At 66.7% G+C, this 54,881-nt stretch carries 57 protein-coding genes and 1 riboswitch (1 of these 58 running past the window's edge); of the genes, 24 read left to right on the forward strand and 33 right to left on the reverse strand.

Features of this window, described 5'->3' with window-relative positions:
• The 3 genes from ACE3P6_RS20310 to ACE3P6_RS20320 form a co-directional block, all read right to left on the reverse strand.
• The coding region (locus ACE3P6_RS20310) for an aldehyde dehydrogenase family protein (protein WP_374398241.1) at window positions 1-898 on the reverse strand (898 nt) is incomplete at its 3' end.
• A gap of 4 nt (window positions 899-902) precedes the next feature.
• Window positions 903-1,805: a dihydrodipicolinate synthase family protein gene (locus ACE3P6_RS20315; RefSeq protein ID WP_374398242.1), complete on the reverse strand. Its 903-nt coding sequence runs from the start codon at window positions 1,803-1,805 to the stop codon at window positions 903-905.
• The gene (locus ACE3P6_RS20320) at window positions 1,802-2,524 is read right to left on the reverse strand and encodes a GntR family transcriptional regulator (RefSeq protein WP_374398243.1); all 723 of its coding nucleotides are present in this window, start codon (window positions 2,522-2,524) and stop codon (window positions 1,802-1,804) included. The genes ACE3P6_RS20315 and ACE3P6_RS20320 overlap by 4 nt, the downstream gene beginning before the upstream one ends.
• A 135-nt stretch (window positions 2,525-2,659) precedes the next feature.
• Between ACE3P6_RS20320 and ACE3P6_RS20325 the strand changes: the two genes are divergently transcribed.
• The 4 genes from ACE3P6_RS20325 to ACE3P6_RS20340 all read left to right on the forward strand — a co-directional run bounded on the left by ACE3P6_RS20325 (window position 2,660) and on the right by ACE3P6_RS20340 (window position 6,696).
• Entirely contained in the window at window positions 2,660-3,730 is a 1,071-nt protein-coding gene (locus ACE3P6_RS20325; protein WP_374398244.1) for a glycine betaine/L-proline ABC transporter ATP-binding protein, read from the forward strand.
• Entirely contained in the window at window positions 3,730-4,668 is a 939-nt protein-coding gene (locus tag ACE3P6_RS20330; RefSeq protein ID WP_374398245.1) for an ABC transporter permease, read from the forward strand. Before ACE3P6_RS20325 ends, ACE3P6_RS20330 begins: the two co-directional genes overlap by 1 nt.
• 22 nt (window positions 4,669-4,690) lie before the next feature.
• Window positions 4,691-5,680, forward strand: a complete 990-nt coding sequence (gene proX / locus ACE3P6_RS20335) for a glycine betaine/L-proline ABC transporter substrate-binding protein ProX (RefSeq protein ID WP_374398246.1) — start codon at window positions 4,691-4,693, stop codon at window positions 5,678-5,680.
• 65 nt (window positions 5,681-5,745) lie between these two features.
• Entirely contained in the window at window positions 5,746-6,696 is a 951-nt protein-coding gene (locus ACE3P6_RS20340) for a GlxA family transcriptional regulator (protein ID WP_374398247.1), read from the forward strand.
• Window positions 6,697-6,737: 41 nt separating this feature from the next.
• Here ACE3P6_RS20340 and ACE3P6_RS20345 read toward each other — a convergent pair whose 3' ends face one another.
• The 9 genes from ACE3P6_RS20345 to fnrL all read right to left on the reverse strand — a co-directional run bounded on the left by ACE3P6_RS20345 (window position 6,738) and on the right by fnrL (window position 15,882).
• Window positions 6,738-7,667 carry an ABC transporter substrate-binding protein gene (locus ACE3P6_RS20345; RefSeq protein WP_374398248.1) on the reverse strand — a complete coding sequence of 310 codons (930 nt, stop codon included), beginning with the start codon at window positions 7,665-7,667 and terminating at the stop codon, window positions 6,738-6,740.
• 77 nt (window positions 7,668-7,744) lie between these two features.
• Window positions 7,745-8,749, reverse strand: a complete 1,005-nt coding sequence (locus ACE3P6_RS20350) for an ABC transporter permease (protein ID WP_374398249.1) — start codon at window positions 8,747-8,749, stop codon at window positions 7,745-7,747.
• 12 nt (window positions 8,750-8,761) lie between these two features.
• On the reverse strand, window positions 8,762-10,285 hold the full coding sequence (locus tag ACE3P6_RS20355) for a sugar ABC transporter ATP-binding protein (RefSeq protein ID WP_374398250.1): 1,524 nt from the start codon (window positions 10,283-10,285) through the stop codon (window positions 8,762-8,764).
• A gap of 78 nt (window positions 10,286-10,363) precedes the next feature.
• Window positions 10,364-10,675: a MocE family 2Fe-2S type ferredoxin gene (locus ACE3P6_RS20360; RefSeq protein ID WP_374398251.1), complete on the reverse strand. Its 312-nt coding sequence runs from the start codon at window positions 10,673-10,675 to the stop codon at window positions 10,364-10,366.
• 17 nt (window positions 10,676-10,692) lie between these two features.
• Window positions 10,693-11,631, reverse strand: coding sequence for a substrate-binding domain-containing protein (locus tag ACE3P6_RS20365; protein ID WP_374398252.1), 939 nt, complete (start codon window positions 11,629-11,631; stop codon window positions 10,693-10,695).
• A gap of 76 nt (window positions 11,632-11,707) precedes the next feature.
• Complete coding sequence (locus ACE3P6_RS20370; protein ID WP_374398253.1) at window positions 11,708-12,718, reverse strand: sterol desaturase family protein; 1,011 nt, start codon at window positions 12,716-12,718, stop codon at window positions 11,708-11,710.
• Between the two features lie 382 nt (window positions 12,719-13,100).
• Complete coding sequence (locus tag ACE3P6_RS20375; protein WP_374398254.1) at window positions 13,101-14,102, reverse strand: LacI family DNA-binding transcriptional regulator; 1,002 nt, start codon at window positions 14,100-14,102, stop codon at window positions 13,101-13,103.
• A 58-nt stretch (window positions 14,103-14,160) separates the two neighbouring features.
• A complete protein-coding gene (locus tag ACE3P6_RS20380; protein WP_374398255.1) occupies window positions 14,161-14,946 on the reverse strand; it encodes a 3-methyl-2-oxobutanoate hydroxymethyltransferase in 786 nt (261 codons plus the stop codon).
• Window positions 14,947-15,144: 198 nt separating this feature from the next.
• Window positions 15,145-15,882, reverse strand: a complete 738-nt coding sequence (fnrL, locus tag ACE3P6_RS20385) for a transcriptional regulator FnrL (protein WP_374398256.1) — start codon at window positions 15,880-15,882, stop codon at window positions 15,145-15,147.
• A gap of 63 nt (window positions 15,883-15,945) precedes the next feature.
• Between fnrL and hemN the strand changes: the two genes are divergently transcribed.
• A complete protein-coding gene (hemN, locus tag ACE3P6_RS20390; protein ID WP_374398257.1) occupies window positions 15,946-17,301 on the forward strand; it encodes an oxygen-independent coproporphyrinogen III oxidase in 1,356 nt (451 codons plus the stop codon).
• A 79-nt stretch (window positions 17,302-17,380) separates the two neighbouring features.
• On the opposite strand, the gene ACE3P6_RS20395 is transcribed toward hemN, so the two are convergent.
• From ACE3P6_RS20395 to ACE3P6_RS20420, 6 genes are all read right to left on the reverse strand, one after another.
• The gene (locus tag ACE3P6_RS20395; RefSeq protein ID WP_374398258.1) at window positions 17,381-18,604 is read right to left on the reverse strand and encodes a glycosyltransferase; all 1,224 of its coding nucleotides are present in this window, start codon (window positions 18,602-18,604) and stop codon (window positions 17,381-17,383) included.
• A 3-nt stretch (window positions 18,605-18,607) separates the two neighbouring features.
• The gene (locus ACE3P6_RS20400; RefSeq protein WP_374398259.1) at window positions 18,608-20,296 is read right to left on the reverse strand and encodes an ABC transporter ATP-binding protein; all 1,689 of its coding nucleotides are present in this window, start codon (window positions 20,294-20,296) and stop codon (window positions 18,608-18,610) included.
• Complete coding sequence (locus tag ACE3P6_RS20405; RefSeq protein ID WP_374398260.1) at window positions 20,293-21,402, reverse strand: ABC transporter permease; 1,110 nt, start codon at window positions 21,400-21,402, stop codon at window positions 20,293-20,295. Before ACE3P6_RS20405 ends, ACE3P6_RS20400 begins: the two co-directional genes overlap by 4 nt.
• A complete protein-coding gene (locus ACE3P6_RS20410) occupies window positions 21,403-22,545 on the reverse strand; it encodes a microcin C ABC transporter permease YejB (RefSeq protein ID WP_374398261.1) in 1,143 nt (380 codons plus the stop codon).
• Window positions 22,546-22,564: 19 nt separating this feature from the next.
• Window positions 22,565-24,481: an extracellular solute-binding protein gene (locus ACE3P6_RS20415; protein ID WP_374398262.1), complete on the reverse strand. Its 1,917-nt coding sequence runs from the start codon at window positions 24,479-24,481 to the stop codon at window positions 22,565-22,567.
• Window positions 24,482-24,635: 154 nt separating this feature from the next.
• The gene (locus tag ACE3P6_RS20420; protein WP_374371907.1) at window positions 24,636-25,169 is read right to left on the reverse strand and encodes a cytochrome c family protein; all 534 of its coding nucleotides are present in this window, start codon (window positions 25,167-25,169) and stop codon (window positions 24,636-24,638) included.
• 121 nt (window positions 25,170-25,290) lie between these two features.
• On the opposite strand from ACE3P6_RS20420, the gene ACE3P6_RS20425 reads away from it, so the two are divergent.
• A complete protein-coding gene (locus ACE3P6_RS20425; RefSeq protein WP_374371909.1) occupies window positions 25,291-26,136 on the forward strand; it encodes a prephenate dehydratase in 846 nt (281 codons plus the stop codon).
• Here the strand turns inward: ACE3P6_RS20425 and ACE3P6_RS20430 are convergent.
• Together ACE3P6_RS20430 and nudC are read right to left on the reverse strand one after the other, a co-directional pair.
• Window positions 26,127-26,594, reverse strand: a complete 468-nt coding sequence (locus ACE3P6_RS20430) for an SRPBCC family protein (RefSeq protein ID WP_374398263.1) — start codon at window positions 26,592-26,594, stop codon at window positions 26,127-26,129. The two genes, ACE3P6_RS20425 and ACE3P6_RS20430, sit on opposite strands and share 10 nt — an antisense overlap.
• Window positions 26,595-26,645: 51 nt before the next feature.
• Window positions 26,646-27,596, reverse strand: a complete 951-nt coding sequence (gene nudC / locus ACE3P6_RS20435; RefSeq protein ID WP_374398264.1) for an NAD(+) diphosphatase — start codon at window positions 27,594-27,596, stop codon at window positions 26,646-26,648.
• Between the two features lie 223 nt (window positions 27,597-27,819).
• On the opposite strand from nudC, the gene ACE3P6_RS20440 reads away from it, so the two are divergent.
• Complete coding sequence (locus ACE3P6_RS20440; protein WP_374398265.1) at window positions 27,820-29,778, forward strand: bifunctional 2',3'-cyclic-nucleotide 2'-phosphodiesterase/3'-nucleotidase; 1,959 nt, start codon at window positions 27,820-27,822, stop codon at window positions 29,776-29,778.
• A gap of 28 nt (window positions 29,779-29,806) precedes the next feature.
• Window positions 29,807-30,433: an HAD family hydrolase gene (locus ACE3P6_RS20445; protein WP_374398266.1), complete on the forward strand. Its 627-nt coding sequence runs from the start codon at window positions 29,807-29,809 to the stop codon at window positions 30,431-30,433.
• An 11-nt stretch (window positions 30,434-30,444) separates the two neighbouring features.
• On the opposite strand, the gene ACE3P6_RS20450 is transcribed toward ACE3P6_RS20445, so the two are convergent.
• From ACE3P6_RS20450 to leuC, 8 genes are all read right to left on the reverse strand, one after another.
• Complete coding sequence (locus ACE3P6_RS20450) at window positions 30,445-30,810, reverse strand: 4a-hydroxytetrahydrobiopterin dehydratase (protein WP_374398267.1); 366 nt, start codon at window positions 30,808-30,810, stop codon at window positions 30,445-30,447.
• Window positions 30,807-31,418: a glutathione S-transferase family protein gene (locus ACE3P6_RS20455; RefSeq protein ID WP_374398268.1), complete on the reverse strand. Its 612-nt coding sequence runs from the start codon at window positions 31,416-31,418 to the stop codon at window positions 30,807-30,809. The genes ACE3P6_RS20450 and ACE3P6_RS20455 overlap by 4 nt, the downstream gene beginning before the upstream one ends.
• 22 nt (window positions 31,419-31,440) lie before the next feature.
• A complete protein-coding gene (locus tag ACE3P6_RS20460) occupies window positions 31,441-32,598 on the reverse strand; it encodes a GNAT family N-acetyltransferase (protein WP_374398269.1) in 1,158 nt (385 codons plus the stop codon).
• A gap of 46 nt (window positions 32,599-32,644) precedes the next feature.
• On the reverse strand, window positions 32,645-33,418 hold the full coding sequence (locus ACE3P6_RS20465; protein ID WP_374398270.1) for a glycerophosphodiester phosphodiesterase family protein: 774 nt from the start codon (window positions 33,416-33,418) through the stop codon (window positions 32,645-32,647).
• The gene (locus ACE3P6_RS20470; protein ID WP_374398271.1) at window positions 33,415-33,876 is read right to left on the reverse strand and encodes a RidA family protein; all 462 of its coding nucleotides are present in this window, start codon (window positions 33,874-33,876) and stop codon (window positions 33,415-33,417) included. Before ACE3P6_RS20470 ends, ACE3P6_RS20465 begins: the two co-directional genes overlap by 4 nt.
• Window positions 33,877-34,195: 319 nt before the next feature.
• Window positions 34,196-34,801, reverse strand: a complete 606-nt coding sequence (leuD, locus tag ACE3P6_RS20475) for a 3-isopropylmalate dehydratase small subunit (protein WP_374398272.1) — start codon at window positions 34,799-34,801, stop codon at window positions 34,196-34,198.
• 21 nt (window positions 34,802-34,822) lie between these two features.
• Window positions 34,823-36,148, reverse strand: coding sequence for a glycosyltransferase family 4 protein (locus ACE3P6_RS20480; RefSeq protein ID WP_374398273.1), 1,326 nt, complete (start codon window positions 36,146-36,148; stop codon window positions 34,823-34,825).
• Window positions 36,148-37,566 (reverse strand): 3-isopropylmalate dehydratase large subunit, encoded by a 1,419-nt coding sequence (leuC, locus tag ACE3P6_RS20485; protein WP_374398274.1) that lies wholly within the window; start codon window positions 37,564-37,566, stop codon window positions 36,148-36,150. Before leuC ends, ACE3P6_RS20480 begins: the two co-directional genes overlap by 1 nt.
• A gap of 228 nt (window positions 37,567-37,794) precedes the next feature.
• Here leuC and ACE3P6_RS20490 point away from each other — a divergent pair, with 228 nt between their 5' ends.
• From ACE3P6_RS20490 to ACE3P6_RS20525, 8 genes are all read left to right on the forward strand, one after another.
• Entirely contained in the window at window positions 37,795-38,748 is a 954-nt protein-coding gene (locus ACE3P6_RS20490) for a hypothetical protein (protein WP_374398275.1), read from the forward strand.
• 74 nt (window positions 38,749-38,822) lie between these two features.
• Window positions 38,823-39,692 (forward strand): DMT family transporter, encoded by an 870-nt coding sequence (locus ACE3P6_RS20495; protein ID WP_374398276.1) that lies wholly within the window; start codon window positions 38,823-38,825, stop codon window positions 39,690-39,692.
• The gene (locus ACE3P6_RS20500; protein ID WP_374398277.1) at window positions 39,689-40,576 is read left to right on the forward strand and encodes a DMT family transporter; all 888 of its coding nucleotides are present in this window, start codon (window positions 39,689-39,691) and stop codon (window positions 40,574-40,576) included. The genes ACE3P6_RS20495 and ACE3P6_RS20500 overlap by 4 nt, the downstream gene beginning before the upstream one ends.
• A 60-nt stretch (window positions 40,577-40,636) precedes the next feature.
• Window positions 40,637-42,157 carry a 2,3-bisphosphoglycerate-independent phosphoglycerate mutase gene (gene gpmI, locus ACE3P6_RS20505; protein WP_374398278.1) on the forward strand — a complete coding sequence of 507 codons (1,521 nt, stop codon included), beginning with the start codon at window positions 40,637-40,639 and terminating at the stop codon, window positions 42,155-42,157.
• Window positions 42,154-43,269: a murein hydrolase activator EnvC gene (locus ACE3P6_RS20510; protein ID WP_374398279.1), complete on the forward strand. Its 1,116-nt coding sequence runs from the start codon at window positions 42,154-42,156 to the stop codon at window positions 43,267-43,269. Before gpmI ends, ACE3P6_RS20510 begins: the two co-directional genes overlap by 4 nt.
• A gap of 5 nt (window positions 43,270-43,274) precedes the next feature.
• Complete coding sequence (locus tag ACE3P6_RS20515; protein ID WP_374398280.1) at window positions 43,275-44,624, forward strand: S41 family peptidase; 1,350 nt, start codon at window positions 43,275-43,277, stop codon at window positions 44,622-44,624.
• Entirely contained in the window at window positions 44,621-45,106 is a 486-nt protein-coding gene (locus tag ACE3P6_RS20520) for an RNA pyrophosphohydrolase (RefSeq protein WP_374398331.1), read from the forward strand. Before ACE3P6_RS20515 ends, ACE3P6_RS20520 begins: the two co-directional genes overlap by 4 nt.
• A 294-nt stretch (window positions 45,107-45,400) precedes the next feature.
• On the forward strand, window positions 45,401-47,107 hold the full coding sequence (locus ACE3P6_RS20525) for a bifunctional sulfate adenylyltransferase/adenylylsulfate kinase (protein ID WP_374398281.1): 1,707 nt from the start codon (window positions 45,401-45,403) through the stop codon (window positions 47,105-47,107).
• Window positions 47,108-47,158: 51 nt separating this feature from the next.
• Here the strand turns inward: ACE3P6_RS20525 and ACE3P6_RS20530 are convergent, their stop codons facing one another.
• The 3 genes from ACE3P6_RS20530 to ACE3P6_RS20540 form a co-directional block, all read right to left on the reverse strand.
• Window positions 47,159-47,632, reverse strand: coding sequence for a cytochrome b (locus ACE3P6_RS20530; RefSeq protein WP_374398282.1), 474 nt, complete (start codon window positions 47,630-47,632; stop codon window positions 47,159-47,161).
• A gap of 92 nt (window positions 47,633-47,724) precedes the next feature.
• Window positions 47,725-47,952 (reverse strand): DUF1150 family protein, encoded by a 228-nt coding sequence (locus ACE3P6_RS20535; protein ID WP_374398283.1) that lies wholly within the window; start codon window positions 47,950-47,952, stop codon window positions 47,725-47,727.
• Window positions 47,949-48,392 carry an Hsp20 family protein gene (locus ACE3P6_RS20540; RefSeq protein ID WP_374398284.1) on the reverse strand — a complete coding sequence of 148 codons (444 nt, stop codon included), beginning with the start codon at window positions 48,390-48,392 and terminating at the stop codon, window positions 47,949-47,951. Before ACE3P6_RS20540 ends, ACE3P6_RS20535 begins: the two co-directional genes overlap by 4 nt.
• Before the next feature lie 211 nt (window positions 48,393-48,603).
• On the opposite strand from ACE3P6_RS20540, the gene ACE3P6_RS20545 reads away from it, so the two are divergent.
• The 4 genes from ACE3P6_RS20545 (at window position 48,604) to ACE3P6_RS20560 (ending at window position 51,105) form a co-directional block, all read left to right on the forward strand.
• Window positions 48,604-48,822 carry a YdcH family protein gene (locus ACE3P6_RS20545; RefSeq protein ID WP_294975217.1) on the forward strand — a complete coding sequence of 73 codons (219 nt, stop codon included), beginning with the start codon at window positions 48,604-48,606 and terminating at the stop codon, window positions 48,820-48,822.
• Window positions 48,823-48,896: 74 nt separating this feature from the next.
• Entirely contained in the window at window positions 48,897-49,376 is a 480-nt protein-coding gene (gene purE / locus ACE3P6_RS20550; protein WP_374398285.1) for a 5-(carboxyamino)imidazole ribonucleotide mutase, read from the forward strand.
• Window positions 49,369-50,433 (forward strand): 5-(carboxyamino)imidazole ribonucleotide synthase, encoded by a 1,065-nt coding sequence (locus ACE3P6_RS20555; protein WP_374398286.1) that lies wholly within the window; start codon window positions 49,369-49,371, stop codon window positions 50,431-50,433. The genes purE and ACE3P6_RS20555 overlap by 8 nt, the downstream gene beginning before the upstream one ends.
• Before the next feature lie 144 nt (window positions 50,434-50,577).
• Window positions 50,578-51,105 carry a low affinity iron permease family protein gene (locus ACE3P6_RS20560; protein ID WP_374398287.1) on the forward strand — a complete coding sequence of 176 codons (528 nt, stop codon included), beginning with the start codon at window positions 50,578-50,580 and terminating at the stop codon, window positions 51,103-51,105.
• Here ACE3P6_RS20560 and ACE3P6_RS20565 read toward each other — a convergent pair.
• Window positions 50,990-51,739, reverse strand: coding sequence for an esterase/lipase family protein (locus ACE3P6_RS20565; RefSeq protein ID WP_374398288.1), 750 nt, complete (start codon window positions 51,737-51,739; stop codon window positions 50,990-50,992). The genes ACE3P6_RS20560 and ACE3P6_RS20565 overlap by 116 nt on opposite strands.
• A 166-nt stretch (window positions 51,740-51,905) precedes the next feature.
• Window positions 51,906-52,034: riboswitch (FMN riboswitch) on the forward strand.
• Between the two features lie 83 nt (window positions 52,035-52,117).
• Between ACE3P6_RS20565 and ACE3P6_RS20570 the strand changes: the two genes are divergently transcribed.
• From ACE3P6_RS20570 to ACE3P6_RS20585, 4 genes are read left to right on the forward strand one after another with little or no spacing between them, the layout of a single operon-like run.
• On the forward strand, window positions 52,118-53,023 hold the full coding sequence (locus ACE3P6_RS20570) for a DMT family transporter (RefSeq protein WP_374398289.1): 906 nt from the start codon (window positions 52,118-52,120) through the stop codon (window positions 53,021-53,023).
• A gap of 48 nt (window positions 53,024-53,071) precedes the next feature.
• A complete protein-coding gene (locus tag ACE3P6_RS20575; protein WP_374398290.1) occupies window positions 53,072-53,527 on the forward strand; it encodes an NUDIX domain-containing protein in 456 nt (151 codons plus the stop codon).
• The gene (locus tag ACE3P6_RS20580; protein ID WP_374398291.1) at window positions 53,524-54,024 is read left to right on the forward strand and encodes a GreA/GreB family elongation factor; all 501 of its coding nucleotides are present in this window, start codon (window positions 53,524-53,526) and stop codon (window positions 54,022-54,024) included. Before ACE3P6_RS20575 ends, ACE3P6_RS20580 begins: the two co-directional genes overlap by 4 nt.
• On the forward strand, window positions 54,011-54,577 hold the full coding sequence (locus ACE3P6_RS20585; protein WP_374398292.1) for a GNAT family N-acetyltransferase: 567 nt from the start codon (window positions 54,011-54,013) through the stop codon (window positions 54,575-54,577). The genes ACE3P6_RS20580 and ACE3P6_RS20585 overlap by 14 nt, the downstream gene beginning before the upstream one ends.
• A 59-nt stretch (window positions 54,578-54,636) precedes the next feature.
• Here the strand turns inward: ACE3P6_RS20585 and groL are convergent, their stop codons facing one another.
• Window positions 54,637-54,881 carry the 3' portion of a chaperonin GroEL gene (gene groL / locus ACE3P6_RS20590; protein ID WP_374398293.1) on the reverse strand. The gene runs 1,393 nt beyond the window's last position, so only the last 245 of its 1,638 coding nucleotides appear in the window; the start codon falls outside the window, past its right edge; it ends in the stop codon at window positions 54,637-54,639.

The following is a 54,881-nucleotide window of genomic DNA, read 5'->3' on the forward strand; positions in this document are numbered from 1 at the left end:
CGCCCATGTTCCAGAAGGCGCCGTTGACGACATGGGCGGCGACGCGGTCGAGGTTCTCGGCGTCGTCGAGGACCACGGCGGGGTTCTTGCCGCCCATCTCCAGCGTGACTTCCTTGAGGTTGGACTCGGCCGCGTAGCGCAGGAAGCGGCGGCCGGTTTCCGTGCTTCCGGTGAAGGAGACGGCGTCGATGTCCATGTGGCGGCCGATGGGTTCGCCCACCTCCGGCCCCGTGCCGGGGACGACGTTGAAAACGCCCGCAGGGATGCCGGCCTCCATCGCGAGTTCGGCCATGCGGAGAGTGGTCAGCGGGGTTTCCTCGGCGGGTTTGACGATGACCGAACAACCGGCGGCGAGGGCGGGGCCGATCTTCCAGGCGAGCATCAGGAGCGGGAAGTTCCAGGGCAGGACGAGGCCGACGACGCCGACGGGTTCGCGGACGATCATGGCGATGTGGTTGTCGCTGGCAGGGGCGACCTGGTCGTAGATCTTGTCGATCAGTTCGGCGTGCCAGGTCAGGCAGTTGATCGTTTCCGGCACGTCGACCTGTTCGCAGTCGTAGATCGTCTTGCCGCTGTCGAGGCTTTCCAGCACGGCAAGTTCGCGGGCGTTGCGCTTCACCAGCTTCGCCAGCTTGATCAGCACCTCTTTCCGTTCCTTCGGATGCAGGCGCGACCAGCGGCCATCCTCGAAGGCGTCGCGGGCCTTCTGGACCGCGAGGTCCACATCCTCGGGCCCGCAGGCGGCGACCTTGGCCAGCACCGCGCCGGTGGCGGGGTTCAGGGTGTCGAAGGTCTTGCCGCTGATCGCCGGGCGGAAGTGGCCGTCGATGAAGGCGGTGGTCGGGAAGGTGAGACCGGCGGCGATGGCCTTGTATTCTTCGGTGGTGAGAAGGGACATGGGGCTACTCCGCGACGATCTGGGCGATGGTGGTCTTGAGGACGCGCACGGTCTGTTCCAGCTGGCGCTTGTCGTCCTTGTTCAGGCCTTTGAGCGGCGGGCGCGGCGGACCGGCATACTGGCCCATCATCTCGCAGCCATGCTTGATGCACTGGATGAACTTGCCGCCCTGTTCCAGGACCCGCATCAGGGGCATCAGCGCTGACATGATCCGGCGGCCCTTGTCGAAATTGCCTTCGACCGCGCAGGCCTTGTAGAGCGCGAGATGTTCGCCGGGCAGGAAGTTCGAGCCGCCGCAGACCCAGCTGCGCGCGCCCCAGGCGAAGAATTCCAGCGCCTGGTCGTCCATGCCACAGGACATCTGGATATGCGGGTAGTCGCGGGCCAGCAGGTGGACGCGGTTGATGTCGCCCGAGGATTCCTTGATGGCGCAGAAATTGGCGGAGCGGCCCACACGGTCGAGGAATTCCTCGCCCATGCTGATGCCCATCCGGCCCGGGTAGTTGTAAAGCATGATCGGCAGGTCGGCGGCGCGGTCGATGGTGAGCGCGCTCAGCGCGTTTTCCTGCTCGGTCGGAACCGAATAGGGCGGCGAGCCGACGAGGACTGAGTCGGCGCCGATCTTGGCCGCGTGTTCGGCCATCGTGATCGAATCCTCCAGCCGGATCGCCACGGTGCCGACCATCAGATGCGTGCGGCCCTTGGTGACGTCGCGGGCGAGGGAGGCCATCTCCAGCCGTTCCTGCATCGACTGGGCGTAGTACTCGCCGGTCGAGCCGCCGTTGATGATGCCGTGGACGCCCTGGCCGATCAGGTATTCCAGTTGGGCGACGAAAGCGTCGTGGTCGATGCTGCCATCCTCACGATGCGGGGTGATGGCAGGGGTATAGATGCCTTCGAATCTCATGAGGCTCCTCGTTTTTCGGTAACGCCCGGCGCGCGGCCCAGCGGGATGGTCATGCTTATGGGGGTGACGAAGCTTTCGATCTGGGCGCGCGACAGTTCCCAGTGGGCGACGGCCAGGTCGGCTGCCGCCTCGTCGTCGCCCGCTTCGATCAGGGCGATGAACTGGTCGTGCTGGTCGGCGGCCTCGGCCGAGACGCAGGCCATTTCGGCTTTGCGGGGATCGTAGAAGGTCATCCCGATGCGGGTGTGGTCGATCAGCAGGCGGCGGAGCGATGGCAACAGGAATTCGTTGTCCGCCATCTCGCCGATGATGGAATGGAAGCGTTCGTTGCCGACCGCGCGTTCTGCCGCATTGCCGTTCCGAATCGTCTGGCGGAAGGCCCATTGGCATTCCTTCAGCTTCACCAGCTGCGCGGGGGTGCGGTAGAGCGCCGCAAGCCGGGTCACACCGGCATAGATCATCGGGGCCGCAACGAAGAAGTTGCGCATCGTCTTGTGTGTCATCGGCGCAACCTGCGCGCCGCGATTCTCGTGCAGGACGACATAGCCTTCGCCGGCCAGCTGGCGCAGCACCTCGCGCAGGGGCGGCCGGGATATGCCATAGGTTTCAGCGAGTTCGGTTTCATCCAGGTAGACGCCGGGCTCCAAAGCCTCGGTCAGGACCCGGCGGCGCAGGTCCTCGATGCATTGCGTCTTCTTGCTGCGGGAATCGGTGTCCACGGGTCTCTCCTGCCTGACTTCAGCCTGTCTTCATGGTGAATCAGGTAGCCTGCCGTCTGTGTAGTCGGCTAAAATACATATTGTCTACAGAAAACTTTTGTGATTGTAGTTTGGCATCTGGGGGAGAGAATCTGCATGGCTGATGCCCGTGAGGACGTGATCCGCTGCGAAGGGATCTGGAAGATATTCGGCGACAAGTCGCGCCAGGCGATGGAGGCCGTGCGGTCCAAGGGCCTGTCGAAGAAGGCGATCCGCGAGGAGTTCGACTGCGTGGTGGGGGTGCAGGATGCGTCCTTCAGCGTGGGCCGGGGCGAGATCTTCTGCATCATGGGCCTCAGCGGCTCGGGCAAGTCGACGCTGATCCGCCATATCAACCGGCTGATCGAGCCGACCTCGGGGACGGTGTTCATAGAGGGCCAGAACGTCAACGCGATGAACGCCGAGGCGCTGCGCAAGCTGCGGGCGGAAAAGATCGGCATGGTGTTCCAGTCGATGGCGCTGATGCCGCACCGGACTGTGCGCGACAACGTGGCGTTTTCGCTGGAGGTACGGGGCGTGTCCGAGGCCGAGCGGGCCCGCGTCGCGGCGAAAGCCATCGACATGGTGGACCTGACGGGCTGGGACCGGAAATATCCGGACGAGCTGTCGGGGGGCATGCAGCAGCGGGTGGGCCTGGCCCGGGCACTGGCGGCGGACCCGACGATCCTGCTGATGGACGAACCTTTCAGCGCCTTGGATCCGCTGATCCGGCGGCAGTTGCAGGGCACCTTCATGGAACTGTCGGCGGAACTGCACAAGACCACCGTCTTCATCACCCATGACCTGGACGAGGCGATCCGCATCGGCGACCGCATCGCGATCATGAAGGACGGGGTGCTGGTGCAGATCGGCACGCCGGAAGAGATCGTGACCAAGCCCGCCGACGGTTATGTGGCGGATTTCGTGGCCGGGATTTCCAAGCTGGACCTGGTGACGGCGGCGCGGATCATGCAGCCCTTTGGCGCCTATGCGCAGGCGCAGGGGCCGCAGGACACCGGCGACTGGCCGGTGGGCAAGCCCGAGATGAACCTGAACGAACTCGTCGACCTTGCCGTCGGCACCGACCACCCGATCCTGATCGCGGCCGATGGCAAGCCGGTCGGCGTGGTGACCAAGCGCGCGCTTCTGCGTGGCATCCAAGGACGCGACGAAGAGAGGGCTGCGTGATGGCGGACGACGGTTTCAACTGGCTGAACCCATTCGCCTCGGTCGACCTGGGCATCGCGACCTGGGCCGACGGGATCAAGCACTGGGCGATCTCGCACCGCGAGATGATCCAGCCGATCAAGCAGTTCTTCGAGACGGTGATCGTCGGCATCGAGAGTGCGTTGCAGGCGACCCCGCCGGTGGTGATGCTGGTGCTGCTGGTGCTGATCGCCTGGCAGGCCGCCGGGCGGCGCGGGGCCATCGTGGTGGGCGCCTGCCTGGGGATCCTGGGGCTGCTGGCGCCCGAGGCCTGGGGTCTGGCGATGACGACGCTGGCGATCGTCGTGGCCTCGGTCATCCTGTGCGTTCTGATCGGGCTGCCGCTGGGGGTGCTTGCGGGCAAGAGCGACCGGTTCGAGGGGTTCATCCGCCCGGTGCTGGACACGATGCAGACCATCCCGGCCTTCGTCTACCTCGTCCCCGTCGTGATGATGATCGGGATCGGCAACGTGTCGGGCGTGATCGTGACGATCATCTTCGCGCTGCCGCCACTGGTGCGGCTGACCTCGCTGGGGATCCGGGGGGTGAACCCCAGCGTGGTCGAGGCGGCGCGGGCGTTCGGCGCAAGCCCGGGGCAAATCCTGCGCAAGGTCGAGCTGCCGCTGGCGACGCCGACCATCCTGGCCGGGCTGAACCAGACGATCATGCTTTCCCTCTCGATGGTGGTCATCGCCTCGATGATCTCGGTCAAAGGGCTGGGCAACGAAGTGCTGCGGGCGATGGGGCGGCTGGATGCGGGCAAGGCCATCGTCGGCGGCCTGGGCATCGTGATGCTGGCCATCGTGCTGGACCGGATCACCCAGGGGCTTGGCCGGTCGGGCCGGGACCGCGGGCATCGCCATTGGTGGGAAACCGGCCCGGTGGGCCTGGTCGCCGCCATGTTCAAGAAGACCACCTGACAACCAAACTGGGAGACAAGGAATGAAACTTTTCGCAACCACCGCCCTGGCGCTGGCGCTCGCCGTCCCCGCCTTCGCGCAGGACGCCGACAAGCCCGGCGCAGGCGTGACCGTGCGCCCGATCATGCCGACGCAGATCGAAGAGCACATGCAGCACCTGATCCTGTTCAAGGCGCTGGAAGACCTTGGCTATACCATCGCCACCCCGAACGAGGCTGAATACCAGACCATGCACCTGGCCGTGGGTGCGGGCGATGCCGACTTCATGGCGGTGAGCTGGAACGTGCTGCACGACGCCTTCTACCAGGAAGCGGGCGGCGATGCGGTGATGTCGAAGGTCGGCACCTACATCGACGGCGCGATCCAGGGCTACATGGTCGACGAAGACAGCTACAAGGCGGGCGTCACCGACCTGTCGATGCTGAAGGACCCGGAAATCGCCAAGCGCTTCGACGCCGACGGCGACGGCAAGGCCGACCTCGCGGGCTGCATCCCCGGCTGGGGCTGCGAGCGGGTGATCGAGACGCATCTCGACGCGCTTGGTCTGCGCGACACCGTCACCCACAACCAGGGCGCCTATCCGGCGATGATCGCCGACGCGATGGCGCGCAAGGAAAACGGCGGGTCGATCCTGTATTATACCTGGGTGCCCTACTGGGTCGCCGGTGAGCTGGTTCCGGGCAAGGATGCCGAATGGCTGACGGTTCCCGAGGGCACCCCGCTGCCCGACGGCGCGACCGCGAACACGGTGTTCGACGGCAAGAACCTGGGCTTCGCGGTCGACTCGATCCGCATCGTCGCCCGCAACGACTTCCTGGAGGCCAACCCGGCCGCCAAGGCGCTGTTCGAAGCGGCGAAGCTGGACATCAACGACGTCTCGGCCGAAGCGCTGCGCATCTCCAAGGGCGAGGACAAGCCCGAGGACCTGCAGCGCCACGCCGACGAGTGGATCGCTGCGCACCAGGCCGACTACGATTCCTGGCTGGCTGCGGCCCGCGCTGCGGCGAAGTGATGCCTGACAGATGACGGCGAAGGGTCGCCTTCCGGGGCGGCCCTTTTGCATGTAGGATAGGCGCCATGAGCGAGACCCAGCACTTCAGCTTCTTCCTCTTGCCGGAATTCACCCATATCGCCTTTTCCTGCGCGCTGGAGCCCTTGCGGATCGCCAACCTGGTCTCGGGCCAGTCGCTGTATCGCTGGACGCTGGCCAGCGCGGATGGCAGGACCGCCACCTGCTCGAACGGATCGGTGACGCTGACCGAGGCGGGGCTGGAGCCGACCCGGCACGCCGACCGGCTGTTCGTGATCTCGGGCGTCGACGTGCAGTCCCACACCACGGCGCCGGTACTGAACTGGCTGCGGCGCGAGCGGGCATCGGGCACGCCATTGGGCGCGATCTGTTCGGGGGCCTATGTGCTGGCGAAGGCGGGATTCCTGGACGGGGTGGAGACGGCGGTGCACTGGGCCTGGCACGACCTGTTCACCGAGGAATTCCCCGACGTGCGTCTGGTCCGCAACGTCTTCGTCGCGAAGGAAAGGATCATCACCGCATCGGGCGGGACGGCGGCGGCAGACCTGATGCTGCACCTGATCGGCAAGGCGCATGGGGCCGACCTTGCGACCGAAGTCGCGGACCAGATGGTCTACAACGCCGTGCGCGAAGGCTCGGCAGCGCAACGGGTGTCGATCCAGTCACGGCACGGGATGCGCAACGAACACCTCAAGCGCGCCATCGCGATCATGGAGGCCAGCATAGAGGCCCCGGACTCCCCCAGCCTGATCGCCGATGAGCTGGGGATTTCCACGCGGCAGCTGGAACGGCTGTTCGCACGCTACCTGAACTCGACGCCCAAGCATTATTTCATGGAGATGCGGCTGAACCGCGCGCAGAATCTGCTGGTGCAGACCGAGCAATCGGTGACGGAAATCGCGATGGCCTGCGGATTCCAGTCGACCTCGCATTTCTCGAAGGTCTACCGCAGCCATTTCGGACGCTCGCCGCTGGTGCAGCGCGCCAAGATCGGCTGAGGGTCCCCTCCCCCGGGCGGGCCGGAGAAGGGGATGCCGGATCAGTCGTACAGAACCGCCGCGATCTGCGGGTCGGCCATGTTGGTCTTGTCATACCAGTAGAAGCCGGTGTCGATGACCTTGGGCAGGGTTTCGCCCTTGATCGCCTTCGCCAGGCTGTCGACGACGCACTGGCCGATGCCAACCGGGTTCTGCGTGATCGAGCCGATGAGGGTGCCGTCCGTGATGGCATCCTTCTGGCTCTTGCCGCTGTCGAAGCCGACGCCAACGATCTTCGCGCCGGTTTCCTTGATCGCGACGGCAAGCCCGATGGCCGAGCCTTCGTTCGAGGCGAAGATACCCTTGATGTCGGGGTTGGCCTGCAGCATCGCCTTGACGTTGTCGGCGGCCTTCAGCGCGTCGTTGGCGTATTGCACGTCGACGACCTCGATCTTCGGATAGGCTTCCTTGATCCGGTTGAGGAAGCCGTCGCGGCGCCCGATCCCGGTGGCCGAAGTCTGGTCATGGATCACCGCGGCGATCTTGCCTTCCTCGCCGATGGCCTTGGCCAGCCCGTCCGCAGCAGCAGCGGCCGCCGCCATGTTGTCGGTGGTGCAGGTCGTCAGCGGCAGGTCGCTTTCCACGCCCGAGTCGAAAGCGACGATGGGGATGCCCGCATCGGCGGCCTTCTGCAGCGCCGGAACCTGCGCCTGGCTGTCCAGAGCGGCAAAGCCCAGGCCCTGCGGGTTTTTGGCGATGGCGGCGTTCAGGATGTCGGTCTGCTTGTCGATCTCGGCCTCGGTGTTCGGGCCCTCGAAGGTGATCGTCACGCCGTCGCGCGCGGCGGCTTCCTCGGCACCCGCCTTCACGGCCTGCCAGAACTGGTGGCTGAAGCCCTTTGCGATGATCGGGAAATAGACGTCATCCGCGAAGGCGGGCGCGCCGATGGCGAGGCCGAGGGCCAGCGCCGAAGTCAGGATGGTCTTCTTCATGTCTCAACTCCCTAAGTTGGAACCGGCGCGATGCTTCGCGTCCGGGTGGTCTGGTCTTGTGGTTCTTGTCTCTCCCTTCAGGCTTTCTTGCGCAGGACGATGTCGATGAAGACGGCGACGATGATGATCACGCCGGTCACGACGATCTTCCATTCCTCCAGGACGCCCATCACCCGAAGGCCGTTGGTGAGGACCGACATGATGAAGGCACCGATGATCGTGCCGATCACCGTGCCGCGCCCGCCCGCAAGCGAGGTGCCCCCGATGACAGCGGCGGCGATGGCGTCAAGCTCGTAGCCGAGGCCGAGCGCGGGCTGGGCCGAGTTCAGGCGTGAGGAGACGATCAGCCCGGCGATGCCGCAGATGCCGCCGCAGATTGCGTAGGTCAGGATCTTCCAGCGGTCGACGTTGATGCCGGAAAGCCGCGCGGCCTCTTCGTTCGAGCCGAGGGCAAAGATCATCCGCCCGATGATGGTGCGGTTCAGCACGATCGAGGCGATGATGGCGACGATGAACATGATCATCACGCCGTTCGGGATTTCGACGCCGGGGATCAGCTTGGAGATCGTGCTTTCCGGCGACAGGAGGCCGTAGTTCGGCGTGTCGTTGAAGTAGATCGGCTTGGCCCCCGAGAAGACCAGCGCGAGGCCGCGGGCGATCTGCATCATGCCGAGGGTGGCGATGAAGGGCGGGATCTTCAGCTTGGCGATGGTCGCGCCCGAAATCGCCCCCATGAAAGCGCCCGAGGCAATGGCGCCGAGGATGCCGATGGGAAGCGGCATCCCGAGGTTGGTCAGGATGATCCCGGCCATCACGGCGGTCAGCGTCATCATCGTGCCGACCGACAGGTCGATCCCGCCCGAAATGATCACGAAGGTCACCGCCACGCCGAGGACGCCGTTGACGGCGGTCGCCTGCATGATGCCGACCATGTTCGCCCCGGTGGCGAAGTTCGAGGCGAAGGCGCTGAAGAAGGCCAGAAGTGCGATCAGCACGACGAAGGCCACCGCCTTCTGCAGTGTCTGGGTGGTGAAAAAGCCGGGCCTGGTGCTGGCGGCGGGCTGGACGGCGGTGTCGGTCATGGTTCCCCCTGTTCAGGCTGCCGCGCCGGAGCGTTGCGTCGCCAGCGTCATGATGTCTTCCTGGCTTGCCGTGCGGCCGTCGAGTTCGCCGGTGATCCGGCCTTCGCACATGACGGCGATGCGGTGCGACAGGCGCAGCACCTCGGGCAGTTCCGAGGAGATCACGATGATGGCCTTTCCTCCCGCCGCCAGGTCTTCCAGCAGCCGGTAGATTTCCGCCTTGGCGCCGACGTCGATGCCGCGGGTCGGTTCGTCGAAGATCAGGATGTCGCAGTCGCGCAAGAGCCACTTGGCGATGACCACCTTCTGCTGGTTGCCGCCCGACAGCAGCCGGGTTTCCTGGTGGATATGCGGGGTCTTGACCTTGAGCTTGCGGACATAGTCCTCGGCCACCCGGCCCAGCGCGTCATCCTGCATGAAGAGGCCGCCGGAGAGGAAGCGGCGCCAGCTTGCCATCGTCACGTTGTCGCGGACCGACATGCCGGTGACGAGGCCGAAATGCTTGCGGTCTTCGGAAAGGTAGGCGATGCCCTGCGCCACCGCATCGGCAGGGGTGCCGATCTTCTGCGCCCGCCCGTGGATGTGGATGGTGCCGCTGTCCAAAGGATCGGCGCCGAAGATAGCGCGGGCAACCTCGGTCCGGCCCGCGCCCATCAGGCCCGCAAAGCCCAGGATTTCGCCCTTCTTCAGCGCGAAGCTGACGTTGCGGATCATGGTGCCCCGGTTCAGGCCTTCGACGCGCAGGACTTCCTCTGCCGTGCCGGTGCCGGTGGCGCGGTGCTGGTCGGCCAGTTCACGGCCCACCATGAGCTGGATGATGGTGGACATGGGCGTCGCGGCGGCGGGAAGGGTGTCGATATACTGCCCGTCGCGCATCACGGTGACGCGGTCGGCGATGCGCTTCACCTCGTCCATCTTGTGCGTGATGTAGACCACGCCGACGCCGTTGGCTTTCAGGTCCTCGATCACGGCAAACAGGTGCTCCACCTCGGTCTCGTTCAGGGCGGAGGTCGGTTCGTCCATCACCAGCACGCGGGCGTTGTAGGACAGCGCCTTGGCGATCTCGACCAGTTGCTGGCGGGCGACGGTCATGTGGCCGACCTCGGCTGCGGGGTCGATCTGGACCTTCATCCGTTTGAAGATGGCCGCCGCGTCGCGTTTCAGCTTGGCCTCGTCGACGAAAATGCCCAGGCCCTTGCGGGGTTCGCGCCCGATGAAGATGTTCTGCGCGGCGGTCAGGTGGTTCATCAGGAACAGTTCCTGATGGATGATGCTGATCCCCAAGGCCTGCGCGGCGTGCGGGGTTGGCAGGGTGACCGGCTGGCCGTCGACGCGGATTTCGCCGCCGTCGGGCTGGTAGACCCCGGTCAGGATCTTCATCAGCGTCGACTTGCCCGCGCCATTTTCGCCCATCAGGGCATGGACCTCGCCGGGGCGCAGGTCGAAATGGACGCCTTGCAGGGCGCGGACGCCGGGGAAGGATTTCTCCACACCCCGCATCTCGACCAGGGGCGCGGCGGTTGGCTGGTCCGTCACGGTTTTCCCTCCCCAACCCGCCGACCTTTCAAGGCCGTTCCTCCCGGGCTGTTAGCGCTGACCTTGCGTCAGGCGGTTTCAGATTTCAATCAGGATGCGCGTGCCGTCGACCCGCGCCGGATAGGTCCGCAGGTTGACGCAGGCGGGAAGCCGCTTGGCCTCGCCGGTGCGGATGTCGAAGATGCCGGAGTGCTTGGGGCATTCGATCTCGTAGTCCATCACCATGCCCCCGCTCAGGTGGACGGCCTCATGCGTGCAAAGGCCGTCGGAGCAGAACACCTCCTCCCCGGTCATCCGGTAGACCGCGAAGGTGCGGCCCTGAAGGTCGACGCGGCGCACGCCCTCTTCCTCGATCTCGTCCAGCCCGCAGGCGTCGGTCCAGCTTGGCATCTTCGTCTCCTGAGCGGTCAATTCTTGCCGAGGTAGTCGGCCATGTTGGCAGGCGTCACCAGCTCGAAGGGGATGTAGGTGACACGGTCCACCGGCTCGCCCTTCGCCAGTTTCAGCGCCACGTCGACGCCGCCACCGCCCTGCGCCTTGGCGTTCTGGAACACGGTCACGTCCAGGTCACCCGCCTGCATGAACTGCAGCGCGTCCGCCGTGGCATCGACCCCGACGACCACCACATCCTCCATCGGCACGTTGGCCGCCTTGAGCGCCAGGATCGCCCCGATGGCGCTGTCGTCGTGGTTGGCGAAGACCACGTCCGGCACCTCGCCGGTCGAGAGCCAGTTGGTCATCAGGTTCCCGGCATTGTCGCGCGACCATTCCGACGACTGCTTGTCGAGGATCGTGATGAAGTTGCACATGTCGATGCCGACCACATCCTCGACATCCTTGGTGCGCTGCAGCGCCGCCTGGTGCGAGAGCGAGCCCATGATGATGTAGCCCTTGGCATCGGTCTTGTGCTGCGCGCGGAGGAGCTTGCAGGCCTCGAAAGCGCCCAGCGTGCCGGATTCGATCTCGTTCGAGCCGACATAGACCTGGCTTGCAGGCAGTGCCGACAGATCCTGGGGCTCCAGGTTGACATAGACCAGCGGGATGCCTGCGGCCTCGGCGGCGGCGGTGATCGCGGGCGAGGCGGCGGTATCGACCAGCGTCACGATGATCGCGTCGACACCGTTGGCGATGAAGTTGTTGATCTGGTCCAGCTGCTTGGCGCTGTCGTTCTGCGCGTCCTCGACCTGCACATCGACGCCGACTTCCCCGGCGCGGGCCTCGATGCCCTGACGCAGCAGGGTCTGGAAGTTGTTGTCGAAGTTCACGATCGAGACGCCGAGGGTTTCGGCCGAGGCTTGCGAGGCGATAAGCGCGAGGGCGCTGGCGGCGAGCAGTCTGGTCTTCATGGGGTCCTCTCCCTTCGGGGCATGGCTTCGCCGGTCGCCGAAGCGGCGGTCTGGCCGTTCAAGCGTTTGGTATGGATCAGGCGGCGGGTTTGGCGTTGGCCTTCGCCTTGCGGCGCTGGTAGCGGGCGTTCATCAGCGCATCGCCTGCTTTCGAGCCGTCGTGGAAGGTGCCGAACCAGCGGTCGAGCGGGATGAGACCGTCGCCGTAGTTCACCTCGAAATACTTGTGGTGCAGGTAGTGGATGAAGGCATGGCTATCCAGCGCCTTGTCCTCGGTCACTTCCATCTTGTCGAAGCCGATATGGCCGACCACCGCCCCGAAGCCCGCGAAGTTCAGCTGGTAGATCGCCAGCAGCGGATGCGAGGGGATGATGAAGTGATAGGCAGCGGTCGCGAAGTAGAGGAGATGCTCGACCGGGTGCATCGACAGCGACGACCAAGGCGAGGGGTTGACCGAGTTGTGGTGCACCGAATGGACGTGCTTGTAGAGGAAGGGGATGTGGATCAGCCGGTGGATCAGGAAGAAATGCACCTCGTGCAGCACCGGCAGGAACAGCCAGACGCAGAAGAGATACCAGTAGTTTCCGGTCAGACTGACCCAGGGGCCGATGTCGTTGGCCCAGGCCCAAAGCACCAGCACCTCCCAGGCGGTCCAGATCGGCACGCCGGTGCCGAAGCCGCGGATGATGCTGTCGATGGTCTGGCTCTGGAACATGAAGGCGGTGGATTTGTGCTCGGACGGCCATTTCGCGTTGTACTTGAAGCGGGTTCCCTGTGCGCGGCGGACGTAGAGATGCAGTTCCAGCGCGCCGTAGAACAGGAAGACAGCGATGGCGTTGACCGCGAAGAGCCAGAGCACCCAACCCCATTGCAGGCTGGTCATGGCCTCCTTCTCAGGCACCACCCAGGCCCACCAGGCAATGGCGCTGGCCGTCCACATCAGGTTCCAGGGCAGGAAATAGCCCGGCAGCCACTTCAGGATCGCCAGCGGGCGCGGCGGAAAGCTCCAGATCGGCGCGACCTGCGCGGGTTCGTTCGGCGTGTAGTCGCCGCGCTTGTTGTGGGTGCCGAATTTGGTGTCGTCCATCGCCTGTGATCCCCTTCGTATCCGGTCGGGCGGTGCCCCGCCCGACCGCAGTTTGCGGGAGAACCTTCCCTTGGGAGGAAGCCCTGCTGCCGCCGGTCGCCCGCTGCCGGGCGTCGCTTGCGTTGTTCTTGCATCCCCGCCGTCTCCCCCGGCGGGACAAACCTTCCCCGGCAGAGCTGAGCCCCGCCGATAGCGACAACCTGACGCGGCGGGTCCGGGGGACGCAACGGCTTTCTTCATTTCGCGTCAGATAATGCATCACTATGCATCGCATCGGCACATCCCGACATCTGCCGCAACGTTTCGGCGGGACGGCGTGAGACAATCTGATTGCGACATGGCGCCGCAGCTTCCGCGCGTCCCGGTGATTCGCCTCGAAGGGTCAGGCCGGGGTGCCGAAGACCGGCAGGTTGAAGCGGGTGTAGACCCCGAAATCCAGCAGCCGCTCGGCCCCCTGTTTCGCGGGTTCGCTGTCACCGGCCAGCGCAAGGGCGGTCGACAACAGCTCGCGCGGGTCGCCCGCCAGTGCGAAGTCGATCTCTCCGGCGCGGAGCAGCGGCGCCGTCACCGGGTTCACCTCATGCCCCACGACCAGCATGTCCTGCGCCCGGCCCGCCGCCCGCAGCGCCTCGGCCAGGCCCAGATTGCCGCCACCGACATTGTAAAGCGCCCCGAGCGCGGGCTGATCGCGCAACAGGCGGGCGACGGCATGGCGGGTCAGCTCGGCGCTGTCTTCACCCTGCACCTCGCCCGAGATGACGACCTTGGGGAAGTTGGCGCGAAGCCCGGTGCGGAAGCCGATTTCGCGGTCTTCGTGGCAGCGGAAGGCCGGACTGCCCAGCACGACGCCGACGGGGGTGGGCCGGTCGCCCAGCATCCGACCGATCAGGAAGGCGGCGGTCTGGCCGACGGCGCGGTCATCGAGCCCGACGAAGGCATCGCGGGCGGAAGGGGCGAGGTCCGAGATCACCGCGATGACCCGCTTGCCGCGCGCCCTGGCAGCGGAGAGGACGGCGGTGATCCGGTCCGAGGACTTGATCGTCACGATCAGCGGGCGCGAGGCGTCCTTGCACAGGCTTTCGACCACCCGCAGCACACTGGCATCGTCGGCCAAGTGCAGGTCATGGAACGCTCCCTTCGTGCCAGAGGCCGCCCAGGCCGCGCGAAGCTGGCCCATCATGCCCCGGCCCAGCCGCAGCGCGATGTCGGCCTGGACCGGTCTTGCCGCCGGATCGGCTCCCGGCGAGGAGAGTTTGCGCAGGGTTTCCTCGACCACCAGCCGCGTGCGGTCATGCACCCTGCCGCGCCCGTTCAGCGCCCGGTCGACCGTGGCCCGCGACAGGCCGGTCTCGCGCATGATGTCGGCAACAGTGACGCGACGCATGATGCATCCCATGAGGCAATTCGCCTCACGCTGCCCGAAGCTGCCCCGGCTGGCAAGGTCAGAGTGATGCGGCGCCTTTCAGGAAGGCTTCTGCCTCTGCCTCGTCCATCCAGACCTCGTGCCTGCGCTCGGGGTAGCCCTGTCGCGCAACGTCGTCGGCGAAATCACGGAACGCGGCGACCCGTTTCGCCTGCAGCTCTGCCTCCAGCGCGGCGAAATCGGTGTAGCGTTTGGAGTGGCGTGGGTAGTGGCCGGTGTTGCTGCCCAGCACATCGCAGGAGAACAGATACTGCGTGTCGCAGACCGTGCCGCAGCCCATGCCCATCGTGATCATTGGCGTCATGCGGGTGATGTGATCGGCCAGTTGCACCGGGACCACCTCGACCTCGAGGAAGGCAGCACCCGCATTCTGAATGTCGCGGGCCTTCTGCACCACTGTCAGCGCCTCGCGGGCGGTGCGACCGATGGCACGAAATCCGGTCCAGGCGGCGAGGTTCGGCACCAGCCCGACATGGCCGGTGACGGGAATGCCCTCGCGCGCCATCGCCTCGATGAAGCGGGGGGAGTGCGAGCAGTAGATCGCGTCCGCCCCCCGACGCAGCGCGTCGAACCCGGCGCGGACCGCCTCATCCGGGGTGGCGGAGGAGCCGTGCGGCATCCCGGCGGAGATCAGGGCCGAGGGCCCGGCGGCGCGGATGGCGGGTAGCGTGTGGTCGGCCTCGCAGGACAGGATGGTGATCCCTGCGGCTTCGGCGGCGGCGGCCTCGGCGGCGCTGTCGACATGAAGCTGCACCCATTTGCGGCTGCCCTTCTGCTGCAGAAGCGTGGCGACGGTGGTCTTCATGCTTGCGGTTCCCTTGCTGCGGAACCTTCCGCTAGGCGGCAGGGCATAGGGCCTGCAACGGCAAAGGGGACCGGGCCGGGCCGAATGCGTCACTCTGCGTCAAAGGGCGCGGCATGATGCCGCAACACTCCGACCCGGAACGAAGAGAAGGCAGCGAAGTGAGGCAGCCGCCGACCGGCAGCTTCCGGTGATTCGCCGTCAGACGAGCATCCCGCCGTCGCTGTCGTCGCCCGCTTCTTCCAGCAGGCGGTCCATGTCGGGGATCGAGACGTGGCGGTTGCCTTCCAGGGTGATCACCCCGTCCTTCTTCAGCGCGCTGATCTGGCGGCTGACGGTTTCCAGCGTGAGCCCCAGGTAATCCGCCATCTCCTCGCGCGTCAGCGGCAGGTCGACCGCCAGCGCCCCGGTCTTCTTCCGCAAATGCAGCGCCGAATCGCGCCGGGCGATGATGGAAATCAGCGAGGCGATCTTCTCGCGTGCGGTCTTGCGGCCCAGAAGCAGCATCCACTCCCGCGCGGCGTCGAGTTCGTCGAGCGTCATCTCCAGCAGCCGCTGGGCGATATGCGGCGTGGTGGTCATCATCTCTTCGAAGGGCTTCTTGCGGAAACAGCACATCACCAGGTCGGTCGTCGCCGTCACGTCGAAGGCCGCTGTCGACCGGCCCGGACGACCGACGAAATCCGACGGCAACAGAAGCCCGACCATCTGGCGGCGGCCGTCCTCCATCGTCTGGGTCAGCGAGGCAATGCCGGAGACAACTGAGCCCACGAATTCCATCCGGTCGCCCGACCAGATGACCGTCTGACCGGCCTGGAAGCTGCGGTAGTACTTGATCTGCTCAAGCCGACCCAGTTCCTCGGTATCGCAGCGCGCGCAGACGGCCCGATGGCGGATCGGGCAATCGCCACACTGAACGTGGACGGAATGGTCATGCATCAGGCGGCCTGTCTGTTGATTTGAGTCAAGGAGTGTCCGCGACCCGGGCTCTAAGGTAAACTCATGACACACGACCCGCAACTCGCCCGCCTCGGGCTTTTCGACGCACGCGTTCCCCGGTACACGTCCTATCCGACGGCACCGCATTTCGGAACGGACATCGGCCCAGGCGACTTCACCCAGTGGATCGAGGCGCTTCCCGAGTCTAGCGCAGTTTCGCTGTACATTCACGTCCCTTTCTGCCGCCGGTTGTGCTGGTTCTGCGCCTGCCGGACGCAAGGCACCACCTCGGACGATCCGGTCATCGCCTATGTCGAGACGCTGAAGACCGAGCTTCAGCTGCTGCAACGCCATTTGCCGAAAGGGGTGACGCTCTCGCGCCTGCACTGGGGCGGGGGCACGCCGACCCTGTTGTCGCCCAGCCTGATGCGCGATCTGGCCGATGCCGTCTTCACCGTGGCGCCGATGGCTGCGGATGGCGAGTTCTCGGTCGAGATCGACCCGAACGAGATCGACGATGCCCGGCTTGATGCGCTGGCGGCGGCGGGGATGAACCGCGCCTCGATCGGGGTGCAGGATTTCGACCCGCTGATCCAGAAGGCGATCGGGCGCGAGCAGAGCTATCAGCTTACCCGCGACGTGGCCGAACGCATCCGCGACCGGGGGATCACCAGCCTGAACGCCGATATCCTTTATGGCCTGCCGTTCCAGACCGGGCCCCGGATTTCCGATTCGGTGCAGAAGCTCCTGACCCTCTCGCCCGACCGGGTGGCGCTTTACGGCTATGCCCATGTGCCGTGGATGAGCCGGCGGCAGCAGATGATTCCCTCGGACAAGATGCCGACGCCGGAAGAACGCCTCTCGCTCTTCGAGACCGCGCGCGAGCTGTTCCTGTGGGACGGCTATGTCGAGGTCGGGATCGACCATTTCGCCAAGCCCGATGACGGGATGGCCAGGGCGTTGAAGGCGGGCACACTGCGGCGGAACTTCCAGGGCTATACCGACGACACTGCTCCCGCGCTGATCGGGATCGGCGCCTCGTCGATCAGCCGGTTTCCGCAAGGCTTCGCGCAGAACGCCTCGGCCACGGCGGCGCATACCAAGGCGATCCGCGCGGGCCGGTTCTCGGTCCACAAGGGCCACCGCTTCGCGGGCGAGGACCTGTTGCGCGCCCGGATCATCGAAGCGCTGATGTGCGATTTCTTCGTCTCGCGAGCCGAGCTTCTGCGCAATTTCGACGTCACGCCCTCACGGGTCGAGGCGCTGTTCCAGCAGGCGGCGGGAGAGTTCGGCGACATGGTCAAGGTCAGCGACGAGGGTTTCCAGATCCCCGAGCGCGCCCGGCCGCTGACCCGGATGATCGCCCGGGCCTTCGATGCCTATGACAGCGCCAAGGCCAAGCATTCCTCGGCGATCTGAGCGACGGGCGCCGGAGTTTTCGAAAACTCCGGTTCGGAGCCTTTGAAGGCTCCGGTTCGATTTCTTCGAAGAAATCGCCTCAGCCGCGCTCCAGCCGGGTCAGGAGGTCGATCTGTTTCGGCAGGCAGACCGAGCGCAGGTCGTAACGGTCGCGCACCATGCGCCGGGCGGCGTCGCGCATCCCGTCATAGGCCTCGGGCCGGGCGAGGGCGTCGGCCAGCGCTTCCGACCAGCCCTTCACATCGAAGAAATCGACCAGCTTCCCGGTCACCCCGTCCTGGATCACTTCCGCCACCGGGGCCGTGTTCGAGCCGACGACCAGCGTCCCGGCGGCCATCGTCTCGACCATCGACCAGCTGAGGACGAAGGGATAGCTCAGATAGGCATGCACGCGGCTGACATGGATCAGGTCGACCAGCCGGTCATAGGGAACCCGACCGGTGAAATGCACCCGCGACAGGTCCAGCCGGTCCTTCACCTCGGCCAGGATCACCTCTTTCCACGAGGCGCCATCCTTCGGTTTCGCGCCATAGCTGACCTCGTCGCCACCGACGATCACGACCTGCGCCTCGGGCCGTGCCGCCAGCACATCTGGCAGGGCACGCATGAAGATGTGGTAGCCGCGATAGGGTTCGAGGTTGCGGTTGACGAAGGTCAACACTTCATCGCCGCGCTTCAGGATGCGGCCATCGGGCAGGCTGAAGGTCGCGTCCGGGTTCGGGGCCAGCCGGTCGCAGTCCACCCCGTCGAAGATCACCTCGAGCTGCTGGCGCAAAAGTGGCGGATGGGTCGAGGCTTGCCATTCCGTCGGGCTGATCCCCCGGTCGGCATGGGCGAGCGCCTGCGCCATATAGGCGGCTCGGGACTGGGCGATCATCACCTGGTCGAAGCCTGAAACCTGGAATTCCGGGTCGAAGCCGGTGTCGGCCCCCATGCCCCGATAGTAGAACTCGGCGAAGACCAGAAGCTTTGCCTCGGGCCAGACCTCCTTCAGGAACAGGGTCTCGCCCCAGCCGGAATGGCCGTAGATCACGTCCGGCACATAGCCCTCGGCGCGCAGGCGCTGGCAGAAGCGGGCGACGCTGACGCCCCGGTCGCTCATCGTGGTGAAGTTTCGGCCAAGGCGGGTGGCCTTGGCGTCGACCTCAAGCGCGGCGTGGGTGTAGCGCAAGAGCGGCACGTCGGCAGTGTTCTTGTTCGTCGCGTCGACCAGCGCCCGCACATCGTGGCCACGGCGCTGCATCTCGGGCGCAAGGTGCAGGAACTGGCCGGGGAAGTTCTGGTGGACGAAGAGAAGCTTCAAGCGTCAGGCTCCGAAGGCAGCGGCCATCAGAGCTTTGGTATAGGGGGATTGCGGGTTGGTAAACACGGCCTCGCATTCGCCGGATTCGACGACATCGCCCGCCTGCATCACCATGACCTTGTGCGACATGGCGCGGATCACCCGCAGGTCGTGGCTGATGAAGATGAAGGCCAGGCCCCATTTCCGCTGCAGATCGCGCAGGAGGTCGGCGATCTGGACCTGCACGGTCATGTCGAGCGCGCTGGTCGGTTCGTCCAGCACCACCAGTTTCGGGCGCAGGATCATGGCGCGGGCGATGGCGATGCGCTGGCGCTGGCCGCCGGAGAATTCGTGCGGATAGCGCTGCATGGTGGCGGGGTCGAGGCCGACCTCGCGCATGATGCTCGCGACCATCTCGGTCTTGTTCTGGCCCGGCTCCAACCCGTGTACCCCAAGCCCCTCGGCGATGATCTCCTCCACCGTCATCCGGGGGGAAAGGCTGCCGTAGGGGTCCTGGAAGACGATCTGCATGTTCCGCCGCATCGCCCGCATCGCCTTGCGGCCCTTCGCGCGGAGGAAGGCCTCTGCCCCGGATTGCACCAGATCCCCCAAGGTTTCGGCGCCCGGATCGGCATCGCGGCGGGCGGTGGCCTCGTCCCAGGTCTCGTCGAGGCGGCTGATGTCGCGGCCAAGGAAAGTGACGCGCCCGGTCGACCCGATCAGCCGCAGGATCGCCAGCGCCAGGGTGGTCTTGCCGGACCCGCTTTCGCCGACGATCCCCAGGGTTTCCCCGGCGCGGACCGAGAGCGTGGCGTCGTTCACCGCCTTCACATGGCCGACGGTCTTGCGCAGGAAGCCCTTCTGGATCGGGAACCAGACCCGCAGGTTGTCGGTGCGGACGACTTCCTTCGCGCCTTGCGGGATCGGCGGCGGGCCGCCCTTCTGCTCGGCGGCGAGGAGTTTGCGGGTGTAGGGATGCTGCGGGTCGGCGAAGATTTCAGTCGTCGGCCCCTGCTCCACGATCTCGCCGCCCTGCATGACGCAGACTCGGTCGGCGATGCGGCGGACGATGCCGAGGTCGTGGGTGATGAAGAGAAGGCTCAGGCCCTCGGTGCGTTTCAGGTCGGCCAGCAGGTCGAGGATCTGCGCCTGGATCGTCACATCCAGCGCGGTGGTGGGCTCATCCGCGACCAGAAGCTCCGGCCCGTTGGCCAGCGCCATCGCGATCATCACCCGCTGGCGCTGCCCGCCCGACAGCTGGTGCGGATAGGCGCCGAGGCGGCTTTCGGCCTCGCGGATGCCGACCTTGGTCAAAAGCTCGATGATCCTTGCGCGGGCCTTGTCGCCGGTCAGGCCCTGATGCAGCGCAAGGCTTTCGGCCATCTGCTTTTCGATGGTGTGAAGCGGGTTCAGGCTGGTCATCGGCTCCTGGAAGATGAAGCTGATGTCGTTGCCCCGCACCTTGCGGAGATCACGCTCCGAAGCCCCCACCATCTGGGTGCCGCGATAGGTGATCGAACCCGTCACTTGCGCGTTGTCGGAGAGGAGGCCGACGGTGGAGAGCGCCGTGACCGACTTGCCCGAGCCGCTTTCGCCGACAAGCGCCACTGTCTCGCCCTTGTCGATGGCGAAGCTGACGCCCTTTACCGCCGGGATGATCCGGCCGTCCTGGCGGAAGGTGACGGAGAGGTTCCGGACCTCCAGCACACTCATCGGAAGGTCTTTCGCGGGTCAAAGGCATCGCGGACGCCCTCGAAGATGAAGACCAGAAGCGAGAGCATGATGGCGAAGGTGAAGAAGGCGACGAAGGCCAGGTGCGGCGCCTGCAGGTTTTGCTGGGCCTGGCGGGTAAGCTGGCCGAGCGAGGGCAGGTCGGCGGGAAGGCCGAAGCCCAGATAGTCGAGCGAGGCCAGCGTGCCGATGACACCGGTGACGGCGAAGGGGAGAAGGGTCAGCGTCGCGACCATCGCATTGGGCAGGACGTGGCGGAACATGATCTGCCAGTCGGAGACGCCCAGCGCCTTGGCGGCGCGGACATATTCGAAGTTGCGCGCCCGCAGGAATTCGGCCCGGACCACGCCGACAAGGCCGGTCCAGCCGAAGGCGACCAGCAACCCGACCAGCAGCCAGAAGCTTTTCGCCCAGACCGCCGTCAGGATGATGATGACATACAGCGTGGGGACCGAGGACCAAAGCTCGATGAAGCGCTGGAAGAGAAGATCAGTCAGCCCGCCGAAATAGCCCTGCACCGCCCCGGCGGCGATGCCGATGACCGAGGTGAGGATGGTCACGATCAGCGCGAAGGTGACCGAGAGGCGGAAGCCGTAGATCACCCGCGCCAGCACGTCGCGGCTGGTGTCGTCGGTGCCAAGCCAGTTCTGCGCGGAGGGCGGGCCGGGGGCGACGCCGCCGGTGTCGACGATGGTGTTGTAGCGGTAGGGGATCGGCGGCCAGAGCATCCAGCCCTTGCTCACCGCCTGTCCGGCAGCGGTGCCCTGGTCCTGAACCTCGGCCCGGATGCCGTCCGGATCATCCCAGCAGTCCTGCGACCCGGCGGCAACGATCAGGCACTGCACTTCGGATGTGGTGTAGTCGGCTTCGGTGCGCAGGTCGCCGCCGAAGGCCGTCTCGGGGTAGAACTTGAACACCGGCATGTAGTAGCCGCCGTCGTAGTGCACCAGAACGGGGCGGTCGTTCGCGATCAGCTCGGCAAAAAGCGACAGGCCGTAGAGGAGCAGCAGCAGCCAGAGCGACCAGAAGGCGCGGCGGTTGGCCTTGAAGTTGCGCCAACGACGCTGGTTGAGGGCGGAGAGCGCCATTCATCCGCGCCTTTCGAAGTCGATCCGGGGGTCGACGAGGACATACATCAGGTCGGACAGGATGCCGACCACCAGCCCGATCAGCCCGAAGGCGAAGAGCGTGCCGAAGATCACCGGATAGTCCCGTTCGACCGCGGATTTGAAGCCAAGCTGGCCCAGCCCGTCCAGCGAGAAGATCACCTCGATCAAGAGGCTCGACCCGAAGAACACCGACAGGAACAGGCCCGGAAACCCCGCGATCACGATCAGCATGGCGTTGCGGAAGACGTGGCCGTAGAGGACTCGGTTCTCCGGCAGGCCCTTGGCGCGGGCGGTCATGACGTATTGCTTCTTGATCTCTTCCAGGAAGCTGTTCTTGGTCAGCAGCGTCAGCACCGCAAACGAAGAAATCAGCTGCGCCGTCACCGGGAGGGTGATGTGCCAGAGGTAGTCGGTGATCTTGCCCCAGAGGCTCAGGCTGGCCCAGTTGTCGCTGGTCAGGCCGCGCAGCGGGAACCACTGGTAATAGGACCCGCCCGCGAAAACGACCATCAGCATGATCGCAAACAGGAAGCCCGGAATGGCATAGGCCGCGATGATGATCCCGCTGGTCCAGGTGTCGAAATGCGACCCGTCGCGCACCGCCTTGCGGATGCCCAAGGGGATCGAGACCAGATAGGCGATCAGCGTCGACCAGAGGCCGAGCGTGATCGACACCGGCATCTTTTCCAGCACCAGGTCGACGACCGAGATCGAGCGGAAGTAGCTGTCACCGAAATCGAAGCGCAGATACTTGCCCATCATGATCAGGAAGCGCTCCAGCGCCGGGATCGCCTCCTTGTGGCATTCCGGCGCCTTCAGGGACGGCTCGCCGGTGAAACCCTTGTCGCAGACCACGCGGGAAAAGCCGAACTGCACCTCGAGCTTGGCCAGGAACTCCGGCGGCAGGCCGCGGGCGCCGACGTAACCCGAGTCCTTGTCCTGCACCCCGGCGTCTTCGGTGCCGGAGAGGTTCTGGATCGAATCCCCCTCGCCCTCGAACCGGGCCTTGATCTGCTCGATCGGCCCGCCGGGGACAAACTGGGTCAGCGCGAAGTTGATGATCATGACGCCGAACAGCGTCGGGATCACCAACAGCAAGCGGCGAAGGATATAGGCGCCCAAGGTTCCTGCCCGTCTTTCGTTACTTCAACGCGCCCTTGGCCTTCAGCGCGTCGGCTTTTTCGGCGTTGTACCACCAGATCGACAGTTCGCCCAGCCCATATGGGGGCAGGTTCGCCGGGTGTTCGTACATGTTGTAGTAGGCCACCCAGTTGTCCTTCTTGTAGTAGCGCGGGACGATCACGAATTCCGACCGCAAGACCCGGTCCAGCGCCTTGACCACTGTCGTCAGCTCGGCCCGCGACTTCGCCGCCTCGACCATGTCCAGCAGCTTGTCCACCGCCGGGTTGGCATAGCCCATCCGGTTGCGGCTGGAATTGTCCTTCGCCACGGAAGCCCAGGCCTGCTTCAGCACGCCCCCCGGCTCCAGCCCGCCGTTGACCACCGTGGTCGGCAGGGCGTCGAAGTCGAAGACCGGCGGGCTGGCGCGTTCCTGCAACTGCGGGTCGTCGATGATGTCGAAGCTGGCATCCACGCCCAAGGCCCGCAGGTTCTCCACATAGGCATTCATCACCGGCAACAGGTCGGTGCGGACATGGACCATCTCCATCCGCAGCTTCTCGCCCTTGGCGTTGTGGCGCATCCCGTCGTCGCCCACCGTCCACCCGGCCTCGTCCAGCAGGGCCGAGGCCTTGCGCAGGTTCTTGCGGTCGAGGTTGTTCTTGTCTGACGAGACCGAGCCCATCGCGACCTCGTCGGTCAGGATGCTGGCGGGAAGCAGGCCTTCGTCGACCAGCGGCTGCAGGATCGCCACTTCCTCGGGCGTGGGCGTGCCGGTCGCCGCCATCTCCGAGTTTTCCCAGATCGAGTTGATCCGGGTCAGCAGCCCGTAGAACAGCGCCTTGTTCGACCATTCGAAGTTGAAGACCAGCCCCAGCGCTTCGCGGACCTTCGGGTCCTGGAACTGGGCGCGGCGCAGGTTGAAGATGATCGACTGGCCGCCCGCGATGTCGCCCGAGGGGATCACATCCTTCTTCACGTCCCCCGCCTTGATCGAGGGGAAGTCGTAGTTGGTTGCCCAGCGCTTCGAGTCGCTTTCCGTGCGGAAGGTGTAGACGCCCGCCTTGAACGCCTCCATCGCGGCGTTGTCATCGCCGAAATATTCGATGCGGATGCGGTCGAAGTTGTTCTGGCCGATGTTCAGCGGGTGCTTTTCACCCCAGTAATCGGGGTTGCGCTTGTAGATGATCTGCTGACCGGGCTTGAAGCTGTCCAGCACATAGGCGCCGGTGCCAAGGAAGGGTTGCAGGCTGGATTTCTCCAGGTCGCGCTTGTTCTCCTCGTAGTCCTTGCGCGAGAAGATCGGCGAGCTTCCGGCTTGCGCGGGCATGTCGCGGAAGGACGTGCCGGGGGTGAAGGTGAACTTGATCCGGTAAGGGTCCAGCACCTCGACCGACTGGTACTTGCCGTTCGCCACGCTGCGGAATTCGGGGATGCCCTTGTCGCGGAACAGCTCGTAGCTGAACAGCACGTCATCGGCGGTGAGGGGGCTGCCGTCGGAGAATTTCACGTCCTTGCGCAGGTTGAAGATCACCCAGGAGCGGTCCTCGGGGTATTCCATCGTCTCGCACATCAGGCAGTAGGCGGCGCTGACGTCGTCCAGCGTGCCGGTCAGGATGGATTCGTAGAAGATCGACGACAGCGCGCCGGCGTTGCCCGCGATGGCATAGGGGTTGAAACTGTCGAAGCTGCCGGGCGACCATTCGCTGATCTCGCCGCCCTTGGGGGCATCGGGGTTCACATAGGGCAGGTGGGCGAAGTCGGCGGGAAGCTTCAGGTCGCCGAAGGTGGAGATGCCGTAGGACTTGATCACGGTTTCCGCCCGCGCGGGCAGGGCCGCTGCGGCCAGGGCCAGGATCAGGGCGCCGGTGGCGATGAGGGGGACGGGGTTGATCCGTGCTGCCTTGACCCGTGCCGCCACCCGCTTCTCAGTCCGCATCCGCCAGCCTCCCAGATTGCCGCTCCTGATCATTCTTTTATGCTAAATCAGGCTTTGTCGAGCAAACAAGCCGCGATCCCGGCGCGCGAATGCGTGAACATGAGAAAGCCGCCCGGACGGGGCGGCTTTGCCTTGGACACGACGGACGAAGCCGTCAGGGCTTCGTGGTCAGGAAGGCGATGACGTTCGCCCGGTCTTCCGGCTTCGGCAGGCCCGCGAAGGCCATCTTGGTGCCGGGGATCACCTGCTTCGGGTTTTCCAGGAAGGCGAAGATCGCTTCCGGCGTCCAGGCCTCACCCGACTTGGCGGCCATCGCCTCGGAATAGGTGAAGTCCGGCACCGAGGCGTGGTTGCGACCGACGACACCGTTCAGGTGGGGACCGACAGCGTTGGTGCCGTCAAGCTTGTGGCAGGAGCCGCATTTCTTGAACACGGCCTCACCAGCCGCCGCATCGCCCGCCGCCAGGATCGCCGCGACATCCACCGTCTCGCCGCCGCCCTCGGCCGGGGCCGCCGCTTCGCCGGTGTCGATGGTGTAGGCCTGCGTCAGCTCGCCTTCCGCATGTTCGCCATGTTCGCCGCCGCCCACGGTGTAAAGCGAGTTGCCCGCCCAGCCCACCAGCATCAGCACCAGAAGCGACCCGCACACCGCGCCCACCGTCTTGGTCATCGTCATCGTGTCGAACATGGTTCACCTATCTGGGGTCTCGTGTCGCGCGGTATCTATCCGCTTCCACCGTCAGGTTTCAAGGTGTAGACGCGCGGCGAAACGCCGTTGGGGCAGGTTTTCGACAGGGGGGACGCACGCAATGGCCGGACGTATCGCTTTTCAGGGAGAGCTGGGGGCCTATTCGCACCAGGCCTGCCAGCAGTCGCGCCCGGATTTCGAGGCGGTTCCAAGCACGACCTTCGAGGAAGTGGTCGACAAGGTCGGGCGCGGAGAGGTCGATCTGGGCATGCTGGCGGTGGAGAATTCCACCTATGGCCGGGTCGCCGACGTGCACTCCCTGCTGCCGCGCGCGGGCCTGCATATCGTGGACGAGGCCTTCGTCCGGGTGCATGTCAACCTTCTGGGCGTGAAAGGTGCGAAGCTGGAAGATGTGCGCGAGGCGCATGGCCATGTGGTGATCCTGCCGCAATGCGCGCTGTTCCTGAAGAAGCACGGGATCAAGGGGAAAGTCAGCAGCGACAACGCCCGCGCAGCGCGCGAAGTCGCCGAAGCGGGCGATAAGGCGAAGGCCGCGCTGGCCAGCGAGCTGGCGGCAGAGATCTACGGGCTGGAGGTGCTGGCCCGGCACATCGAGGACCACGCCAACAACACCACCCGCTTCCTGGTGATGTCGCGCGAAGCCGACCTGACCCGTCGCGGGGCGGGCAAGATGATCACCACCTTCACCTTCCGCGTCCGCAACATTCCGGCGGCGCTGTACAAGGCGCTGGGGGGCTTCGCGACGAACGGGATCAACATGACCAAGCTGGAAAGCTACATGGTCGGCGGCACCTTCACCGCAACGGAATTCTACGCCGACATCGAGGGCCACCCCGATGACGCCAACGTCGCGCTGGCGCTGGAGGAATTGCGCTACTTCACTTCGGAAGTGCGCATCCTTGGCGTCTATCCCGCCGACCGCGAGCGCGGCCCGGCTCAGGCCTGACGGTCGTAGCGGTCCTTGATCCGCGCGCCCAGGTTGCCGAGGCCGCGTTCGAACCGCGCCTGCACCCGGCCCTTGGCCAGCCGCATCGTGTTGACGAACAGCCGCGCCGCCAGCGTCTTCGGCTTGATTTCCAGATCCGCCCGCAACCGGCTGCGGCGGGGTGACAGGACCATGACCTCGACCTGGACCACCCCGTCGACCGAGGGGCTGTCCAGCCCCATCGACACCCGCTGGTCCGGGGTCATCTCGGTGATGCGGATCGTCAGCTTGCGTGCCTTGCCGCGGAAATGGCCCCGTATGCGCCATTCGGCCCCGACGCCGCTGTCCGGCGTTCCGGGCGGGCGCTCCACCTCGACCCCGTTGCGGATCGCCTCGCGTTCCCAGGTCGGGGTGTCGATCAGCGCGGCAAAGACGGCGGCGGCAGGCACTTCAAGATCGGTCTTCGCCGTCAGCTTCATCGCTGCCTCACGGATTGCACTTCGGGATACCCGGATAGCAGGAAGATCAGGTCAATCAAGCCGGTCCGCAAGCCATGCCCGCAGAATGAAGTTCGCAATCGCCCCTTTCCGGCTGGGCCTGATCACCGGATGCCGCCCGTCGAAGACGCTGACCAACTCCTCGCGCGGCAACCAGAGCGCCTGTTCCAGCTCCAGCGGGTCCAGTGCAATGGCTGTGCCGGTCGCTTCGGTCCGCGCGCCGATCATCAGCGAGGCCGGGAAAGGCCAGGGCTGGCTGGCCAGATAGCCCACCGCACCGCAGGTCACGCCGGTTTCCTCCAGCACCTCGCGGCGCACGGCGGCCTCAAGCGTCTCGCCGGGCTCGACGAAACCGGCCAGCAGCGAGAACATGCCCTCGGGCCAGCCGGGACTGCGGCCCAGCAGCACCGAATTGCCATGTGTCACCAGCATGATGACCACCGGATCGGTGCGCGGAAAATGCTGCGCACCGCAGGCCGGACAGGATCTTTGCCACCCGCCCTGCACCACATCGGACCTGGCACCGCAGGCCGCGCAGAAGCCGTGGCTTGCATGCCATTGCAGGATCGCCTTGGCGGTGGCGACCAGTTCCGCCTCGCGCGGGGACAGAAGTGCCATCACCCCCCGCAGTTCGGCAAACCCCTGCCCCTTGGCCATCGCCGGATGCTCCTGCACCGTCTGGTCCAGGAACCCCGGCCCGGGCAGCTCGGCCCCAGGATCGGGCACCCAGTCCGACAGGTCGGCGGCAAAGCGCGGCACTCCGTCGTCGATGCCCAGGAACACCGGCTGCCGGGCTTGTTCGAGCACCGGATGACCCTTTGGCACCCAGACCGGGTGGTCGCCTTCCATCAACGGCTTGCCGCGCCACAGTGGCAGAACCGCGCCCGAAGCCAGCGCCGCCGCCAGACCGGCAGTATCGCGCCGCAGGCCGGCCCGCCGATCAAGGCCCGAGCCGCCGAAGGTAACTGTTTCTGCAATCCGCATCGCTGACCAGCTTTCGACTGATTGTTCCGTTGATTCCAAGACTCTGCCGCTTCGAACACAATTTCAATTGCCAACCTGCGGCAATTTCTCGGCTCCGCGTGAATAACGCCAATTCGCCACAACATTGACACAACCAGAACGATACATCACTCGCGCAATAAGTGTGCAGTCTCAGGTCGCGGTTTCGGCTCGCTCCGGGTTCGGTCAGGTCACTGGAAGTTCGATGTATCAAGTTCCCGTCGCATCGGTCGCCAAGTCGCTGACCGGGAAGGATTCCGAAGCGGATCCCGCGATGCCGTCACCCAATGCGATGCTGCCCGCGACCGCGCGCCGCCCCCGCGCCGCGTTGCGGCTGATCGCCACCAGCGACCTGCACGCCAGCCTGATGCCCTACGACTATTGCGCAGATCGTCCGAATTCCAGCCTCGGGCTTGGCGCAATTGCGCTGCAAATTGCCGAGGCACGGGGCGAAGCGCGCAATTGCCTTCTGTTCGACAATGGCGATTTCCTGCAGGGCAGCCCGCTGGCCGACTATGCCGCTTCGGCCCGGAGGCGGCGGGCGCATCCGATGATCACGGCATTCAACACGCTGGGCTACGACGCGGCGACGCTTGGCAACCACGAATTCGACTACGGGCTGCGCTTCCTGTCCGAGGTGCTGGCGGATGCCCGCTTCCCGGTGGTCTCGGCAAATATCGCCACCCGCCTGGGCAGAAGCCCGGCCCGCGATCAGACGCTGGTGCCGCCCTTCACGATCCTGCGCCGCCAGATCATCGACAACGACGGCCGCGCGCACCTGCTGCGCATCGGGGTGATCGGCTTCGCCCCGCCGCAGATCGCCGAATGGGACCGCAACGTGCCGGGCGGTTCGGTCCAGACCCGCGACATCCTTGCCGCGGCCCGCGCCTGGGTGCCCCGGTTGCGGGCAAGCGGGGCCGATATCATCGTGGCGCTGGCCCATACCGGCATCGGCGAGGTCGACCCCGAGGATCGCTCCGAGAACGCCGCGACCGCGCTCGCGGCGCTGCCCGAGATCGATGCCCTGGTGGCCGGGCACAGCCACCGGGTCTTCCCCGGCCCCGACTTCCCCGCCTCGCCCGAAATCGACCCGGTGCGCGGGCGCCTCGCGGGAAAACCCGCCGTGATGCCGGGGCATTCAGCCCACCATGTCGGCATCATCGACCTGCAGATCGAGCGCTGCACCACCGGTTCCCGCCGGTGGCGGGTCGTCGACGCCTCGGCGCGGATCGGCCAGCGCAGCAATGATCGCGCGCCCGCCGCCCCGGCCCTGCATCAGGCACTGGCCCCCGACCACCGCGCGACGCTGGCCTGGTCGCGCCGCCAGCTGGGCGAGACCGCCGTGCCGCTGCACAGCCATTTCGCCACCATCGCCCCCTCGGCCGCACTGTCCCTGATCGCCGAGGCCAAGGCCGAACACATCCGCTCCGCGCTGGCCCGGACGGGGTGGGCGGACCTGCCGCTCCTGTCCTCTGCCTCGCCCTTCCGGGCCGGGGGGCGTGGCGGGCCCGGCAACTATACCGACATCCCCGCAGGCCCGCTGCGGATGCGCAACCTGTCGGACCTCTATCCCTTCCCCAACACGCTGGTCACGCTTCTCCTGACCGGGGCCGAAGTGGCCGACTGGCTGGAGCGTGCCACCGCCGTCTTCCGCCGGATCGCACCGGGCGAGGCGGACGCCGCCCTCCTGGACAACGCCGTGCCCTCCTTCGTGTTCGAGACCATTCCGCAGCTCTCCTATGCCATCGACCTCAGCCAGCCGCCGCGCTTCGACGCCCAGGGCAGGCTGGCCGATCCGGCAGCGCGACGGATCACCGGGCTCAGCCACGGAGACCGGCCGGTGCTGGCAACCGACAGGTTCCTCCTGGTCACCAACAACCACCGCGCCGGGCGGGCGCGCCTGCAGGACCCCGACACCGAGCAGAAGATCGTCTTCACCGACGGGGCGCGCGTGCAGGCGGTCTTTTCCGCCCATATCCAGCGCAAGGGCAGCGTTGGCACGCCACCACGTCGCAACTGGCATTTCCTGCCGATGCCGGGGACCACGGTGACCGTCCCGGCAGGTCCCGGCGCCGCGCCCTATCTGGCGGACATCGCCAGCTATCGTCCCGAACCGCTGGCCAGTGATGATGAGGGCTTTACCCACTACCGGCTCCACCTCTGATCGGCTATGCCTCCGCGCGGAGGCCCAGATGTACGACGCCATTCTCTTCGATCTCGACGGCACGCTGATCGACACCGAAAGCATCGCGCTTGTCACCGGCATGGCTGCCTTTGCCGCGCATGGCCATGACGTCGACGAAGCCTTCATGCACGGCCTTGTCGGCAAGGACGAGCCCACCGCCGCCGGGATCATCCGCGCCGCGCTGCCGGGGGTCGACCTGCAGGCCATCAACCTGCACTGGCGCAAGGGCTTCAACGACGGCGTGGATGCGGGTCTTGCCCTCAAACCCGGTGCGCTGGACCTGCTGCCCGCCCTTCGCGCCCCTCTCGCCATCGTCACTTCGACCGGGCGCGAGGGCGCGCATCGCAAGCTTGGTATTGCCGGCATCGCCCAAGCCTTCACCCATGTCGTCACCCTGGACGACGTGCATGCACCGAAGCCCGACCCCGAGCCCTACCTCCTTGCCGCGACGCTTCTCGGCGTCGCCCCCTCGCGCTGCCTGGTGTTCGAGGACAGCGAAACCGGGGCCGAGGCCGCCCATCGCGCCGGCTGCGTGGTGGTGCAGGTACCCGACATGGTGCCAAGCCAGGGGCGCTGGGCGCACCATCTGGCGCCGGATCTCCTGACCGGGGCACGCATGGCGGGGCTTCTCTAGCGCCTCCTGCGTCACGCCTTCCGCGCGCGGATCTCGCAGAGGCAGCTCACCGGCTCGCCGTGGTTCCGCTCCACCTGGGCATCGGGGGCCAGCTTGTCCATCGCCTTCGCCAGGTCGATGTCCAGCTTGCTGATCCCGCTGCAATCATGCGTGGTCAGCGTCACGTCGACGACGTTGTAGACGTTCTTCCACTCGGGATGGTGGTTCAGCTTCTCGGCCGCCATCGCCGCGCGGGACATGAAGCCCCAGGCTTCCGAAAAGTTGCGGAACTTCCAGACCTTGCGGATCGCGTCCTTGCCGGGCACGGCGGCCCAGCCGGTCTCGGCGAGCGGCGGCAGTCCGGCCTTGCGATCGGCTTCGGGCAGCAGGGGTGTCATGGCTTGGCCTCCGGGATCAGGGCATTGTCCTTGGCATTCGCCGCCAGCAGCGCGGGCCGGTCCTTGAGCCGCGCCCAATAGGCGGAAAACACATCCGTCTTCGGAATCCCGCCGAACTGCATCCCCCAGCCGACCTGGCTTCCAACATAGACGTCGGCGGCGGTGAAGCGTCCGTCTGCGATGTAGTCGTGCGTCGCGAGATGTCCGGTCAGCGCGGCCAGCACATCGTCAAGGTCGCCGTAGCCCGCGCGCCGCTTTTCCTGCGCGCCGCTGGTCTTCCAGCCGAAGCCGGCATTGACCACCGCCTGCTCCAGGGGCCCCGCGGCAAAGAACATCCAGCGGAAGAAAGCCGCCTTGTCCTCGGCCATCAGGCCCGCTTCGGGGAAGGTCAGCGCCAGATAGGTGCAGATCGCCGCCACCTCGGTCACGACCTTGCCGTCGTGGACCACGGCCGGGACCTTGCCCATCGGGTTCACCGCCAGATAGTCCGGCGCCTTCATCGTGGTGTAGTATTCCAGCGCCACCGTCTCATAGGGCTGGCCCAGCTCTTCCAGCATCCAGCGGGCGATCCGGCCCCGTGACATCGGATTGGTGTAGAAGGTCAGCATCCACGCCTCCGTTTCGGTCAGACTACTCCTGCCCGTCATGCCCGCGGAAGGGGCCATAAGCGGTCAGCACCTCGATCTCCTCGCCCACCGCGCGGCGTTCGGCCTGCAGGTAACGGTCAACCGCCTTGCGGAACGAGGGTTCCGCAATCCAGTGCAGCGAATGCGTCTCGACCGGCAGATAGCCCCGCGCCAGCTTGTGCTCGCCCTGCGCCCCGGCCTCGACCCGCTGCAATCCCTGCGCAATCGCCCAGTCGATCGCCTGATAGTAGCACAGTTCGAAGTGCAGGAAGGGATGGTCCTCGATGCAGCCCCAGTAACGGCCGAAAAGCGTGTCGCGTCCGATGAAATTCAGCGCCCCCGCGACCGGGCGCGCACCGTCGAAGGCAAGGACCAGCAGGATGTCGTTCCGCATCCTGTCATGGAAGCGGCGGAAGGCATCACGGGTCAGGTAGGGATGGCCCCATTTCCGGCTGCCGGTGTCCTGGTAGAAGGCCCAGAACGCATCCCAGTGCGCGGGTTCGATGGCGTCACCCGTCAGCGCGCGGATCGTCAGGCCCGAAGCCCGCGCCGTCTCGCGTTCCTTGCGGATCATCTTGCGCTTGCGGCTTGAAAGGTCGGCGAGGAAATCGTCGAAGCTCTGGTATCCCCGGTTTTCCCAGTGGAACTGCTGGGTGACGCGGTGCAACGTGCCTTCCACCCCCGCCAGCGCCTCGGCTTCCTCGACCGTGCAGAAGGTCGCGTGCAGCGAGGAGAGCCGGTTCTGCGCCGTGATCCCGATGGCCGCCTGCCACAGCGTTTCCCGATACGCCTCCGCCCCCAGGAACCGCCGCCCCGTCGCCGGGGTGAAGGGCACCGCGATCTGCAGCTTGGGGTAATAGCGCCCCCCGGCCCGCTCCAGGGCGTCGGCCCAGCCGTGGTCGAAGATGTATTCGCCTTGGCTGTGGCTCTTCACATAGAGCGGCGTCGCGGCAAGAAGTTCGCCGTGATCGCGCAGCACAAGGGGCCGCGCCTGCCAGCCGCTGCCCTTGCCGGTCGAGCCGGAGAGGTCCAGCGCCGCCAGGAAGCGGTGGGTGGTGAAGGGATCAACGGGGCGGCCCTCGGCCTGTTCCGGCGCAGCGACGGCATCCCACTCGGCTTCGGGGATGTCGGACAGGCTGTCGAGCAGGGTCAGGTCGGCCATTCATGCCCTCGGGGTCGCAAGAAAGGTGGCGGACCGGAGAAGAAGGTCAAGCCGGAAGCGCCGCCCGGTAGCCCTCGAAGGTCACATTGTCGGCATGCTTGCGTGCCGTCGCCTCGGCCTCGACCGAGCGGATCGTCCAGCACAGCACCCGCGCGCCCTGCGCCTTCAGCTCGGCCACGCGGGGGCGGGAAAGGTCGGGGGCTTCGTGGCTGATGAAGCTGGAGAGGGTGGCGTCGTAATCCGGGATGGCGCGGAAATGGGCGCACATCGGTTCCGGCATCGGCGCCCAATCGTCGGGGTCGTAGGCCGAGGTGGTGATCCCGCGCGGCAGGTGCGGGGCCAGCCGGGCCAGATGCGCGACCGAGGCGGGGTTGAAGGACATCAGCGCGACGTCGCCGGTGTAGCCCTTCAGGGCCTCCGCCGTCGCGGCCTCCAGCCTGCCGTCGGTGGGGCCCATGACCAGCGACTGGTCCTTGATCTCGATGAGAAGGGGCACGCGGCCCGCGACCAGGGCCAGGACTTCGGCCAGCGTCGGGATGCTGTCGGTCGAGCCGGTCAGCCGGATGCGTCCGAGTTCGGCGGCGGAGCGGGCGTTGACCGGGCCGGTCTCGCCGGTCAGCCGGTCGAGGGTCTCGTCGTGGAAGACCATCGGCACGCCGTCCGAGGCGAGCTGGAGGTCGATCTCGATCCCGTAGCCCGCCGCGACCGCCGCCCGGATGGCCGAGGGCGAGTTCTCGATCCGCCCCGCCGCGCGGTCGTGCAGGGCGCGGTGGGCGAGCGGCAGGCGGAGGAAGCTGTCGGGCAGCGGGACGCGCGTCATTTCAGGGCGAAGATCGCCTCGATTTCCACGGCCACGCCCAGGGGCAGCGAGGCGGCGGAGACGGCGGAGCGGGCGTGGCGACCGTTGTCGCCGAGGACGGCGACCAGGAAGTCGGAGGCGCCGTTGATCACCTTGGGCTGGTCGGTGAAATCGGGGGTCGAGTTCACGAAGCCGACCAGTTTCACCGCGCGGTCCAGCCGGTCCCAGTCGCCGCCGACGGCTTTCTTCAGTTGGGCCAGCAGCGAGATCGCGCAGCGCTTCGCGGCCTCGGCGCCCTGTTCGAAGCTGAGGTCCTCGCCGAGCTTGCCCTTGATCAGGCCCGCCTCGTTCTGGCTGATCTGGCCGGAGATGTGGACAAGGTTGCCCACCTGGACGAAGGGGACGTAATTCGCCGCCGGGGCGGGGGCGTCGGGGAGGGTGACGCCGAGGTCGGCGAGGCGTTTCTCGATTCCATGCATGGGGTCCTCCGGGATGGGTCGCGGCGAGGGTAGCGCGGGGCGGACGGAGCGGCAAGGCTTGGGCTGTCCACGGTGGACAAGAATTTCGAGCAAGGAATTTCAATGGGTTGGCTGCGGACGTTTACGATTTCGTAACGGATCGCAGGTGGAGGCGTTTGCTGAATTGAGCGCTTCGCGCGAAGACTCTTTGTCTCGTCGTCGGACTACGCCTCCTCCTCGGTCGTCGGGGGCGCTTCGCCCCCCGAACCCCCAGAGGATATTTGGACAAATGTGAAATCAGGGCACGGGACCACCATGCAGGACCCCGCGCCCGCTTGCCTTAGGCCCAGGGGCGGAGCGTGGCGTTCTTCGCCTCGAAGCTGTCGATGGCGCTGGCCTTTTCCATCGTCAGGCCGATGTCGTCGAGCCCGTTCAGAAGGCAGTGCTTCTTGAAGGCGTCGACCTCGAAGGCGAAGGTCTTGCCGTCCGAGCTGGTCACGGTCTGGGCTTCAAGGTCGACGGTGATCCGGGCGTTCGCCCCTTTCCGCGCATCGTCCATCAGCTGATCGACGGCCTCTTGCGGCAGGACCACCGGCAGGATGCCGTTCTTGAAGCAGTTGTTGAAGAAGATGTCGGCGAAGCTGGTGGAAATCACGCAGCGGATGCCGAAATCCAGAAGCGCCCAGGGCGCGTGTTCGCGGCTTGAGCCGCAGCCGAAGTTGTCCCCGGCGACGATGATTTCCGCCTTGCGCCAGGCGGGCTGGTTCAGCACGAAATCCGGGATTTCCTTGCCGTCCTGGGTGTAGCGCATCTCGTCGAACAGGTTCTTGCCAAGGCCCGAGCGCTGGATCGTCTTCAGGAACTGCTTGGGGATGATCATATCGGTGTCGATGTTGACCAGCGGCATCGGGGCCGCGACGCCGGTAAGGGTGGTGAACTTGTCCATCTTCGTCTGCCTTGCTGTCTGTCAGGAGTGCTTGATCGGTTCGGGGCGGGCCGGGCTGCGGCCCAGGACCCAGTCGTAAATCTGCGCGATCTGTTCGGCGCGGCGGGGCCAGGTGAACAGGTCGGTCACCCGCTGCCGGGCGGCCTTGCCCATCCGGGCGGTCTGCTCGGGATCGGCAGCCAGGGTCTCCAGCGCCTGTCCAAGAGCGCGCGTCGTGTCCTCGCGCGTGGTGAGCGGGACCTTGACCCCGACCTCGGGCGTGACGAGATCGGCGGGGCCGCCATAGTCGATGACCAGCGGCGCAAGGCCCAGCGCCATGCCTTCCAGCACCGCGCCGCCGCCGAATTCACGGATCGAGGGGAAAGCGAGGATATGGCAGCGGGCGGCCACGTCCTGCACCGCTTCGTGCTTCAGCCAGCCGTGGAAATGGACCCCGCCCAGGCCCTGCGCCTGCGCCTTCAGCGCGGGCATGAGGGGGCCGTCGCCGACGAGATGCAGTTCCATCCGCCCCGCGTCCAGCAGGGGCCGGGCGGCCTCGATCAGCATGGAAAGGCCCTTCAACGGCACGAAACGACCGATGAAACAGGCCTTGAGCGTGCCAGGTTCCGGCGCGGCCTCGCGGAAGAAGCGCGCGGGGTCGATGGCGTTTTCCGGCAGGTAGATGCAGCGGTCGGCAAGCCGGTCGGGGATGTCGGCCCGGGTGAAGCGCGAAGCGTAGAGGATGGCGTCACAGGCGTCGAGCATCGCCTTGCGGCCGGGGAAGGCCCTGAGCAGACCGCGCAGCAACGAGAGCCATTCGCCTTCCTGTTTCCGTTCCGCCTCGAACCCCTTGGGCCAGGGCACGCCGCCGTTCAGCGGACCAAGGACGAAGGGGACCCCGGCCTTGCGGCAGCGGGCGGCGAGCGGGCCGGTGGCGGCGGGCGACAGCGGAGTGATGCGATGGACAAGATCGTAGTCGCCGCGTTCCAGCGCCGCGCCGAACCGTGCCCAGACCTTTCGTTCGAACCAGGGATAGGTCAGGCTGCTGACCGCCTGCACGATGGTCCAGCCCCGGCTTTCGCCCATCCGCAGGATCTGGGAAAGCTTCCAGGCCGGGGCGGCGATGGCCTCGGTGTCGATGGCGGTGAAGTCGACGCCCTCGACCCAGCCCTGGTGCAGGATGGCATCACGGTTGCGGATTTGCGTGACGAGATGCACCTCCGCCACCTGGCGAAGCGCCTCGGCCAGGGACCAGCCGATCAGCGGGACCGAGACCCAGTCCGGGTTCGCCGCCTCGGCAACGACCAGAACGCGGGGCCGACGCGCGGCCCCGCCGTCAGCGGCACCCGCAGATGCCGCCCGGGTCATCAGACCGTCTCGCCCATCAGCTCGCGGACGTCGGTCAGGTGGCCGGTGATCGCCGCCGCCGCCGCCATCGCGGGCGACATCAGGTGCGTGCGACCGCCACGGCCCTGACGGCCCTCGAAGTTGCGGTTGCTTGTGGCTGCACAACGTTCGCCGGGGGCCAGCTGGTCGGGGTTCATCGCCAGGCACATCGAGCAGCCGGCAAGCCGCCATTCGAAGCCCGCGTCGATGAAGATCTGCGCCAGGCCTTCCTCTTCCGCTTGCGCCCGGACGAGGCCCGAGCCGGGGACGACCATCGCCCGCTTCACGGCGATCTTCTTGCCCTTCAGGATGGCCGCCGCCGCGCGCAGGTCCTCGATCCGGCCATTGGTGCAGGAGCCGATGAAGACGGTGTCGATGGCGATGTCGGTGAGCCGTTGCCCGGCGGTGAGGCCCATGTAGTCGATGGAGCGCTTCGCCGCGTCGACCTTGCCGCCGGAGAAGCTTTCGGGAGCAGGGACAGCGCCGGTGATCGGCAGCACGTCCTCGGGCGAGGTGCCCCAGGTGACGACGGGGGCGATGTCCTCGCCCTTGATGGTCACGACCTTGTCGAAATGCGCGCCTTCGTCGGTGTAAAGCGTCTTCCAGTAGGCCAGCGCGGCCTCCCATTTCGCGCCCTTCGGCGCATGGGGGCGGCCCATGACATAGGCGAAGGTCTTCTCATCGGGCGCGATGAGGCCCGCGCGGGCGCCGCCTTCGATGGCCATGTTGCAGACCGTCATCCGGCCTTCCATCGACAGTTCGCGGATCGCCTGGCCGCAATATTCGATGACATAGCCGGTGCCGCCCGCCGTGCCGGTGGCGCCGATGACGCTGAGGGTGATGTCCTTGGCCGTGACGCCGGGGCGCAAGGAGCCGGTGATCTCGACCTTCATGTTCTTGCCCTTGCGCTGGATCAGCGTCTGGGTGGCAAGGACATGCTCGACCTCGGAGGTGCCGATGCCGTGCGCCAGCGAGCCGAAGGCGCCGTGGGTCGCGGTATGGCTGTCACCGCAGACCACGGTCATGCCGGGCAGCGTCCAGCCCTGTTCGGGGCCGACGATGTGGACGATGCCCTGGCGGATGTCGGAGACCGGGTAGTAGTTGATGCCGAAATCCTTGGCGTTCTTGTCCAAGGCGGCCACCTGGATGCGGCTGTCCTCGGTCATCGTCGCGGCATTGGCGCGGTCGAGCGTGGTGGGCACGTTGTGGTCGGGCACGGCGATGGTCTTTTCCGGCGCGCGGACCTTGCGGCCGGTCATCCTGAGGCCCTCGAAGGCCTGGGGGCTGGTCACTTCGTGGACCAGGTGGCGGTCGATGTAGAGGAGGCAGGTGCCGTCCTCGGCCTGGTGGACGACGTGGTCGTCCCAGATCTTGTCATAGAGGGTACGCGGAGCGGTCATGGCTCTCACCTGTGTCATGGGATGGCTTGGAATGGGGTCGTCGGGTCCTGCGCGCAGGTCAGGCGCGGGAAAGGATCGAGCGGGTCATGCCGAAGAAGCGGGCCGGAAGCCGCGCGTGGTCGGTGATGTTGAAGTAGATAAACCCGGGCATGAGGCGCATATACGCGCGAATCTCTTGTTCGGCAACGGGGAACGGGTGTCTTCTCGTGCAGACTTCGGGAGTGGCGGATGGACTGGTTCGAGGCGTTGACGGGGTTGGAAAGCGACCGGCCCGAGGTGGTGCGGGCGGGTATCCAGGCCGAAGGCACGGCGCTGCACTGTCGGACGAAGGGTCGGCGGATGGTTGCGGGGCAGCTTCTGACGCCCGCGCTGGCGGACCTGCCGCCGCCTCCGGTCGGGCCGGAGCGGATCAGGGTCCGGGAGGTCGTGGCCGATGTGAGCGCGTTGCACGCGGACCCCGTGAACGCCGGGGCGGCGTTCCAGGTGGCGTCGCAGTTCAACCTGCTGGAAATGATCAGGCCCGAGATCACGCCGGAGCAGGGCATCGCCCGCTATGCCTTCGACCGGACCCAGGGCCCGGCTTGCGCGATGGCCTGCGCGGCGGGCACGATCTGGCGCAACTATTTCGTGCCGCTGGGTGGGGGTATCGGCCAGACGGTGGACCGGCAGCTTGACATGCTGGCGGACCTTGGCCGGGCGCTTGGCAATGCAGGCGGTGCCCATTGGGTGATGCGGAACGGCTATGCCCTGCCCCGGCCCGGTGGCTTGGGGCGTATCGCGGCGCAGATCGGCCGGGCGGATCGGGCGCGGCTCATGGGCCTGGTGCGGGTCGGCGTGCAGGAGGCGACCGAAGTCACCCTGCCGGGCGCGGGGCATCTGGTGCACCAGGTCTATGCCTCGGCCCTGCCCGTCGCCTATGCCGATGAGCTGGTCGCCGACTGGGAGCCCTTCGCGCGGCTGGTGCTGGAGGCGGCCTATCTTGCGACCTTCGGTTCAGCGCTGGCGGTCGGCGCGGGGCGGCGGTTCCTCACCCGGCTGGGCGGCGGAGCGTTCGGCAATCCGCCGGGTTGGATCACCGACGCGATGGCAGGGGCGATCCGGGCCTACCGGGCGGCGGACATCGACGTACAGATCGTCAGCCACGGCGCGAGCAATCCGGCCAACCGGGTGCTGCTGACGTAGGGGACGCCGCGCAAGGCGGCTTTGCGAAACCGGCCCTTTCGCCTGCCTGTGACGGATGATAGCCAGCCCCGGTCATGACCGCTTCGCGCAATCCGACCCTTGGCATCTGGCTGATGGTGGCCGCTGTCGCCGCCTTCGCGGCGCAGGACGGGTTTTCCAAGCACCTGGCCGCGGCCTATTCGACCCAGATGATCATCATGATCCGCTACTGGGTCTTCGCGGGCTTCGTGATCCTGCTGGCGCTGCGGCGGCCCGAGGGGTTCCGCGCAGCGATCCGGTCCCGCCGCCTGCCTGCGCATCTCGTCCGCTCGGTGCTGCTGGTCGCGGAAATCTGCCTGATCGTCTGGGGCTACACCCAGATCGGGCTGATCAACAGCCTCGCCGTCTTCTCGGTCTGCCCGCTTCTCATCGTCGCCCTGTCCGGCCCGGTGCTGGGCGAGGCGATCAGCTGGCAACGCTGGGCGGCGGTGGGGGCGGGGCTTGTCGGCGTGCTGATCATCCTGCGGCCGGGGATGGGCGTGTTCTCCTGGGCGGCGATCCTGCCGCTGGCGTCCGCCTTCATGTTCGCGGTCTATTCGGTGCTGACCCGGCTGACCACGCGGGACGAGCCGACCTTCCCAGCCTTCTTCTGGCCCGGCGTGATCGGGGCAGTGCTGATGACCGGGCTGGGCCTGCCGCATCTGACCCCGATGACGACGCAGGACGCCGGGTTCCTCACGGCCTATTGCGGGCTGTCGATCCTGTCGCACTGGCTCTTGCTCAAATGCTACGAACAGGTCGAGGCCAGCCGGGTGCAGCCCTATTCCTACCTGCAACTCGTGTTCGTCACCGGCATCGGTCTCGTGGTCTATGGCGAGGTGCTGGAGCTTCCGGTCGCCATCGGCAGCGCCATCGTGGTGGCGGCGGGTCTTTACGCCCTGTCGCTGGAGCGCAAACCCGCATGACCACGCCGCAGAATACCCGGCTCGGCATCTGGCTGATGATCGCGACGACCGTGGTCTTCGCGGCGCAGGACGGCATCTCGCGGCATCTGGGGTCGCACTATCACGTCACGATGGTGGTGATGGTGCGGTTCTGGTTCTTCGGGCTGTTCGCGATGGCGATGGCGGCGCGCTCTGACGGGGGCCTGAAGGCTGCGGCCCGGTCGGCCTTTCCTGTCGTCCAGGTGGCGCGCGGGGTGATCCTGGTCGCGGAAATCGCGGTGATGCTGGTGGCCTTCGTCAAGCTTGGCCTGATCGAGGCGCATGCCGTCTTCACCTGCTATCCCTTGCTGGTCGCCGCCCTCTCCGGCCCGATCCTGGGCGAAAAGGTCGGCTGGCGGCGCTGGTCGGCGATCCTGGTAGGCTTCCTGGGCGTGATCATCATCCTGGAGCCGGGCTTCGGCGTCTTCAGCCCCTGGGCGCTGGTGCCCTTGCTGTCGGCGGCGATGTTCGCGGTCTACGGCCTTCTGACCCGCTATGTCGCCCGCAAGGACAGCGCCTCGGTCAGCTTCTTCTACACCGGGGTCGTGGGGGCGGTGGCGATGACGCCCTTCGGCCTGATGCACTGGACCTGGATGAGCCCCGGCGACTGGGGCTGGATGGGGCTTCTGTGCTGCACCGCCGCCCTCAGCCACTGGCTTCTGATCAAGTCGCTGGCGATAGCCGAGGCCTCCGACGTCCAGCCCTTTGCCTATCTCCAGATCGTCTGGGCCAGCGCCATCGGGCTTTTCGTCTTTGGCGAGACCTTGCGGGTCAACGTCGCCATCGGCGCGGGGATCGTGGTGGCGGCGGGGATCTTCACCCTTTGGCGACAGCGCGTGCGCGAGAAGGCGGCCCGGCTGGCGTGACGGTTGCCCCGGCGCAGGCCAAGGCGTAAAACCCCGGCTGAACCAGACCGGAGAGTGCCGATGCCCGCCCCGAAACCCGTCGTCTTGTGCATCCTCGACGGCTGGGGGATCGGCCCGGACCCGGCGACCAGCGCGCCCGCGCAAGCCCATGTGCCGACCTTCAACCATCTCTGGGCGACCTGCCCCCATGCCACGCTGACGACCTTCGGGCCGGACGTCGGCCTGCCGACCGGGCAGATGGGCAATTCCGAGGTCGGCCACACCAACATCGGCGCAGGCCGCGTGGTGGCGATGGACCTCGGCCAGATCGACCTCGCAATCGAACAGGGCACCTTCGCGACAGAACCCGCTCTCCGCGCCTTCATCGCCGCCCTGCAGGGCTCGGGCGGGACTGCGCATCTGGCGGGGCTGGTCTCGCCCGGTGGGGTCCATGCGCACAGCGCCCACATGATCGAGGCCGCACGCGAGATCGCGGCGGAAGGGGTGAAGGTCGCGGTCCATGTGATTACCGATGGCCGCGACGTGCCGCCGAAATCCGCCGCCGAACAGGTGCGGGCCTTCGAGGCCGCGCTGCCCAAGGGCGGTCGCATCGCCACCGTGACCGGGCGCTACTACGCGATGGACCGCGACAACCGCTGGGACCGGGTGGAACAGGCTTACCGCGCCATCGTGCAGGGCAAGGGCGTGGCGCAGGCGGCTTCGGCACAAGAGGCCATCGCGGCAGGCTATGCCGCCGACAAGACAGATGAATTCCTGCCCGCCACGGTGATCGGCGATTACGCGGGGATGCAGGACGGCGACGGCCTCTTCTTCCTGAACTTCCGCGCCGACCGCGCGCGCGAGATTCTGGCGGCCATCGGCGACCCGGCCTTTGCCGCCTTCGACTGCGGCCCGCGCCCGAAGCTGGTGGCGCGGCTGGGGATGGTGGACTATTCCGACGCGCACAATGCCTACATGACCTCGGTCTTCCCCAAGCGCGAGATCGTCAACACCCTGGGCGAATGGGTGGCCTCCCACGGCCTCACCCAGTTCCGGCTGGCCGAGACCGAGAAATACCCCCATGTCACCTTCTTCCTGAACGGTGGCCGCGAAGCACCCTATCCCGGCGAGGACCGCGCCATGCCGCCCTCGCCCAAGGTCGCGACCTATGACCTGCAACCCGAGATGAGCGCGGATCAGGTGTCGGACCATTTCGTCGCGGCGATCAAGAAGGGCTACGACCTGATCGTGGTCAACTACGCCAACCCCGACATGGTCGGCCATACCGGCAGCCTGCCCGCCGCGATCAAGGCCTGCGAGGCGGTGGACCGGGGGCTGACCCGCGCGCTGGCGGCCTTGCAGGCGCGAGGGGGCACGATGATCGTCACGGCGGACCACGGCAATTGCGAGGTGATGGTCGACCCCGTCACCGGCGAGCCGCATACCGCGCATACGGTCAACCCGGTGCCGGTGATCCTGGTCGGCGGCCCGGCAGGCGCGACCCTGCACAACGGCAAGCTTGCCGATCTTGCGCCGACGCTGCTGCAGCTGATGGGCCTGGCCCAGCCGCCCGAAATGACCGGCAAGACCCTGATCGCATGATCCGCACCGCCGTCCTTCTGTGCCTGCTGGCCCTGCCCCTGCGCGCCGAGACCGTGGCCGAACAGGCCGCGAAGGCCTCCGCCGACCTGCAAACGGCAGTCGCGGCGCTGGAGGGTGCGACCGAGGCGCGCGACCGGGTGACCGCCCTCAGCCAGACCATCCGCGCCTATGAGGCCGGGCTGGCCGCGCTGCGCGGGGCGCTGCGCGAGGCGGCGCTGCGCGAGGCCACGCTGACCCGCGCCTTCGACGCCAAGCGCGACGGGATCGGGCGGCTTCTGGGGGTGCTGGCGACGATGGAGGCGAATCCGGGGCCACTGCTGCTGCTCCACCCTGAAGGCGCGGTCGGGTCGGCGCGGTCGGGGATGATCCTGGCGGATGTGACCCCCGCCCTGCAGGCCGAGGCGCTGGCGCTGAAGGCGCAGTTGCAGGAACTGGCCGACCTGCGCGCCTTGCAGCTTTCGGCGGGCGAGGTGCTGGAGGCGGGGCTTGCCACCGCTCAGGCGGCGCGCACCGAACTTTCCAAGGCGATCTCGGATCGCACCGACCTGCCGAAACGCTTCACCGAAGACCCCGAGGTGCTGAAGGGCCTGCTGGACAGCGCCGACACGCTGGACGCCTTCGCGGCAGGCCTGTCGCCGGATGCCGAGGCGGGCACCAGCTTCGCGACCGAGAAGGGCCGCCTGCCGGTCCCTGTCCTTGGCACCGTGCTGCGCCTGCCGGACGAGGCCGACGCCGCCGGGGTCCGTCGCCCCGGCGTCACGCTGGCCACCCAGCCCCGCGCGCTGGTGACGGCGCCCTGGCCCGCCACCATCCGCTACCGGGGGCCGCTGCTCGACTACGGAAATGTGATGATCCTTGAGCCCGGCGACGGCTATCTGATGGTGCTTGCAGGGATGGAAACGCTGTATGGCGAAGTGGGAGAAGTGGTGGCCGCCGACGCGCCGCTGGGCCTGATGGGCGGGCCCCGGAAGGCGACGGCGGAATTCGTGGCGGGGTCGCCAGATGGCTCTGGCGGGCGCGACACGGAAACGCTTTATATGGAACTCAGACAGGGCGCTGTGCCCGTGGACCCGATCCCGTGGTTCGCTGGCCTTGCCCGCACAGGAGACTGACGCGGATGAAGAAGCATGTGATGGCCGCCCTGGCCGGAACCGTCGCCGGGGTCATCGCGACCACTCAGATCGCCGGCCCCCTCGTCGCGCAGGAAGCCATGACCGACAGTTCGGTCTATGAGCAGCTCGACCTCTTCGGCGACATCTTCGAGCGCGTCCGCAGCCAGTATGTCGAGGAAGTGCCGACCGACAAGCTGATCACCGCCGCGATCAACGGCATGCTCACCTCGCTCGACCCGCATTCCAGCTACCTCTCCGCCAAGGACTTCGAGGACATGCAGGTCCAGACCCGGGGCGAATTCGGCGGTCTCGGGATCGAGGTCACGCAAGAGGAAGGCTTCATCAAGGTCATCTCGCCGATGGACGGCACCCCGGCGGCCAAGGCGGGCATCCAGGCGGGCGACTTCATCACCCATGTCAACGGCGAGCCGGTGTCGGGCCTGATGCTGGATGAGGCTGTCGAAAAGATGCGCGGCCCGATCGGGTCCGAGATCATCATCACCGTCGTCCGCCAGGGCACGCCCGAGCCCTTCGACGTGTCGATCATCCGCGACACCATCAAGATGACCGCCGTCAAGGGCCGCGTGGTGGGCAAGACCGTTGTCCTGCGCATCACCACCTTCAACGACCAGACCACCAGTGGCCTGAAGGAAGAGCTGGACAAGGGGCTCAAGGAACTGGGCGGGATGGAGAACCTGGAAGGCGTGGTCATCGACCTGCGCAACAACCCCGGCGGCCTTCTGAACGAGGCGATCAGCGTCTCGGACGCCTTCCTCGACAAGGGCGAGATCGTGTCGACCCGCGGCCGTGCGGCGGGCAGCGGCGAGCGCTACAATGCCAACCCCGGCGACGTGATCAACGGCAAGCCGATCGTGCTTCTGATCAACGGCGGCTCGGCCTCGGCGTCGGAAATCGTCGCGGGCGCGTTGCAGGACCACCGCCGCGCCATCGTCGTCGGCACGAAAAGCTTTGGCAAAGGCTCGGTCCAGACGCTGATCCCCTTGCGCGGCGATGGGGCGATGCGGCTGACCACGGCGCGCTACTACACGCCCTCGGGCCGGTCGATCCAGGCGCTGGGTATCTCGCCCGACATCGTGGTGCAGCAACCCGAGGTCAAGCCGGTGGACCCGAACGCCCCCGCCGAGGAGAAATCGGCGGCGATGAAGGAACGCTCCGAGGCCGACCTGCGCGGGGCGATCACCAATGATTCGATGACCGACGAGGAAAAGCGGCTGTATCTGGAAGAGCAGCAGCACGCCGAGGAATCGGCCAAGCTGCGCGACGAGGACTACCAGCTGGCCTATGCCGTCGACATCATCAAGGGCCTGACCGCCATCGCCCCGGAAGAGAAATAGGCGTGGTCGATCCCGAAACCCTGCCCTACCGGCCCTGCGTGGGCGTCGTGCTGATCGACGCCCGCGGCATGGTCTTCGCGGGGCAGCGGATCGACAACCCCTCGCCCGCCTGGCAGATGCCGCAGGGCGGGATCGACGAGGGCGAAAAGCCGCGCGAGGCCGCCTATCGCGAGCTGTGGGAGGAAACCGGCGTCACCCGCGACAAGGTGGAGTTCGTCGGCAAGACGCATGGCTGGGTGACCTACGACCTGCCGCCCGAGCTTCTGGGCAAGGTCTGGGGTGGCAAGTATCGCGGCCAGAAACAGAAGTGGTTCCTGTTCCGCTTCAAGGGGCAGGATACGGACGTGAAGATCACGACCGAGCATCCCGAATTCGCGCAGTGGCGCTGGATCCTTGCCGACGAGATGGTGGAAAGCATCGTCCCCTTCAAGCGCGCGGTCTATGAACAGGTCATCCGCAGCTTCCGCGCCTACCTCGCCTGAGGGCTCCTCGTGCGCCTTCGGCTTCTCGTCGCCAGGCGCACAGCGAGGAGTGCCGAAGGCAAACGACGAGCGGTCCAAGCGGAACGGAATTCCGAAACTTCGCATTAAAGCTGCGGCGACGGGAAATCAGTCCCCGCCCATGCCGCAGCGCAGAACCGTTGCCCATCCGCGCCAGATACCCCACGATTTCCGCCTTATCTGCGCAAAATCCCCTGCAATCGCTTGAATAGCGCCCCCCGGTCGGGCTACGGACCCGCGCAACTGCGGCCCTGTCCGCGCTGAAAGGTTGACCCGATGTCGCTGCAGAACCACGCCCCGATCCCCGAGCTTTATGTCTCTTACGACTCGGCCCAGAAGCTAAAGGTCGAGGCGGCGCAGCTGCCGTCCTGGGACCTGACCCCGCGCCAGATCTGCGACCTTGAACTGCTGATGAACGGCGGCTTCAACCCGCTGAAGGGCTTCATGAGCCAGGCGGACTACGACGGGGTCGTCGCCAGCATGCGCCTCGCCGACGGATCGCTCTGGCCAATGCCGATCACGCTGGACGTGTCGGAAGCCTTTGCCGAAAAGGTCCAGCCCGGCCAGGACATCGCGTTGCGGGATCAGGAGGGCGTGATCCTGGCGATCCTGTCGATCAGCGACAAATGGAGCCCTGACAAGGCGGTCGAGGCCGAGGGCGTCTTCGGGGCCGACGACCTGGCCCACCCGGCGGTGAACTACCTGCACAACGTGGCCGGCCCGGTCTACCTGGGCGGGCCGATCACCGGCATCCAGCAGCCGGTGCACTATGACTTCAAGGCCCGCCGCGACACGCCGAACGAGCTTCGCGCCTTCTTCCGCAAGATGGGCTGGCGCAAGATCGTGGCCTTCCAGACCCGCAATCCCCTTCACCGCGCGCACCAGGAGCTGACCTTCCGCGCCGCGCGCGAGGCCGAGGCCAACCTTCTCATCCATCCGACCGTCGGCATGACCAAGCCCGGCGACGTCGACCATTTCACCCGCGTCCGCTGCTATGAGGCGGTGCTGGGCCAGTATCCCGCCGCCACGACCCACATGTCGCTCTTGGGGCTGGCCATGCGCATGGGCGGCCCGCGCGAGGCGATGTGGCACGCGATCATCCGCCGCAACCACGGCGTCACCCATTTCATCGTCGGCCGCGACCATGCCGGCCCCGGCAAGAACAGCCAGGGCAAGGATTTCTACGGCCCCTATGACGCGCAGGAGCTGGTGTCGAAACACGCCGCCGAGATCGGGATCGAGGTCGTCCCCTTCAAGCAGATGGTCTATGTACAGGAAAAGGCACAGTATTTCCCGGTGGACGAAGTGCCGGAAGGCGCGACCGTGCTGGACATTTCCGGCACCGAACTGCGCCGCCGCCTGCGCGAAGGGCTGGAGATTCCCGACTGGTTCTCCTTCCCCGAAGTGGTGCAGGAACTGCGCCGCACCAGCCCGGCGCGGTCGAAGCAGGGCTTCACGGTGTTCTTTACCGGGCTTTCGGGCAGCGGCAAGTCCACCATCGCCAATGCGCTGATGGTCAAGCTGATGGAGATGGGCGGGCGTCCGGTCACGCTTTTGGACGGCGACGTGGTGCGCAAGCATCTGTCCTCGGAACTGGGCTTCTCGAAGGAGCACCGCGACCTGAACATCAAGCGCATCGGCTATGTCGCGTCCGAGATCACCAAGAACGGCGGCATCGCGATCTGCGCGCCCATCGCGCCCTATACCGCCACCCGGCGGGCCGTGCGCGAGATGGTCGAATCCTTCGGCGCCTTCGTCGAGGTGCATGTGGCGACCAGCCTGGAAGAATGCGAACGCCGCGACCGCAAGGGTCTCTACAAGCTGGCGCGCGAGGGCAAGATCAAGGAATTCACCGGGATTTCCGACCCCTATGAGGCGCCGACCAAGGCCGAACTGGTGGTGGACACCGAGAATGTCGATGTCGACCACTGCGCGCATCAGGTCCTGCTGAAGCTGGAGCAGATGGGCCTGATCCGGGCCTGACCGTCACCCCTGCAGAAAGAAGGCCGCGCTTGCGGGCGCGGCCTTTGTCGTTCATTCCGGCCGCATCATCCGGCTCAGGACCCCGTCCTTCAGCACATACTGGTGATAGAGCGCCATCAGCGCATGGCCCAGGATCACCACCATCAGCACATTCGCGCCAAGCTCGTGAAGATCGCCGACATCGAGCCCGAGGAAATATGTGCACAGCCCGCCCAGCGGCACGGCGAGCATCAAGAGATAGATCAACCGGTGTCCCCAGTCCGAGGCCAGCACCGCCAGGCTGCCCGGCTCTCCCGGCGCGGCGGGCGTGCCGCGGCCCAGCCTGAGCAGCAGCCGGGTCACGACCAGCGCCAGGATCGCCAGGCCGATCGCCACATGCGGGACGAAACCTGCCGTGCCGCCCTTTTCCACCACCTTCATCGCCGCTTTGCCGCCCTCGCCGGTGAACCAGGCGACGACGATCAGGATGGCAACCAGCCAGTGCAACGAAATCTGAATGCCCGAGTATCCGGTAGTGGTTTTCAAGGCGACCTCCATTGACGCAACAAACCCTGTACGCCGAAGCGTAGCGGTTCCGTCGCACAAGGCCAGCCGCGAACGGCTGACGGCGCTGGAAATCAGTGCACGCTTACGGGCGTGAAGTCGTGTTCACGCGCGAGATGGAAGGCAAGCTTGCGGTCGGCGACCAGTGCAAGCTGGCGCCCGTCGGCCCCGTGGACCGACCAGATCACCTGCGCCTCGCCCACCTGCTCGCGCACTTCGTCCGGCAGGTCATCCACCGCGATCTCGCGGACATAGACGATCCGGTCGGCCCCTTGCGGCAGTCCGTCGAATGGCGTGTTCATGTCTTGCCCCCTTCCTTGTGGCTGGCATCCTTGCGACCGATCCTGATCGTCTGCACCACGGTCTCCGGCACATGCCGGCGCAGGTCGACGTGCAGCAGGCCGTGCTCCATCGTGGCCCCGGCAACCTCGACCCCGTCGGCCAGCACGAAGCTGCGCTGGAAGGCCCTTGCCGCGATGCCGCGATGCAGGAACACCCGGTCGCCCGTATCCTCGGCCTGACGGCCCCTGACCACCAGCTGCCGGTCCTCGACCGTGATCGACAGGTCCTCCTCGCGGAAGCCCGCGACGGCCAGCGTGATCCGGTAGGCGTTGTCCGCCACCGCCTCGATGTTGAAGGGAGGATAGCCCTCGGCCCCCGATTTCGCGGTGCGTTCCACCAGCCGTTCCAGCTGCTCGAACCCCAGAAGATAGGGATGGGCCCCAAAGCTCAGTTTCGTCATCGGACAGTCCTTGGCATAAGCGACGGTTCGGTCTTTGCGGCCCCGCATTCAGGCACCGCATGGGGTGAATATGGGGCCCGCCCGCGCGCCCCGCAAGGCCCGGCGCAGGCGGCAAGGGCACCCGTTTGCGGCGATTTCGCGCAGAAACCTTCCCCCATGATGAACGCTTTCCTATATCCTTGCACAAAGGCAGGAACCGATTCGCCAGACCATGAACGCCCCCACCGAACTCAACCACGTCGAGATGCTTGGCATCAGGCTTGAAGTCCTGCGCCGCGAACACCGCGACCTCGACCAGGCCATCCACGCGCTTGAGGAGACGGGTCGCCCCGACGCGCTGACCCTGCGCCGGTTGAAAAAGCAGAAGCTGGCGCTGAAGGACCAGATCGTGAAGATCGAGGATATGCTGATCCCGGATATCATTGCGTGACGGGCATCATAGCCTGACGCTTGCCCCTGCGCGCGGTTCCCGCTAATCGCGCGGTGAACCAAGAGGGCGCGCGCATGGCCGTATCCGTCGGAATCATCATGGGGTCGCAAAGCGACTGGCCGACGATGAAGGCAGCCGCCGAAATCCTGGATGAACTCGGCATCGCCTACGAGGCGAAGATCGTCAGCGCGCATCGCACGCCGGATCGGCTGTGGGATTATGGCAAGACCGCCGTTGCCCGGGGCCTCAAGGTGATCATCGCCGGGGCGGGCGGGGCGGCGCATCTGCCCGGCATGATGGCGTCGAAGACCCGCGTGCCGGTGATCGGCGTGCCGGTGCAGACGAAGGCGCTGGCGGGGGTCGATTCGCTTTATTCCATCCTGCAGATGCCGAAGGGCTATCCGGTCGCCACGATGGCCATCGGCGGGGCGGCGAATGCCGGGCTGATGGCGGCAGCGATCCTTGCGGTCTCCGATCCCGCCGTGGCCGCGAAGCTGGACGCCTGGCGCGACGCGCTGTCGGCCTCGATCCCCGAGGAGCCGAAGGATGAGTGAGCTTCCGCAGGGCGCGACCATCGGCATCCTCGGCGGCGGGCAGTTGGGACGGATGCTCTCGGTCGCGGCCAGCCGGTTGGGCTATCGCTGCCACATCTACGAGCCCGGCGCCGCCCCGGCGGGCGACGTGGCGCTGACCGTCACCACCGCGCCCTACGAGGACGAGGCCGCCCTGCGCGCCTTTGCCGGTTCGGTTGACGTGATCACCTATGAATTCGAGAACGTCCCGACTTCCGCGCTGGACCTCCTCGAAAGCCTGAAACCGATCCGCCCGAACCGCCGGGCATTGGCCATCAGCCAGGACCGGATCAGCGAGAAGTCTTTCCTGAACGATCTTGGCCTGCAGACCGCCCCCTGGGCTGCCGTCAACTCCGAGACCGACCTCCGCGCTGCCGCCGAAAGCCTTGGCCTGCCCGCGATCCTCAAGACCACGCGGCTTGGCTATGACGGCAAGGGCCAGGTCAAGCTGGAAAGCGCGCAGGACATCCCTGCCGCCTGGGCCGCGATGAACAACGCGCCCTCCGTGCTGGAAGGCTTCGTCGCCTTCGACCGCGAGGTTTCGGTCATCGCCGCCCGCGGCCTCGACGGCTCGGTCGCCTGTTTCGACCCCGGAGAGAACATCCACCGCGAGGGCATCCTGCGCACCACCACCGTGCCCGCCCGCCTGTCGCCCGCGCAGGCCTCGGACGCCGTGCTGCTGGCCGCCCGCATCCTGAACGCGCTGGACTATGTCGGCGTGATGGGGGTGGAGCTGTTCGTGACGCCCAAGGGCCTGCTGGTCAACGAGATCGCGCCGCGCGTCCACAACTCCGGCCACTGGACGCAAGCCGGCTGCACGGTGGACCAGTTCGAACAGCACATCCGCGCGGTGGCGGGCCTGCCTCTGGGCGACGGCAACCGCTACGCCGACGTGGTGATGGAGAACCTGATCGGCGACGACATCCTCCGCGTGCCCGATCTGCTGAAGGCCCGCGACACCGCCGTCCATCTCTACGGCAAGGGCGCGCCCCGTCCGGGCCGCAAGATGGGTCATGTGAACCGGATCATCCGCGCCTGACCGCTCCTCGTTCGCCTTCGGCTTCTCGTCGCAGGACCCGGCGAGAAACGAAGGGCACGACGAGCCGCCACCTTGATCAGGGTCAGGGCACCGATCCCCGCAATCTGCGTTATGCTCGGGCTGCCGCCCCGCCCGAGGACCGCCATGACCGACAAATCCTCTGTCTACACCCACACCGCCCGCTGGATCGCCCAGCTGTCGGGCCGTCCGATCACCTTCCTGCTTGCCGTCGCAATCATCGTGGTCTGGGTGATCTCCGGCCCGGTCTTCGGCTTCTCCGACACCTGGCAGCTGGTGATCAACACCGGCACCACCATCATCACCTTCCTGATGGTCTTCCTGATCCAGAACACCCAGAACCGCGATACCGTGGCGATGCAGCTGAAACTGGACGAGCTGATCCGCGCCACCAAGGGCGCGCATCTGTCGCTGCTCGACCTGGAGGAGCTGGAGGAGAAAGAGCTTGCCGCCTTCGTCTGCCAGTATGAGGCGCTGGCCGCGATGGGCCGCTCGCAACTGGAGAAGGGCCGCCCGGATACCGGCACGCCCGAGGTCGTCAGCCGGACTGCACCGCCTGAAAAGTCTCTTTCACCACGGTCGAAAGCGTCAGCGAAGGGTCGAACTTCCCCGACCGCAGGAAAGAAAGCACCTGCCGGATCACCACCGGGTTGACCATCATGAAGGTATGCGTCACCGGCATCACCAGATGGTCGGCCATGCCATCCAGCCTTGTGCTCTCCACCGTGACCTTGCCGTCGTTCGACCCCGGCAGCATGGCGTTCCAGACCGGATTGAGCGACCGCGTCCCGGCGATGACGCCCAGCGGATAGTCGGCGGGCGGCAGGCTGTTCGGCCAGCTCTCCGGCCCGGTGCCCAGCGTCTTGCCCGCCTTGCCGTTGACCATGTGGAAGACCGGGTTGTCGCCCAGGCGGTCCACCAGCTCCGACCCGTGGTTCGGCGGGGCCAGCATCACCACCCGGCCCATCTGCGCCGGGCGGTGCCGCGCCAGCCAGTCGCGCAGAAGGATGCCGCCCATCGAATGGGTCACGAAATGCACCCGGCCCGGCCCGACTTGCGCGACCGCTTGGCCCACCTCCTCGGCCAGTTCTTCCGGCGGGGCCTTGGTCGAAGGGTAGGACCAGTTCAGCACCCGGAACCCCGCCGCCTTCAACGCCAGCGCCATCGGGGCCAGCGAGGCATCGGTCCGCGCCAGCCCATGCAGCAGGACAACCGCATCCGCCACCCCTGCGCCCTCGTCGGTCGCAGGCGCAGGCAGGAAGCGGGCAAGGCGTCCGGTCAGCCACATGGCCCGACTGTCCGCCCGCCGCCGCCCGCGATCAAGCCCGGAATGCCCGCCTGCGGCGAAACCCGACGCAGCGTCACGCCGGGGTGCATTGCCGCACCATTCCCCTGCGCAAGCCGCGCTTGCCCCGCCGCCCGCGCCCTGCTAGCCCTTCCCGGCCGGGTCTATCCGGCGTTCTCAGGGCGGGGTGCAAGTCCCCACCGGCGGTGACAGCCCGCGAGCGCCCCGGCAACGGGGGTCAGCAGATCCGGTGGAACTCCGGGGCCGACGGTAACAGGCCGGAGGAAAGAGAATGAGAGCGCACGTCCCGGGCCGCCTTCGGCCCGGACGGGTGTTTCCCATGATCCCCTGATTCAACGGTGGTCAGGGATGGGTAGCACCATGAATCAGACGAACCTCTATAAAGGCGCAGCCTATATGGTCGCCGCGGGCATCTGCTTTGCGCTGGCCAATGCCGTCACCTGGACCGTCACCTACAAGATGGGCTTCAAGGCCCAGTCCGACGCCTTCTGGCAATATGCCATCGCCACCGTCTTCTCGCTGCCCTTCCTCTGGCGCCACGGGATCGCGGCCATGAAGACCGCCCATCCCGTCCTGCACCTGCTGCGCGTCGCGCTGTCTGTCCTCGGGGTGCAGGCCTTCACGATGGCCTTCGCCAGCGGCACCCCGCCCTGGCATGTCATCGCCCTGGTGATGACCTCGCCCTTCTTCGTGATGATCGGCGCGGCGCTCCTCTTGGGAGAGCGCGTCGGCCCCAACCGCTGGATCGCCGCCGCCTTCGGCTTCACCGGCGCCATGATCATCCTGCGGCCCTGGGAAAGCGGCTTCGGCGCGGACAAGCTTCTGCCCATCGCCGCCGCGATCACCTGGGGCGGCGCCTCGCTGGTGACGAAACGGCTGACGCGGGACGAACCGCAGACTGCGATCACCATGTGGCTTCTGGTGCTGCTGACGCCGATCAACCTGATGTTCTCGCTGGGGGCCGGGTTCGAGATGCCCTCGTCCGAGATCTGGGTCTACCTGCTGGCAGGCGGCGTGATCATGTATTTCGCGCAGCATTTCCTGACGCTCAGCTATGCCGCCGCCGACGCCGCCTTCGTCCAGCCCTTCGACGACCTCAAGCTCTTCTCCAACATCGCGGTCAGCTGGCTGGTGCTGAACTTCGCGCCCGAGGGCAGCTACTGGCTGGGCATCCTGCTGGTGCTGTCCGGGTCGTCCTACCTGCTGTGGAGCGAGCATCGCGGCATTCCCGACGAGGATGCCGTCCGCCTCCCGGCCGAGGGCTGAGGCGCGGACCTCTGGACTTTTCGGGCCGGGCGGGGAAGGGTCGGGGGCATGGCCCGCCCCAAACCCCGCCTCGCCGCCCGCGCGCTGATCCTGCATGAGGACCGGCTTCTCCTCGTCAACGCCTATCCCGGGGCGCGACTTGGCCTCTGGTGCGCCCCCGGCGGCGGCTGCGAGGCGGGGCAATCCCTGCCGCAGAACCTGGCGCGCGAAGTGCATGAGGAAACCGGCCTGACCATCGCCGTCGGCCCCCCGGTGCTGGTCAACGAATTCCACGACCCCGACACCGGCTTCCACCAGGTCGACCTCTTCTTCCGCTGCACGCTTGAGCACGGCGACCTCGACGACACCTGGCAGGACCCCGAGGGCGTCGTCACCGAGCGCCGCTTCTTCTCGCGCGTGGAACTCGCCGCCGGGCATGTCCGCTTCAAGCCCGACAGCCTGCCCGACGCCGCCTGGGGGGTCGGGGCCGCACTCTACGACCCGCTGGAAGTGATCCTGAAATGAGCCGCGCCTTCGTCAACGAGGATGCCGGGAACGACCGCCCCGACCTGCCCGAACTGCCGGTGCCCCCCGGCCCGAACATCGTCACCCCCCGAGGGCTGGCTGTGCTGCATGACCGGATCGCGCAGCGTCAGTCCGACCTTGCCGCGCTGAAGGCCCGCCCCGACCGGCTGGACAAGCTGCCCGAAGCCGCCGCCGAACGCGACCTGCGCTGGCTGGAGGCCCGGCTGAAGGCCGCCGTCGTCATCGACCCCGCCACCCACGACCTGACCGAAGTCGCCTTCGGCCTGGCCGTCACCGTGGCCGACGAGGACGGACGGGAAACCACCTACCAGATCACCGGCGAAGACGAAGCCGACGCCACCCGCCACCGCATCGCGCCGAACTCTCCGCTGGCACGGGCGCTCCTCGGCGCACAGGTCGGCGATGTGGTGACATGGAAGCGCCCCGCCGGGACCCTTGAGCTGGAAATCCTCAGGATCGCTCATGCCGATCCGTGAGCTTCTCCCCTCCGAGGCCCCCCTCGTCGCCCGCTTCTACGCCGAGGCGCCCGACTACTGGCTCCTCGCCGAAGGCGCCTGCGAGCCGGACCGCCAGTCGCGGGAGTTCTTCACCGACGGCCCGCCCGGCTGCGACCCCGCGCAATCGCACCGGCTGGGCCTGTTCCTTCCCTCCGCGCCCGTCGCGCCCGGCGCCGACAAAAGCGCTTCCCCTCCCCCTCGTGGGGAGGGGAGAGGGGAGGGGGGCGCCGCACCGGACCGCCTCTCCGGCGTCGCCGAAGTCTCCTACGGCTTCCCGGAACCCGCCGACGCCTATCTCGGCCTCATGCTCCTCGGCCCCTGGGCGCAAGGCGCGGGGCATGGCAAGGCCTTCCTCGCCCATGCCGAAACTCTTGCCCGCAGCCGGGGCGCCCCACGCCTCTACCTCGCCGTCCTCGACGCCAACCCGCGCGGACGGGCGTTCTGGGAGCGGGAGGGGTTTCAGGGCACCGGCCTTCGTCGCCGCGACGAAACCACCGGGCATTGGATCGAACGGCTGGTGAAGCCGCTCTGACAAAGCAAAGGGGCGGCCCGAAGACCGCCCCTCCCATTCCTTCGACCGAAAGAGATGGATCAGAAGTCCATCCCGCCCATGCCGCCGCCGCCGGGCATCGCCGGGGCAGCTTTCGGCTCGGGACGGTCGGCGATCATCGCTTCGGTGGTGATCAGAAGCGAGGCGACCGAGGCCGCGTCTTCCAGCGCGGTGCGGGTCACTTTCGCCGGGTCGATCACGCCGAACTTGAACATGTCGCCATATTCTTCGGTCTGCGCGTTGAAGCCGAAGGCATTGTCCTTCGATTCGCGGATCTTGCCCGCGA

It is taken from the genome of Tabrizicola sp., from assembly GCF_041911175.1.
In the GTDB taxonomy this organism is placed as follows: domain Bacteria; phylum Pseudomonadota; class Alphaproteobacteria; order Rhodobacterales; family Rhodobacteraceae; genus Tabrizicola.

Coding starts and splice junctions, on each gene's coding strand:
- ACE3P6_RS20315 (WP_374398242.1), bottom strand. CDS start 1,805: ATGAGATTCGAAGGCATCTATACCCCTGCCATCACCCCGCATCGTGAG.
- ACE3P6_RS20325 (WP_374398244.1), top strand. CDS start 2,660: ATGGCTGATGCCCGTGAGGACGTGATCCGCTGCGAAGGGATCTGGAAG.
- ACE3P6_RS20330 (WP_374398245.1), top strand. CDS start 3,730: ATGGCGGACGACGGTTTCAACTGGCTGAACCCATTCGCCTCGGTCGAC.
- proX (WP_374398246.1), top strand. CDS start 4,691: ATGAAACTTTTCGCAACCACCGCCCTGGCGCTGGCGCTCGCCGTCCCC.
- ACE3P6_RS20340 (WP_374398247.1), top strand. CDS start 5,746: ATGAGCGAGACCCAGCACTTCAGCTTCTTCCTCTTGCCGGAATTCACC.
- ACE3P6_RS20345 (WP_374398248.1), bottom strand. CDS start 7,667: ATGAAGAAGACCATCCTGACTTCGGCGCTGGCCCTCGGCCTCGCCATC.
- ACE3P6_RS20350 (WP_374398249.1), bottom strand. CDS start 8,749: ATGACCGACACCGCCGTCCAGCCCGCCGCCAGCACCAGGCCCGGCTTT.
- ACE3P6_RS20360 (WP_374398251.1), bottom strand. CDS start 10,675: ATGCCAAGCTGGACCGACGCCTGCGGGCTGGACGAGATCGAGGAAGAG.
- ACE3P6_RS20365 (WP_374398252.1), bottom strand. CDS start 11,631: ATGAAGACCAGACTGCTCGCCGCCAGCGCCCTCGCGCTTATCGCCTCG.
- ACE3P6_RS20370 (WP_374398253.1), bottom strand. CDS start 12,718: ATGGACGACACCAAATTCGGCACCCACAACAAGCGCGGCGACTACACG.
- ACE3P6_RS20375 (WP_374398254.1), bottom strand. CDS start 14,102: ATGCGTCGCGTCACTGTTGCCGACATCATGCGCGAGACCGGCCTGTCG.
- ACE3P6_RS20380 (WP_374398255.1), bottom strand. CDS start 14,946: ATGAAGACCACCGTCGCCACGCTTCTGCAGCAGAAGGGCAGCCGCAAA.
- fnrL (WP_374398256.1), bottom strand. CDS start 15,882: ATGCATGACCATTCCGTCCACGTTCAGTGTGGCGATTGCCCGATCCGC.
- hemN (WP_374398257.1), top strand. CDS start 15,946: ATGACACACGACCCGCAACTCGCCCGCCTCGGGCTTTTCGACGCACGC.
- ACE3P6_RS20400 (WP_374398259.1), bottom strand. CDS start 20,296: ATGAGTGTGCTGGAGGTCCGGAACCTCTCCGTCACCTTCCGCCAGGAC.
- ACE3P6_RS20405 (WP_374398260.1), bottom strand. CDS start 21,402: ATGGCGCTCTCCGCCCTCAACCAGCGTCGTTGGCGCAACTTCAAGGCC.
- ACE3P6_RS20415 (WP_374398262.1), bottom strand. CDS start 24,481: ATGCGGACTGAGAAGCGGGTGGCGGCACGGGTCAAGGCAGCACGGATC.
- ACE3P6_RS20420 (WP_374371907.1), bottom strand. CDS start 25,169: ATGTTCGACACGATGACGATGACCAAGACGGTGGGCGCGGTGTGCGGG.
- ACE3P6_RS20425 (WP_374371909.1), top strand. CDS start 25,291: ATGGCCGGACGTATCGCTTTTCAGGGAGAGCTGGGGGCCTATTCGCAC.
- ACE3P6_RS20430 (WP_374398263.1), bottom strand. CDS start 26,594: ATGAAGCTGACGGCGAAGACCGATCTTGAAGTGCCTGCCGCCGCCGTC.
- nudC (WP_374398264.1), bottom strand. CDS start 27,596: ATGCGGATTGCAGAAACAGTTACCTTCGGCGGCTCGGGCCTTGATCGG.
- ACE3P6_RS20440 (WP_374398265.1), top strand. CDS start 27,820: ATGTATCAAGTTCCCGTCGCATCGGTCGCCAAGTCGCTGACCGGGAAG.
- ACE3P6_RS20445 (WP_374398266.1), top strand. CDS start 29,807: ATGTACGACGCCATTCTCTTCGATCTCGACGGCACGCTGATCGACACC.
- ACE3P6_RS20450 (WP_374398267.1), bottom strand. CDS start 30,810: ATGACACCCCTGCTGCCCGAAGCCGATCGCAAGGCCGGACTGCCGCCG.
- ACE3P6_RS20455 (WP_374398268.1), bottom strand. CDS start 31,418: ATGCTGACCTTCTACACCAATCCGATGTCACGGGGCCGGATCGCCCGC.
- ACE3P6_RS20460 (WP_374398269.1), bottom strand. CDS start 32,598: ATGGCCGACCTGACCCTGCTCGACAGCCTGTCCGACATCCCCGAAGCC.
- ACE3P6_RS20465 (WP_374398270.1), bottom strand. CDS start 33,418: ATGACGCGCGTCCCGCTGCCCGACAGCTTCCTCCGCCTGCCGCTCGCC.
- ACE3P6_RS20470 (WP_374398271.1), bottom strand. CDS start 33,876: ATGCATGGAATCGAGAAACGCCTCGCCGACCTCGGCGTCACCCTCCCC.
- leuD (WP_374398272.1), bottom strand. CDS start 34,801: ATGGACAAGTTCACCACCCTTACCGGCGTCGCGGCCCCGATGCCGCTG.
- ACE3P6_RS20480 (WP_374398273.1), bottom strand. CDS start 36,148: ATGACCCGGGCGGCATCTGCGGGTGCCGCTGACGGCGGGGCCGCGCGT.
- leuC (WP_374398274.1), bottom strand. CDS start 37,566: ATGACCGCTCCGCGTACCCTCTATGACAAGATCTGGGACGACCACGTC.
- ACE3P6_RS20490 (WP_374398275.1), top strand. CDS start 37,795: ATGGACTGGTTCGAGGCGTTGACGGGGTTGGAAAGCGACCGGCCCGAG.
- ACE3P6_RS20495 (WP_374398276.1), top strand. CDS start 38,823: ATGACCGCTTCGCGCAATCCGACCCTTGGCATCTGGCTGATGGTGGCC.
- ACE3P6_RS20500 (WP_374398277.1), top strand. CDS start 39,689: ATGACCACGCCGCAGAATACCCGGCTCGGCATCTGGCTGATGATCGCG.
- gpmI (WP_374398278.1), top strand. CDS start 40,637: ATGCCCGCCCCGAAACCCGTCGTCTTGTGCATCCTCGACGGCTGGGGG.
- ACE3P6_RS20510 (WP_374398279.1), top strand. CDS start 42,154: ATGATCCGCACCGCCGTCCTTCTGTGCCTGCTGGCCCTGCCCCTGCGC.
- ACE3P6_RS20515 (WP_374398280.1), top strand. CDS start 43,275: ATGAAGAAGCATGTGATGGCCGCCCTGGCCGGAACCGTCGCCGGGGTC.
- ACE3P6_RS20525 (WP_374398281.1), top strand. CDS start 45,401: ATGTCGCTGCAGAACCACGCCCCGATCCCCGAGCTTTATGTCTCTTAC.
- ACE3P6_RS20535 (WP_374398283.1), bottom strand. CDS start 47,952: ATGAACACGCCATTCGACGGACTGCCGCAAGGGGCCGACCGGATCGTC.
- ACE3P6_RS20540 (WP_374398284.1), bottom strand. CDS start 48,392: ATGACGAAACTGAGCTTTGGGGCCCATCCCTATCTTCTGGGGTTCGAG.
- ACE3P6_RS20545 (WP_294975217.1), top strand. CDS start 48,604: ATGAACGCCCCCACCGAACTCAACCACGTCGAGATGCTTGGCATCAGG.
- purE (WP_374398285.1), top strand. CDS start 48,897: ATGGCCGTATCCGTCGGAATCATCATGGGGTCGCAAAGCGACTGGCCG.
- ACE3P6_RS20555 (WP_374398286.1), top strand. CDS start 49,369: ATGAGTGAGCTTCCGCAGGGCGCGACCATCGGCATCCTCGGCGGCGGG.
- ACE3P6_RS20560 (WP_374398287.1), top strand. CDS start 50,578: ATGACCGACAAATCCTCTGTCTACACCCACACCGCCCGCTGGATCGCC.
- ACE3P6_RS20565 (WP_374398288.1), bottom strand. CDS start 51,739: ATGTGGCTGACCGGACGCCTTGCCCGCTTCCTGCCTGCGCCTGCGACC.
- ACE3P6_RS20570 (WP_374398289.1), top strand. CDS start 52,118: ATGAATCAGACGAACCTCTATAAAGGCGCAGCCTATATGGTCGCCGCG.
- ACE3P6_RS20575 (WP_374398290.1), top strand. CDS start 53,072: ATGGCCCGCCCCAAACCCCGCCTCGCCGCCCGCGCGCTGATCCTGCAT.
- ACE3P6_RS20580 (WP_374398291.1), top strand. CDS start 53,524: ATGAGCCGCGCCTTCGTCAACGAGGATGCCGGGAACGACCGCCCCGAC.
- ACE3P6_RS20585 (WP_374398292.1), top strand. CDS start 54,011: ATGCCGATCCGTGAGCTTCTCCCCTCCGAGGCCCCCCTCGTCGCCCGC.